Source organism: Pantoea sp. Taur (assembly GCF_009830025.1).
GTDB lineage: Bacteria > Pseudomonadota > Gammaproteobacteria > Enterobacterales > Enterobacteriaceae > Pantoea > Pantoea communis.
In genome coordinates this window covers 113,981-154,392 of record NZ_SZZZ01000013.1, presented here as the reverse complement: position 1 = coordinate 154,392, position 40,412 = coordinate 113,981, and the positions used below count along the sequence as shown (strand labels likewise).

Below are 40,412 nucleotides of genomic sequence, written 5' to 3'. Positions count from 1 at the left end.
CGAAGAGATCAGCGCTGGGTGGTGTGATGAGAAAGCTGGTGCATATCTGCTTCGGTGTGCTGATGAAACAGCAGAGATATGACGAGAATTACGCAGTAGCGGCTTGACGTGCAAGACGGTAGCTGCGATTTCGCGTTACATCACACCCATGACATGCGGCAGCCAGAGCGATAGCGCGGGCACGTAAGTGATCAGCATCAGGATGAAAAACAGCGTGACGTAGAAGGGCAGCATGGCCGTCACCACTTGCTCAATTTTCTGTTTACTGACGGCGCTGGCAACGAACAACACGGTACCGACCGGCGGGGTGATCAGACCGATACCCAGGTTGGTCATCATAATCATGCCAAAATGCACAGGATCGATGCCCAGACTGGTGGCAACGGGCAGCAAGACAGGGGTTAAAATCAGAATAATAGGGGCCATGTCCATCAAGGTGCCGATCACCAGCAGTAACACGTTGATGCACATAAGAATTACGTATTTGTTATCAGAGATGCTGGTGAAGGCATCGGTGATCATGGTCGGCAGTTGCATAAAGGTCATCACTGCGCCAAAGCCCGCCGCAAAGGCAATCAATACCATCACAATGGTGACGGTTTTGATGGTACGAAACACCAGAATATGCAGCTGATTCCATTTGAAATCGCGATAAATAAACATCGTGACAAAAAACGCCCACAGGCAGGCGATCGCAGCGGATTCCGAAGCGGTAAAAATGCCGGAAAGAATACCGCCCAAAATAATGACGATGGTAAACAGTCCCCAGAACGCATCGAAGAAGATTTTCACCGCCTGACGCAACGGAATGGCTTCGCCTTTGGGATAACCGCGCTTGCGTGCGAACGCCAGGCACATCACCATCAAACAGAATCCCAGCATCAACCCGGGGATAATACCCGCAACAAACAACGAGGATATGGTAACGACGCCACCGGTGGCCAGCGAGTAGATCACGGAGTTATGGCTGGGCGGCGTTAATACCGCCTGCACTGAACCGCTGGCGGTCACGGCGGCGGCGAAATCTCGCGGATAACCTTTTTGCTCCATTTGCGGGATCATCACCGATCCGATCGAGGCGGTATCGGCCACTGACGATCCTGAAATGGCGCCAAAAAATGTCGATGCCACGATATTCACCAACGACAAGCCCCCGCGGATAAAACCGACGAAGATATAGGCAAAGTTCACCAGGCGGCGGGCAATCCCTCCCTCGGCCATGATCGCCCCAGCCAAAATGAAGAACGGAATGGTGAGGAGTGAAAATTTGTTGACCCCGTTGGTGATCTGAATCACCACGGCTTCCAATGGCAAATCGATCCACCAGGCGCCAATAAAAGCGGCAAACCCCACGGCAAACGCCACCGGGAAGCCGACCAACAGCAGCAACACCAAACTACCAACCAGAATGAAAGCATCCATTTTAGTGCTCCGAATTTAGTGTGTGCCGCCCAGCGTCACTAGCGGACGCTGACTTTGATCGCCATTCAGTATTCGCTCGATCACAAACAGCAGCGTAAACAGCGCGCCGATAGGAATGGGCAGATACATTTCGCCATACGTCACAGCAGGCAAGGCCGCCAGCGGTTGAACCCACATGGCCTCACACAAGCTGTAGCTGGCCTGCAGCAGGATGAGACAGACCACGATCAGCAGCAGGTTGCACAGCCGTTGCGCCCATTTTTGCCCGGTTTCGGAAAGGCGATCGGTCACCATCGACACACAAATGTGTGTGCCTGCCCGCAATCCGACGGGCGCACCAATAAAGGTAAAGATGATCATGCAGACGATAGCGACCGGCTCCGGCCATGAGAGGGCACCATTTAGCACATAGCGCGCGAAAATACCGATGGGTATCACCGTGACCATGATCAACAGGGCTACCGCCGCGATGCCCATGCACAACAGATAGAGCCCATCCATCAAACGGGAATATGCATTCATGCTTCGTTACCTGAGCAAGGCGCCACGCGGTCGCGCGGCGCTGAGAGGGTTATTTCACATCCGCAATCTGTTTCATCAGATCCTGATAATTGCCGCCAAACTGGTCGCGCACCGGTTGCGTGGCTTTCATAAAGTAATCGCGGTTGGTGTCCTGGAATGTCACGCCGCCGGCTTTCATTTTCTCCACTGACTGGGCGGTGTAAGTGGCCCACAGCTGGCGCTCTTCATCCTGCGCTTCCTTGCCGAGTTTCTTCAGCAGCGCCTGATCTTCTGCGGAAAGCCGTCCCCACGAGGCTTTAGAGAACAGGATCATCTCCGGCTGAATAAAGTGGCCGCTCAGGGTGTAGTACTTCGCCACGGGCAGATAGTTGTGGGCGACAAACGTCGGTGGATTGTTCTCTGTGCCATCGACCACGCCAGTTTGCATGGCGCTAAACACTTCGCTGACGCCCATTGCCACAGGATTGGCACCCATCGCTTTCAGCGTGGCCAGTGAAATGGCACTGTTCTGCACGCGAATTTTCATCCCCTGCAAATCTTCGGGTTTGGTGATGGGTTTTTTGGTGATCATGTTGCGTGTGCCCGCGTCGGTCCAGCCGAGGAACACCATGCGCGTGCGGGGATCGTTATCGAATTTCTCGACAATCTGTTTGCCGACATCGCCATCCAGCACCTTGTGCATGTGGTCTTCATCGCGGAACACATAGGGCAGGGTTAGCACACTGGTTTCAGGGGCGATGGTGGTCACCGGGGCCAGTGAGACGCGAATCATATCAATCGCGCCAAGCTGAACCTGTTGCAGCGTTTGATCCTCATCGCCCAGCACGCCGCCAGCGTAAACCTTCAACTCTAATCGTCCTTGTGTCGCTTCTTTTAACTTATCGCCCATATGCTGCAGCGCGACCACGGTGGGATAACCGGCGGGCTGTACTTCCGCGACTTTTAGCACTTTGGCGTGAGCACCACTCGCCAGCAGCATAACCAGAGAAGAGATTGCAATCGTGAGTCGTTTTTTAGATGTCATTATTATTGCTCCAGCTTGATGATCATTAGCGGTGTCAGGCACACCACAATCGGGAAGGGCTGGCTCAGAATAGTGAAATTGCGCTGGCGAAAAAGTGGTCAAATGTTGATTGGATGAAATACATCACATTTTGAAACGATGTTTTAATAAATTTTCAGTTTAGGTCACATTTGTAAAACATCAGCCAGCGCATCCATAAAAACCACATAGATTATTGGAAATTGAAGCATTAATCGTTTGTAAATAGTAATGAGAACTACTATCACTTCGGTCAATTTTTTTGCTATGATCCGCGCTTCAATCGTGAACTGTGCAACAGAAGTTGGAGACGCAGCGTGGTAGCCAGTGATTTGATGCAAACGGACCTCTCCGTTTGGGGCATGTATCAGCATGCCGATATCGTGGTAAAAGTGGTGATGATTGGCCTGTTACTGGCCTCGGTTGTCACCTGGGCGATTTTCTTCGGCAAGTTTGCTGAGCTGAGCGGGGCGAAACGTCGCCTGAAACGCGAACAGCAGGCGCTGGGCGAAGCGCGTTCGCTTAATGATGCTTACCGCGCCGCTGAAAGCTTTAAAAGTAACAGCCACAGTGCGGTGTTGCTGAACGATGCGCAGAATGAGCTGGAACTCTCTGCAGGTACCGAAGACCTTGATGGCATTAAGGAACGTACCAGCTTCCGCCTTGATCGTCGCGTTGCGGCATTCAGCCGTCATGCCGGTCGCGGTAACGGCTTCCTCGCTACCATCGGTTCTGTTGCACCCTTCATCGGTCTGTTTGGTACCGTTTGGGGCATCATGAACAGCTTTATCGGTATCGCTAAAACCCAGACCACCAACCTCGCTGTTGTGGCGCCGGGCATCGCAGAAGCGTTGCTGGCGACCGCGATTGGTCTGGTTGCTGCTATCCCTGCTGTGGTTATCTACAACGTCTTCGCGCGAATGATTGCCAGCTACAAAGCCTCATTGGGTGATGTTGCGGCGCAGGTGATGCTGCTGCAGAGCCGCGATCTGGATCTCGGCAATGTGGACACCGCGAAAGAAGCGACCCGTCCGACGGCGGCACAGAAACTGCGCGTAGGATAAGTATTATGGCGATGCGTTTAAACGATGACTCGGTAGGCGATGGCGAAATGCATGAAATCAACGTGACGCCGTTTATCGACGTTATGCTGGTTCTGCTGATCATCTTTATGGTCGCCGCGCCATTAGCCACGGTGGATGTGCGTGTTAACCTGCCTGCCTCCACCAGCGCACCGCAGCCGCGTCCGGAAAAACCGGTTTATCTTTCTATTAAGGAAGATAAGCAGATCTATATCGGCAACGATGCGGTCACCAAAGAGACGCTGGTGAATGCGCTGACGGCGCAGACCGAAGGCAAGAAAGACACCACTATCTTCTTCCAGGCGGATAAGTCTGTGGATTATGAAACCCTGATGAGCGTGATGGATCAGTTACGTGAAGCGGGTTATTTGAAGATTGGTTTGATGGGCATGGAATCGGTGAAGAAGTAATTTCCCCGTCTGAACGCTCACAAGGGCCGCTATTGATAGCGGCCCTTTTTATTTGCTCCCGCCGTCAATGTTAATTTCTTGTTACTTTTGGTCTCACTTTTGTAAACTGCAATGGTGAAGCCGATCACATCTATTCCTGGCGCAACCCGCTACAACGGAAGAAAAACCCAGGAAGGACAATATGAGCGCGAGTCAATCTTTACAAAAGCCATCGCAAGGCGGGGCCAAAACCATCTTTAGCGTTACCAGCGGTAACTTTCTTGAGATGTACGATTTTATGGTGTTTGGCTATTACGCTACGGCGATCGCCAAAACCTTTTTCCCCGGAGATGATCCCTTTGCTTCATTGATGCTCACGCTGATGACCTTTGGTGCGGGCTTCCTGATGCGTCCACTTGGCGCGATTATTCTGGGTGCCTACATCGACCATCACGGACGCCGTAAAGGGCTGTTGCTGACATTGGGCTTGATGGCGTTGGGCACACTCACCATCGCCCTGGTTCCGGGCTATGCCACGCTGGGCGCTGCCGCGCCGATTCTGATCCTGCTGGGTCGTTTGCTGCAGGGCTTCTCTGCGGGCGTGGAGTTGGGCGGTGTGTCGGTTTATCTGTCTGAAGTGGCGCCAAAAGGACGCAAAGGATTCTATGTCAGCTGGCAGTCCGGCAGTCAGCAGGTCGCGGTGATCTTCGCTGCGCTGCTTGGCCTCGGTCTTAATCATCTGCTGGCGAAGGAAGCGGTCACCGAGTGGGGCTGGCGTATTCCGTTCGTTGTCGGTTGTATGATTGTGCCGTTCCTGTTCTGGATCCGTCGCATGCTGGAAGAAACCGAAGCGTTCAGCAAACGCAAACAACATCCTTCCATGGGACAGATCATGCGCTCGGTCGGTGAGAACTGGGCATTGGTGCTGGCGGGTATGCTGATGGTGGTGACCACCACGGTGATGTTCTACATGATCACCGCCTTCACCCCGACCTTCGGTAAAACCGTGCTGATGATGAGCGATGAGCAGAGTTTTATGGTGACGCTTTTTGTCGGTATCTCTAACCTGATTTGGTTGCCGGTCATGGGCTCGCTGTCGGATCGCATAGGACGTCGTCCGCTGCTGATCACCTTTACTATCCTGATGATTCTCACCACCTGGCCGGTGCTACACTGGCTGGTGGGATCGCCCACCTTTGCGCATCTGGTGGAAGCGGAATTGTGGTTATCGTTCCTGTATGCCAGCTATAACGGGGCGATGGTGGTTTATCTGGCGGAAATTATGCCGGCTGAAGTGCGCGCCACTGGTTTCTCTCTGGCGTACAGTCTGGCGACCGCGCTGTTTGGGGGATTCACGCCAGCGGTTTCAAGCTACCTGATCCATGCCACGGGCGATAAAGCGATGCCCGGCGTATGGTTGTCATTCGCGGCGGTGTGCGGATTGATCGGCACGCTGCTGATTGGTCGCATGGTGAAACAGTATCAGGCGCGCCATGGCGGCACGCCGGTAGGAGCTTCGCTGTAACGCCCTGGCTGACAACGGGCCTCATGTCAGCTCGTTAAGAAGCGATTCGAATAAAGCAGCCCCTTGTTGAAGGGGCTGCTTTTTTGTTTATGCAGATATGTGGGTATGGCGCAGTGAAACGCAATCATCGGGCCTACAAACGACATCGTCGACCATGTCCTGCCTAAAATGACAGATCCACCACCACGCTATCCGTATAACTCCCCGCCGCTGGCGTATTCTGCGTCGTCAGAATCTGCGCTGTATAGGTGAAGTTGCGCGTCACCAGATCCGCGTTCAGAGAGGTGGCGCTGGCGCTGCTCCAGCGGTCGGTGCCCGTCGGTCCCCAGCGCGTTGTGGTGGTGGTGCCTTTATAAATGTCATAAGCCAGCCGGTTGGTACCGCTCGCCATCTGGCGCGTGGTGCCGCTGTAGTAGCTGCCATTGCTCAACCCCACAGTGAAGGTGCTGCCTTTAGAACACACCACGTTGATGGTCTGCTGCACCGTGGAGAAACTTCCCACCAAGGGTGCGCTGCCAAAACTCACATTGGGCGCGGTGATGGTGGTGCAATCATTGGTCACAACCAGGTTAACGGTAATCGGCATCGCGGTGCCGGTACTGGTTTGCACCGTACCCACGCATAAACCTGCTACGTTCAACCCGGCACATACCGTATAGCTCACAGTGAGCGTAATCGTCGTCGTATAACTGCCTGCGGCAATCACCTGTCCAGGCACTGTGCGGAAATAGAGCGGGATATTGAAATTGAGCGTGCTGCCGAGTGTTAACAATGCCGATGAACTGTAAACGTGGTTAGACCCCTGTGTGAGTTCGCTGGCACAGGCGCTGTCGATACACATCTGAATCGGAATGCTGTCCGTGCCGGTGCTGGCGGTTTTCAACACGGCCCGCGTGCCGCTGAGATAGGTGGCGGTGGTAAAGGCGTAGGTGACATTATCGGTGCCTAACAACGAAAGCGTGCCCGTTCCACAGTTAACGTTGGTGATGCTGGAAGTGGCTTGCGCGGTAGACCCCACTGCAAAGGTGGTCACGGAGCCAAAGGTCGCCGTTGGGGCCGATAAACTACAAAGCGCATAGCTGGTGCCCGGCAAGATAAACAGCGCCAGCAGCAAAAGAAACTTTCTCATGGTGAAATTCCTGACTGTGAATTATTGGCCGTGCTGACCGCCGAACCCGGCGACGGCGGCGGCAGATCGCACGTCAGCGGACCGTAGGTCTCCAGCGCTTTTGGCTGGCCGTCCGCAATGGTCAGCGTGGTATCACAACTGCGCCCATCAGGCGTCACGACATGAATCGTGTTTTCAGCGCTCAGATTCTCCATCCAGACAATGCCATCCCATCCGATATATTCCGTACCCTGATTCGGGCGCAACACCTGGCTGGAGATCGGCAACGGTTGCCCCTGTTTATCCTGTAGCACCACGCTGGCGGCACGCAGGCGCTCCACTGGGAAGTTCAGCAGGTAACCACTTTTCCGTTTCACCGCAAAACGCTGTTCCACCTTGGGTGCGGTGCGATCGGCGGGTAAATCCAGGGTATCGATATCGTATTTTGCGCCGTAGTAACTGCTGATCGATGGCACCAGCAAATAGCCCTGATTATCGGTGCGTCCCATTGCCTGGTTTTCATAGCGCACCGTGACATCCGGGTAATCGGTTTTCACCACCACAAATGCATCATTGATGTCGTTGGCGGCAAACACGCGGTTATCCATCAGCACCAGCGAACCGGTGAAATCGGCCCACTGCGTGGTGTTATCGTTATCGCCGTAGAACCCGGCAGAGGTGTCGATTTTGTTATTGCGATAGCGCAGGCTTGCCTGGCGGTAATCACCGCTGTCGCCACCCTGATTGGCCCAGGCCGCATCATACGCAAAGCCACCATCGGTCGGCATGGCGCGTGACACGTAGAGGCGCTGATTGTTGTTGCCCTGTTGATCGCGCTCGTAGCTCACCGAAGCACTGCTCTGCTCGCCGAATGGGATTACCAGTGAGATAGCGCCGCTCCAGTCACCCTGTTCCTGATCGCGGCTGGCGGAGATATACAGGCTGCTGTTACCCCACAGGTTTTTACTCCAGGACAGGTTCCATAAACGGGTGCGATCGCCCGATCCGCCGGCAATATCAAAGTAGGCCAGCCCCAGACTGCCGTATTGATTGAGTGACACGCTGGCGGTGTACTGCGCACTGCGTCGCGCCAGTGAGTAGCTGGTGTTGGCGCTGTCGCCCCGGCTGCCGACCAGCGCCAGATTGCCGTAATCGGCGGTGCGTAACACATGCTGGGTGCCGAGGCTAAACCAGCTGTTGTTATATTGATAACCCCAGCTGTATTGCGTGCCGGGTTTACCTTCCATCTGACTTTGTGCCAGCGCACCATTGACCACGCCCCAGCTGCCGAGCTTCACCAATCCCCCAGCGCCGCCGGTGGCCACGCTGTTGCTGCCTTCAGCATGGCTCTCCAGCGTCAGCCAGTCGGTTAACCCATAACGATAAGAACCGCTGGCTGCTGCTGCGCCATAGTCAAAGTTCTCCAGTCCGTAGTTTTCACGAATAGCACCGGCCGAGAAGGAGTAGTCCGACAAACCCTGTCGCAGCAGGCTGCTGGAGACATAAAACGGCAGCGTGGTAGTGACCTGGCGCCCCACGGCATCGGTGGTGGTGATCACCGCATCGCCCGCGCCATTGACGAACGGCACATTGGTCAGCGACCACGGACCCGGCTGCACATTGGCTTGCGTGCTGCGATAACCGTTAATAAACAGATCGACGGAAGAGGGCACCGCGGCCTGGCCGGAGAACGCCGGTAGCGGGTAAGTGACCAAATCCGGTCGCACGCTGAAATCACGCGCAATCTGCACGCCACCCAGACGCACGCTGTTACTCCAGCTCAGCGCATCGGTGACCAGATCCCCGGCGCGCCAGCTAATTGCATCGTTCTCATCTTCATTGCTGAACCAGGTATCGTAGCGAATGTACCCCTCTTGCTGGCCGCTGACGCCACCTTCGAGCTGTTGGGTATACACGCCATTAGTGGAGAATTGCCCGACCGGACCAAATACGCGCAGCTCATTCCAGCTCGACAGGCGGGAACCGGCATTATCGGTACGCGTGGCGTAGAAGTCGTAATTGAGCAGCGCACCGTTACTGGCTCGCCCCGGATAGCGTGGACCGCGCTGATCTTTCCCGATCACCTGGCCGGGCAGCCAGGCGGGCGGAACGGTGAGCAATAGGCGCTGACGGCGCTCGTCATATTCTGCTTTCACCTCCGCAAGTTGATTCACATCGATTTGCTCGCCCTGGAGTTTCTCCGCAGGGATGCCGGCACGCTGTAAATCGCCACTGCGCAGCCAGAAGTCGCCGTTTTTACGCTCAACCGGCACGATATCGCCGCGCGCGTTCTGGTTCACCACTAACTCCAGCATGTATTGCTGCCCACTGGCATTATTCTCCAGCGCAGGGGGCGGTGGTAGCTCGGAAAAGGTCTCCGCGCTACTGATTTGAGGTAACAGGCATAGCACGCTAGCCACTGCCAACGTGCAGGGATGCAGCGAAAACGTCATCAACGCGCGGCCGCGCTGCTCCAGTGCCCTTTATTCACTTCTGCGGACAGCTCACCGCTCACGCTGCTGGTTAATGGCCAGCGGTTACTGCTGTTTGCCAGTACGTAACCAAACAGGCCATTGCCCAGGCGGCGACCACCGATGGTGACGTTACTCAGCCGCGCATGGCCATTGCCACGGTTGGTGAGTTCCAGCCAGCGTTTGCCACCACTGTCCACCTGTTGCCAGCTGAGTTGCGGCTTCGCACTGTCGCTGGTGACGCCGTTACCATAAACAAACAGCGGAACCGAATAGCGCATCTGGAAGGTTAATCCCGCCTGATTTTCGCCGGGCGTGCGTGGCGTAGGGATTTCATCCAGCACCACGCGGTAGGACATTTCGCGTCCCGCTTCCGGCGCGCCCTGCTTAATGAGTCGCACCAGTTGTTTCTGACCCGGTTCGAGGCGCACCATCGGCGGGCTGGCGACCACTTGCTGCTGAGTTTGATACTGTTCCTGACCGCCCACTTGCAGCCAGCTAAAGATGCGCACCTGCATCATGGTGGTGGCATTCCCACGGTTTTCCAGCCAAAGCTCACTGGCTTTATCATCGGGATTGATGGTGGGATCGATGGGCCAAATCATCAGCGAATTGGCAGCGTGGGCAGCAGGCATTAGTGCCATGATAAACAACAGTAACAGGGCGCGCAGGTTCATGATTATTCATCCTTCTTTATCACTTCCGTCACCAGCTAAGCGTAACGGTTAAGGTGTCGGTATAAGTGCCGGCGCGCGTGGGGCCGGGCAGCGTTAACAGGCCATAAATCGGCAAAGTAATGTTATTGGCGTTGCTGTAACTCAGCGCCACGGCGCTGTTCACCGGAATCGCCGTGGTGTGTGCCGCATTGGTATAGAGGTAATAGGGCACGGTATTGGTATTGCCCGAGACCTTGAGATTGCGGGTGGAGGTGTAGTTGGAGCCGCCATTAATGCTCATGCTGACGGCAGTGCCTGGCGTGCAGGCGAGAATGATGGTGGTGCTTTGCACATAGCTGGCGCTCACGCTGCTGGACGACACGCCAGATTGCGTACCGAAATTAAGCGTGCCAAAGACCCCGGTATTGGTACCGGAGACAACACAGCCTGCCACTACTGACGCAGAGACCTGAAAGGTTGCGGTAGGCAAACCCCAGGCAGAGACGCTCCCTATCAGCAGGGCCAGGCCGCCTGCACTGTGCGCCCAACGCTGCACCACGGCCACCCTGATTACTCCACTACTGACCTCAGTAGTTCACCGCAACGTTAATGGTATCGGTGTAAGTACCTGCCGGGATCAGTGGGTTAAACCCGCCGCCCACCACACGACCATAAATGGCGTAGTTAGTGCCTAAGGTCGGGTCCGTGGTGCCGCTGGCGGCAATGTTGGTGTTATTAGCGATGGCGGTGGTGAATGCCGCATCGCTATACAGGGTATAGGCAATGCCTTGGGTGTTATTGGAACCGAGGATCAGATAGCGCGGCTGTCCGCTGACGGTGCCGTAAATGGTCGCCGGTGCAGCATTACTGCTGGTGACCTGCACGTTAAATGTCTGGCCGGTGGTGCAGCGAACATAGATACCGTTGCCTGATGCGCCGACCAACGTGGCATTCAGGGTGTCAAAGGTTGCGGCGCTACTACCAAAGTTCAGGGTACCGAAGTTGACACCCGTGGTGGCAGACTGACCATTCACCAGGCAACCGGTGGTCAGGGTCAGGGTCGCATTAATGGTTCCCGTTGTGGTGGCGGCAAAAGCCGCATGAGGGGCGAGCACTACGCTCAGGCTGGACGCCAAAAGAAAAAGCTTGAGTTTCATAATCATTCCTTACTGATTATCCAAGGTCAGTGCTTTTTCACCTGGTGATTCATTTATGTAACGAATCCGAAGTCAAACAAGAGCCACGATCGGCTTTACCGCGTAAGTGCCCGACATCTAGGAATATTCTTAGATGGTGGGTTTATGATTTATATCAGTTTTCTTTACTATAGATCAGCAAATCAACACTGGGAGCGTTGCGCTTAGATTTTTCATTAATCAATTCACACTTTTCGCCGATAACGTAGTAATCGCAAGGTGTGACAACCGGTTAAAAAAACTAAACAGCGAGTGATTTAACCCTCTACCGCGATTAACCGTTCAATGCTATGTTCGTGCATTAATCAGATATTATTAATTTTTCTGACTGCGACTGAAGATGAAAAACCAAAAACATAGCGCGGTGTTTCCAGAATTGTCTGGATCGGCTCCCCCCTCTGCCTCACTGCGTGCGGTCATTACTCACCCTTAATCAATGTTTCGACCTTTTGATCATTTTTGACGATACAGCTCCTGCTCAGCAGCGGGCTGAGTTTAGGAGCGCACATGCTGCTAGTTACCTGGGATAGCGTTCTGGTCACGGTTTCACTGATCGTGGCCTTCATTGCTGCGTTTACCGCACTGGATACGGCCGGACGCGTTGCGGTCTCACGCGGTTGCCTGGCAAAAATGTGGCTGGTCGGCGGCGGCACCGCGATGGGCATTGGCATTTGGGCGATGCACTTTATCGGCATGCTGGCGATGATGATGCCGATGACCATGCGTTACGACATCACTCTCACCGCGCTTTCCCTGCTGGTGGCGATCCTCTCGTCCATCTTTGCCTTCGCCCAGGGTGTGCAGGGCAGCCATCTGACCCCGCGTCGGCTGATGAGTGGCACCCTGATACTCGGCAGCGGCGTGGTGGCGATGCATTACATCGGCATGAATGCCCTGATGATTGAACCGGCGATTCGCTGGGACATGCCATTGGTCGCGCTCTCCGTGGTGATTGCCTATGCCGCCTCGGGGGCGGCACTGTGGCTGGCGTTTCATCTGCGCCAGGGCGAGAGCGTGTGGATTATGCGTGTCTGTGCCGCGCTGGTGATGGGCATTGCCATCGCCGGGATGCACTACACCGGCATGGCGGCGGCGGAGTACAGCATGCCGAGCACCATGCAACAGCATCATGGCATCAGTGAGGATGGACTGGCGGTATGGGTGACCATTATCACGCTGTCCATTCTTGGCCTCACGCTGTTAGTTTCCATGCTGGATGCCCAGCTGCGCGCCGCGCGTCTGGCGGCCAAGCTCAAGCGTGCCAATAGCGAACTGCGCCAGCTGGCGATGCATGACAATCTCACCTCGCTCCCTAACCGCGTGTTATTGGAGCAGCAGCTGACGGCACAGATCAAGCAAGCCACTTTGCAGGATGAAAGCTTTGCGCTGATGTTTATGGATCTCGACGGCTTCAAAGCCGTCAACGATACCTGGGGCCATCACGTGGGCGATCGCCTGCTTATCGCGGTCGCCGAACGTCTGCGCGTGCAGCTGGGCGAGGGCGTGCTGCTGGCGCGACTGGGTGGCGATGAGTTTGTGCTGCTGTGTCCACAATACAATGATTTGCAAGCCTCGGCGCTGGCGCAGCAGCTGGTGAATGTGATTGATGCGCCGTTTGAACTGGATCGTTATTCACTGCGGGTGTCGTTGAGTATTGGCATCGTGGTGTTCCCGCAGCACGGTCGTAGCCAGCAGGAGATGATGTTCAACGCCGACTCCGCCATGTATCACACCAAACACAGCGGCCGAAACGGCTGGTGTCTGTTTGAACCGATGATGAGCGCCGTGGCACAGCATCAGCTGGCGCTGGCGAATGACCTGTGGAATGCGCTGGAATACCAGGAAATGTGCCTGTTCTATCAGCCAAAATTCCGCGCAGGCGGCACGGTGCTCATGGGCTTCGAAGCGCTGCTGCGCTGGCAACATCCGCGTCGCGGATTACTGATGCCGGATATGTTCCTGCCGCGTGCGGAGAAAACCGGGCAAATCGTGGCGCTGGGCAATTGGGTGATCAACGAAGCGTGCCGTCAGTTAAAACAGTGGCACGATGAAGGCAACCGCGACTGGAGCGTGTCAGTTAACCTTTCGGCGTTGCAATTCCATCAGCGCGATCTCATCGACAGCTTACGTCATGCACTGCTGCGCTATCAGCTGCCGGAGGGGGCGCTGATGCTGGAGATTACCGAGAATATCGCGATGCGCGACCCGCAGTTCAGCCAGCAGCGCATTGCAGAATTGCATCAGCTCGGCGTGAAAGTGGCGATCGATAACTTCGGTATCGGCTATGCCAATTTACTGCATCTGAAACATCTGGAAGCCACCGAACTGAAAATCGACCGCGCCTTTATTAACAGCCTGCGTGCCGACAGCGAGGACGCCACCGTCGTGAGCGCGATGCTGACACTGGCACAAAGTCTCAATCTGCGCATGGTGGCCGAAGGGGTAGAAACCGAAGAACAGCAGCGTCTGCTGACCGGGCTCGGTTTTGACACGCTGCAGGGCTATCTGCTGGGCAAGCCAACACCGGCGGAGCGTATCGGTGAATTTACCGCTGTGTTTAATGCACCGCCACTGTTTGCTGAGCACCCGCTGCCCTTAACCAGCGCCTGATAAATCATTTTTATTTTCTTCCGCATCGGAAGGTTTCATCGTTCAAAGACTCAAATCGGCAGTGTTCCTGCCGATAAAACACACAATAAAACCTATAGCCTTGACTTTTTTTCATAACACCACAGCTGATTGATAACGGCTTTAACTTGGGAAATCACTATGTTAGTGACTTCGTACGATTCGTTTACTGTCATCGTTTCCATTCTGGTGGCGATGCTGGCCTCGTTTACCGCGCTGGATATGGCGGGACGCGTGGCTTCTTCAACTGGCAAGGTGGCGCTGGTTTGGTTATTAGGCGGTGGATTCGCCATGGGCGTGGGCATCTGGGCGATGCATTTCATCGGCATGCTGTCGATGAGCCTGGATATGGTCATGAGCTACGATCCGCTGCTGACGGCGACGTCGATGGCAGTGGCGATTCTGGCCTCGATTTTTGCCTTGTGGCTGGTGTGCTCATCGCATGATTTATCCTGGCGACGCTTAACGGGCGGCGCTTTTGTGCTGGGTTCCGGCGTGGTCGCCATGCACTACATGGGCATGGCTGCGCTGATGTTTGCGCCGGGCATCGTCTGGAATTGGGGCTGGGTTGCCGCTTCAGTGGTGATTGCGCTGGTGGCATCGGGCGCGGCACTGTGGCTCGCCTTTAACCTGCGCGAAGGACATGGCCGCGTGACCATTCTGCGTCTCGGTGCTTCGGTGGTGATGGGCTGCGCCATTGCTGGCATGCACTACACCGGTATGGCCGCTGCCAGCTTCCCGATGATGAGTCATGCCACGCACATGGGCGTTAACAGCAACTGGCTGGCGATTGTGGTCACCGTGGTGACGCTGGCGATCCTCGGCATTACGTTGCTGGTTTCGATGCTGGATGCACGCCTGCAAGCGCGCACCTCCATCCTTGCGCACTCGCTGGCGGAAGCCAATCGCGAGCTGGCGCAACTGGCCCTGCACGATAACCTGACACGCCTGCCAAACCGTATTTTGCTGGAAGATCGTCTGGAGCAATCCATCAACAAAGCCAATCGCGAGAAGTCGCAGTTTGCGCTGATGTTTATGGATCTGGATGGCTTCAAAGCGGTCAATGACGCCTTTGGTCACCATGTGGGTGACAACCTGCTGATTGCCGTGGCCGAGCGCATGATCAGTCAGATGAAAGGGCACTACACCCTGGCACGCATGGGTGGCGACGAGTTCGTGCTGCTGATCGAAATCGATGAGCCCAATGACGCCGCAGCGGTAGCGGATGCGCTGGTGAAAGCGGTCGATCGTCCGTTTGATATTTCCCGCTATGAGCTGGTGGTGTCACTGAGTATTGGCATCGCGGTCTATCCAGGCGACGGCAAAGATGAGCGTGAATTGATGTTTAACGCCGATGCCGCGATGTATCACACCAAGAACAACGGCCGTAACGGTTACAACTTCTTCCAGCCGTCGATGAACACTCTGGCGCAGTCGCAGTTACAGCTCAATAACGACCTGTGGCAAGCGCTGGATAATGAAGAGTTACGTCTGTTCTACCAGCCAAAATATTGTGCGCCGAGCGGCCCGATTATTGGATTTGAAGCGTTGCTACGCTGGGAACATCCGACACGCGGTTTGCTGGCACCGGACAAATTCCTGCCGATTGCCGAGAAGACCGGCATGATCATCAACATCGGTAACTGGGTGATTAACGAAGCCTGCCGTCAATTGCACTGCTGGCATCTGCAGGGCCATCCACACTGGTCGGTCGCGGTGAATCTCTCCGCGCTGCAGTTTGAGCAGAGCAACCTGGTGGAAACCGTGACGCAGGCGCTGGCGAAGCATCAGATCCCGGCCGAGTTGCTGACGCTGGAAGTGACGGAAACCACGGCGATGCGCGATCCGGAAGAGAGTGTACGTATTCTGACGCAACTGACAGATATGGGCGTGAAAGCCTCGATTGATGATTTCGGTACCGGCTATTCAAGCCTGCTGTATCTCAAACGTTTGCCCGCCAGTGAGTTGAAGATCGACCGCGCCTTCGTCAATGAACTGCAGGCGAAATCTGAAGATGCCACCATTGTCTCTGCCATTGTGGCACTGGCGCAGTCGCTCGATCTCAAAGTGGTGGCGGAAGGGGTGGAAACGCAGGATCAACAAGCGTTCCTCACCGGCCTGGGTTGCGATACCTTGCAGGGTTATTTGCTGGGCAAACCGGTGCCGCCAGAACGCATCCACGAACTGCCGAATTTTGTCGAAAACGAGCAGCAGCTGGTGCAGTTGCCGTAAGGATTTTTGTGCGGTGATGGCCCCCATCCCAACCATCCCCTCTCGCGCTTGCGGGAGGGGGACAGGGTGAGGGAAAATAGCCGCACTCATTTCCCATATCGGAGCCAGGGTGGCGAAATATCAGCAGTTGGTGGATCAACTTCGGACGCAGATCGAAGCGCGCATCTGGCCGCCGGGCGAAAAGCTGCCGTCATTACGTCAGCAGGCGGAGCAGAGCGGCCTTAGCCTGATGACGGTGATGCACGCCTATGAAGTGCTGGAAAGCCAGGGCTGGATCCTGTCAAAACCGCAATCCGGATACTACGTTGCGCCACGAGCTGCCGAAAGCCGCCCACGTTTGCCGACACAGGCGATTGCCAAAACCGAGCAGGCGGACACCAACAGTTTCGTGTTTGATGTGCTGCAAGCCACGCGTGATCCTGGCATCATGCCGTTTGGCTCTGCCTTTCCCGATCCCGAACTCTTTCCGCAGCGTCAGCTGATGCGCTCGCTGGTTAAGGTCTCACACAATCTGAAACCCAGTGATGCCTTAAATAACCTGCCCCCCGGCAACGAAGCGCTGCGTAAAATTCTGGCGCAACGTTATGCCCAGCAGGGCATCACCTTGTCGCCGGACGATATCGTCATCACCAACGGCGCGATGGAAGCGCTCAACCTCAGCCTGCAAGCGGTGACCGAACCCGGTGATTGGGTGGTGATCGAAAATCCTTCGTTCTACGGGGCCTTGCAGGTGATTGAGCGACTGAAACTGAATGCGATTGCCATCGCCAGCGATGTCGAGCAGGGCATCGATCTCGACGAACTGGAGCAGGCGCTGCAACGCTGGCCGGTCAAAGCCTGCTGGCTGATGACCAATCGACAAAACCCGCTGGGCTTTACTCTGAGCGTCGAGCGTAAACAGGAATTGGTTGCGTTGCTGGCACGCTACCAGGTCGCGATGATTGAGGATGACGTTTACAGCGATCTCTACAGCGGCCACGACAAGCCTTTGCCTGCCAAAGCTTTTGATCGCGAGGGGAATGTGCTGCACTGCGGCAGTTTTTCCAAGAATCTGGTCGCGGGATTTCGCGTCGGTTGGGTGGCTGCCGGGCGCTATGCTCAGCGCGTACAGCGTATTCAGCTCATGAGCACGCTCTCCACCAGCGCGCCGATGCAGCTGGCATTGGCCGACTTCCTCAGCACCCGTAGTTACGACACGCACTTAAAGAAGTTGCGCCAGACGCTGGCAAAACGTAAGCAGCAAGCGCAGCAGGCTTTACGTCGTGTGCTGCCTGTTGACGCGCAGATCAGTGATACGCCAGGCGGCTATTTTTTGTGGATTGCGCTGCCGCAGCAGATCAACACCACGCAGCTGTATCATCTGGCCTTAAAGGAAGGCATCAGTATCGCGCCCGGTCAGCTGTTCTCGGGCAGTGAAGGGTTCAGCCACTGTTTCCGCTTCAACACCGCCTGGCCGTGGGATGCGCGTGCCGAGGCGGCGGTGGAGACGTTAGGGAAATTGATTGCTCAGTTGGCGTCGGCTTAACGGCTCTGCCGCAAAATGTTGGCCCCCGAGACGACTGACCACAAAGGATTACCAATGTGGTCAGTCTGAATTCGATGTGCCGTTTGTACCTGCAGGGCAACCTGACAACATCGCGTCAGATTTTTGGAGCCTGTGCTGCCTTGCATCTCGTGCAAGGCGATATTCATCAGATAGTTGCCGCCTGTTTATTTCCCCATGTCAGGTAATAAACATCATAAAAATCCACTTCGCCTTTTTGCTTCATCAGGCGTTCGATGCCGCTGCGCACGCGGTCGGGCGTGCCGGGATTTTCCACGATCTTATCCAGCGCCTGCTGAGACACCGGCTGCACGTAATACCACTCACCGTTGTAGCACACGCGCAGATCCAGCGTGTCGATATCCTCAAAGCGGTATTTGGGGTTGATATCCATCAGCATCAGGAAGCTCATCACCAGCACAAAGGCGGTGGCGAACCAGAACGCGGGCCAGCCGAGCATCTCAGTGGAGAAGATAAGCGCCACGCACAGCGCGTAGCACAGGTACATGATCGCCCACAGCCCCGGATGGGTTTTGAGGAATGAAAAGCTAAAGCGTGGCAGATTATCGCGCTGGCCTTCACGGTTCAGCGTGGCGATTTCATCGAGCAGAATTTGTTTGATCGCTTCCATAGTTCACCTCTAAATGTTACTGCCTGCCAGTAAATCACATAACAGTGAAGCGAATCAGATACAGAATTGAGGTGTTTTTTTATAACAGTTTATTGGCGGCTTTTCCGGTCCCACAAAATGTTAAATATGTTGCCAACTAATTTGGCTTTAGTAAGGTAAATCATTCTTTTATGTGAATTTTGTTGGCGGGCGCACATTGCAATGCCGTCGGGGTTTGCCACAATTAAGCAACGTAGCTTCCCGGAGAAAGAGTATGACTGCCAACACTTCCAGCCTGCTGTTACTGATGTCTTTCGCCGCCGGTACCTTTTCTGCAGGTTCATCAAATAATCCGCAGCATTTGATGCTGTCGCAGCCCTCGGGCGGCGTGCCTAACAATCTGCTGCCGCTGATCATCTGGCCCGGCATTGCGCCTGACTATGATGAGGAGCTGCAAAGCAACAGCGCCGAATGGTTTGAAAAAACCTTCACTGCTAACGGCTGGCCGGCCGCGTGGCGCGCGCCGATCTTCCCTTACACCCATTACCATCCCAACACCCATGAAATTCTGGGCGTCGCGTCGGGCTGGGCGGAAGTGCTGTTTGGCGGCGATAGCGGCCGTATGGTGACGCTGCGCGAGGGCGATGCGGTGCTGATCCCCGCCGGTGTCGGCCATAAACAGGTGTTCGCCTCAGACGATTTTTTCGCCGTTGGCGCCTATCCTGAAGGAATGTCCCCGGAAACCGTGCGTGATGAACCTTCTCGTTTACGCGCGGCGAAAGATCAGATCGCGCGCGTACCTTTACCGCATCGCGATCCTTTCACGGGGGGCGATGGAGCGATGACGGATATCTGGCTGCCAATTGCGCAGCAGTTAATGCACCAGTAAGGTGCAATCTGAGTGTTATTCGGCGCTGCTCCGCTATCGGGGCGCGTGTGCCGTTTGGGGCGTGAGCCTCTGGCACACTTTGTGCAGGAGAGGATCCAGGTCCTCTGACAAGCTCCGGGTAAATCATGAAAGAAAGCTACCAGATAGCGTCACACTTCTATGATGAGATGTTATTGAGCAACGGCGAACACCGTGCGCACTATCAGCATTACTGGGAGTGGTTACAACAGGCGGACAAAGAGGCGGTGGCGCGGAAACGCGAAGAAGCGGAACTGCTGTTTCATCGTGTGGGCATCACCTTCAACGTCTATGGTGAAGACGGCGGCGCGGAGCGGCTCATCCCGTTCGACAGCGTGCCGCGTATTATTCCGGCCAGTGAATGGGCGATGCTCGATCGCGGCATCCGCCAGCGCGTGCAGGCGCTGAATGCCTTCCTGCATGATATCTACCATCAACAACACATCCTCAAGGCGGGGATCGTGCCTGCCGAGCAGGTGCTGGTAAACGATCAATATCAGCCCTGCATGCAAGGTGTCGATCTGCACCGCAACATCTATGCGCACATCACCGGTGTCGATATGGTGCGCAACAACGACGGCGAGTACTACGTACTGGAGGACAATCTGCGCACGCCTTCTGGTGTCTCCTACATGCTGGAGAACCGCAAGATGATGATGCGCCTCTACCCGGAACTGTTCGTCGAGCAGCATATTGCCCCGGTAGAACGCTATCCTTCACACCTGCTGCAAACCCTGCGCGAAAGCTCACCGGTCAACGATCCGGTGGTAGTGGTGCTGACGCCGGGCCGCTTCAACAGCGCCTATTTCGAACACAGTTTCCTTGCGCAGCAGATGGGCGTTGAGCTGGTGGAAAGTGCCGATCTGTTTGTCAAAGACGGTGCGGTGATGATGCGCACCACCGCCGGGCCTTGCAAAGTCGATGTGATCTATCGCCGTGTTGATGATGCGTTCCTCGATCCGCTGGCGTTCCGTCCCGATTCGATGCTCGGCGTGCCGGGCCTGCTGTCGGTGTATCGATCCGGTAACGTGGTGTTGGCCAATGCCATTGGCACTGGCGTGGCCGATGACAAATCGATCTATCCCTACGTGCCCGACATGATCCGCTTCTATCTCGATGAAGATCCGATCCTCAACAACGTGCCGACCTGGCAGTGCCGCAAGCCGCAGGATCTGACTTACGTCCTCGCCAATCTCAGCAAAATGGTGGTGAAAGAGGTACACGGCGCCGGCGGTTACGGCATGTTGATTGGTCCGGTGGCCAGCCAGCAGGAGCTGAGTGATTTTCGCGATCGTTTGAAAGCACGCCCGGAAAACTATATCGCGCAGGACACGCTGTCGCTCTCCACCTGTCCGACGTTTATCGACAACGGCCTGGCGCCGCGTCATATCGATTTGCGTCCCTTTGCCTTATGTGGTGCGGATATTCGCTTAGTGCCGGGTGGCTTAACCCGCGTGGCGCTGACCGAAGGTTCGCTGGTGGTGAACTCATCGCAGGGCGGTGGCACCAAGGACACCTGGGTTCTGGAGGATGACGCATCATGCTAAGCCGCACGGCCAGTGGCCTCTATTGGATGGCGCGCTATCTGGAGCGCGCAGAACAACTTGCCCGGGTGCTGGATGTCACCAACCGGCTTTCGCTGATGCCGGTGCGTAACAGCCAAACCGATGAGCTGTTGTTGCCGCTCAATCTCACCGGCACGCGCCAGCTGTTTGAAACCCTCAACGGGCGTTTCACCATGCCGCAGCTGTTTAACTTTTTCGCTCTTGATGATCGTAACCCCAGCAGCATTTTTAGCTGCTGGCAGGAGGCGTGGAACAATGCGCACGCGGTGCGCGGCAGTCTGTCGTCTGAAGTGTGGGAGAGCATCAACTCGACGTGGATTGAGATGCGTAACATGCGGCGACGCGGCATCACCAGCGCCAACGCTGACAGCTTTTTTGACTGGGTTAAAGAGCGTTCTCACCTGTTTCGTGGCGCGATGTTCGGCACTTTGCTGCGTGGCGATGCGATGTGTTTTATCCGTATCGGCACGCTGATGGAGCGCAGCGACGGTACCGCGCGTTTGTTGAGCGTCAACCAGCAACTGCTGGAGCAAAACCCCGATTCGGTGCGGGAATACTACTGCCTCGATACCTTGCTGCGTGCGGTGTCGGCGCGTGAAGCCTATAACGCGATCTTTAAGCAGCAGCTGATGCCGGATCTGGTGAATGAGATGCTGATCCTGCGTAACGAAAGCCCGCGTTCGCTGCACTCCTGCATTGAGGAGATCGCCAACCAGCTGGAACAGATCGGCAGCAGCGGTGAGGATCGTCCACGCTATCTGGTGACGGTGCTGTTGGCCGAAATGCGCTTTAGCACCTGGGAAAGTCTGACGCGTGACGGGTTGTACAGCTGGCTTAATCACTTTCTCTCGCAGACCAATGCGCTGGCAGAAAGCATCAATCAGACCTATCTGGAGGCGAAATGAGACTGAATATCGAGCACAAAACCTGGTATGCCTATGAGCATCAGGTCAAACTCAGCACCCAGTATCTGCGCCTGACGCCGCAGAACTCGGTACACCAGCAGATTCTGTCATGGGATCTCGATTTACCGTGCGAAGCCACGCGCACCCTGGATGCTTACGGCAACGTGTTGCATGTGCTGACGCTGGATACGCCACATCAGCAACTGGAGATTGCCGCGCGCGGGGTGGTGGAAATTCTGGATGAAGGGGAGTATTCCCCCGACCCTGAATCGATCCTTTCGCCATTGGTGTTTCTGCGTGCCACGCCATTAACCTTGCCCGATGCGGCGATACGTGATTTCGCACAGCGCTACTGGCACGCAGAAAAACCGCTCGCCAGCCTGGAAAAACTGATGGATGAGCTGCTGTTAAAAATGCCGTACCAGCCTGGCAGCACCCAGGTGAGTGATACCGCAGCGAAAGTATTTGCGGCGGGCAGCGGCGTTTGCCAGGATCACAGCCATGTGTTTCTGGCTTGTTGTCGCAGTCTCGGGATCCCGGCGCGCTATGTCAGCGGCTATCTTTATACGGACAATGTAGAACACGTTGCTACTCACGCCTGGGTTGAAGCCTGGCTGGATGGCAGTTGGCACAGCTTTGATATCACCAACAATACGCGCAGTACGCGCCAGCATTTACGTCTGGCGGTGGGTGTGGATTATCTCGATGCTTGTCCGGTGCGCGGTATGCGGCTGGGCGGCGGCGGTGAGGATATGCTGGCGATGGCCGCGGTGCAGCAGGTGCATGCGCAGCAGTGATATTTTTTTGCAGGCGTGACTATGACTTATTGTGTGGCAATGCGTTTATCGTCAGGGATGATTTTTGTATCGGATTCACGCACCAACGCGGGCGTCGATCATATTTCCTCGTTCCGTAAATTACACGTGTTTCAGGTGGATGATGAACGCACGCTGGTGCTGCAAAGCGCCGGTAATCTAGCGACCACGCAAAGCGTGATGAGTTTGCTACGGCGTAATAACCACGACAGCGATCAGCCCAATCTGCTGAATGGGCGCTCGCTGTATGACATTGCGCTGCTGGTGGGGGAAACCCTGCGTGAAGTGATCAAACGTGATGGCGAAGAGTTTGGTGGCACGCTGCTATTAGGGGGACAGATTCGTGGTGAAGAGCCGCGCCTGTTCCAGATCTATCCGCAGGGCAACTTCATTGAAGCCAGTGTGGATACGCCTTATTTCCAGATTGGTGAAAGCAAGTACGGCAAGCCGATTATTGATCGCGTATTGCGTTATGAAACCCCGCTCAGCCAGGCGATGCAGTGTGCGCTGATTTCCATGGACTCGACGCTGGCGAGTAATATTTCGGTGGGCCTGCCGCTGGATGTGATGGTGTATCACACCGACAGCTTCAAAGATAACGAACAGCATCATATTACCGAACAGCACCCTTACTTTTCGCAGATTCGTCAGTTGTGGAGCAAAGGCTTGTTGAGCGTGTTCTCACAATTGCCGCCGTTAAAACTTTAACCGCTCACGCACGATGAATCGGGCGGTGCCACACCATCGATAAGTGGTTGTCTTTTCAGGGGCGGCTTCTGCCGCTCGCTGGCTCGACAATCCTCTGTACGGTTCGCTAGCGGCGCCATTACTGGCTAACGCCCTGCGTTTCCCCCCGTTATTTCCGTTTCGCTTTCTCACTGGTCATAAATCTGAAAACAAGCCTGTTTAACTTCGGTGCCATAAACCTCTGCGCACAAAAGGTGAATGATGTTTTCTGTTGATCAGCTTCTCGATACTTACTGGCCAGGCCATCACCCCGCGAACTGGCAAAAAAGCCTGTTGAAATGGGCGGTTCGCGAACATGAATTCCAATCTTTTGCTGACCGTTATCGCCACCTGAAAGGGGTGGATATGGTCGAGCAAGTGCTGGAGCACCTGGATGTGCGCTGTGAATTAAGTGAACGCGATTTGGAGCAGATCCCGACCAGCGGTCCGGTGGTGATTGTCGCCAACCATCCGCTCGGTGCGCTGGACGGACTGGCGCTGCTGGCGGCCGTGTCTCAGGTGCGTCGTGATGTGAAAATCGTGGCAAACCGCATGCTGATGATGCTGGAGCCGATCAACAATCTGATGTTGCCGGTGGATAACATGGGCAACCGCACCAGTCGCGAACAGCTGACGCGCATGCAGCAGCATCTCGACAATCAGGGCGCACTGATTATCTTCCCGGCGGGTGAAGTGTCGCGCCTTTCGAGCCGTGGTGTGCGGGATAACCGCTGGCATCACAGCTTCCTGCGCCTGGCCGCCCGTGCTCGTGCGCCGATTGTTCCTGCACACGTCGTCGGACGTAATAGCCTTGCGTTCTATGCCGCCGCCAAAATCGCCTCACCGCTGGCGCTGCTGATGCTGGTGCGCGAGATGTTCCGCCAGCGTGGATCGCGCATCAAGCTGCACATTGGCGAGCAGATCCCGTTTGCCAACTGGCACGATGGCCACACGCCGGGCAAAGAGCTGGCGAAACGGCTGCGCAAGCACTTATATCGCATTGGTCAGGGCCGTCGTGGTCTGTTCCAGACTGAAGCGGCGATTGCGCGCCCGGAAGATCGTGCCGAACTGAAAAAAGCGCTGATGGAGAGTGAGCGTCTCGGCTCGCTGCCGGATGGCAAACAGATTTACCTGTGGCGTCGTAACGGCGCGACCTGGGTGCCGCTGCTGCGTGAACTCGGACGCTTGCGTGAAATCGCCTTCCGCGCCGTGGGCGAGGGCAGCGGTCGCCGTCGTGACCTCGATAAATACGATGACGATTACTATCACCTGATTCTGTGGGATGACGACGCGCTGGAGATTGTGGGCGCTTATCGCTTTATTCCGGGAGCCGAGCAGCTGGAGCGTCGTGGTCTGGAAGGCATCTACAGCGACAGCCTGTTCCACTACGACGAGCGCATGTTGCCGATCATCAATCAGGGCCTGGAGCTGGGTCGCAGCTTTATCCAGCCCGCCTACTGGGGCAAACGCGGCCTGGATTATCTGTGGATGGGCATTGGTGCCTATATCGCCAAATACCCGGAGACCCGTTACCTGTTCGGTCCGGTGTCGATCTCCGGCGGTATGCCGCTGGCGGCGCGCGATCTGCTGGTGGCGTTCTACCGCATGTACTTCCCGACTGAATTGCCGCTGGCAAAATCGCGCCGTCCTTATCCGGCCTCGCTGCCGGAGGTGCTGGCGCAGTTTACCGGTGACAACTATGCGGAAGACTTGCGTCGTCTGAAGCATCTGCTGGCGAACCTCGGCACCGCGATTCCCACGCTCTACAAGCAGTACTCGGAAGTGTGTGAACCGGGCGGCGTGCAGTTTATCGATTTCGGCAGCGATCCTGATTTCAACAACTGTATCGATGGGCTGGTGCTGGTGGATCTGTCACGCGTGAAGCCATCACGCTATGAGCGCTACATCGGCATGCATCTGCAGGCTGAAAGCGTCGAATAAGTAGCAGGGAGGCTTTAGGGCCTCCCGTTTTGTTTGAGCACGGAAACGTCAAATCGATGTCACGGGATCGTCATCTGATTGTCGTAGGGTCTTAGCCGGACTGTCAGATAAAGGCCAGAAACATGGCAACGATCACACTTCGCGGGTTAAGCAAAGCCTTTGCTGCCCAGCCGGTACTTCAGGATATCTCGCTGCAGATTGCGCAGGGAGAGTTCATCGCCGTTCTGGGTCCTTCGGGCTGCGGCAAAACCACCTTATTACGTCTGCTGGCGGGCTTTGAAACCGTTGATGCCGGTGAAATCCACGTCGGTGAGCGCTGCTTTGCTGCGCCGGGCGTGCACCTGCCGCCGGAAGATCGCCAGCTCGGCGTGGTGTTCCAGAGCTATGCGCTGTGGCCACATATGACGGTGGCGGAAAACGTCGCCTACAGCCTGAAAGTCAACGGCGTGGCGCGCCATGAGCGTGACAGCCGTACTCAACAAGCGCTGGAGCTGGTGGGATTAGAAAACTTTGCCTCGCGCCGTCCCGCCGATCTTTCCGGTGGACAGCGTCAGCGTGTGGCGTTAGCCCGCTGTCTGGTCGCTAAACCGACGCTGGTGCTGCTCGATGAGCCATTGGCCAACCTTGATGTGCACCTGCGCGCTACCATGGAAGAGGAGTTTCGCCGCTTCCATCGCCACAGCCACGCCACCTTGCTCTACATCACCCACGATCAGCACGAAGCGATGGCGCTGGCCGACCGCATTGTCGTGATGGACGGCGGCCGCGTGATGCAGTTTGCCACGCCGCAAACCCTGTGGCGTGAACCGGCGAATGAGATGGTGGCGGGATTTATTGATGACGGCAAAGTGCTGCCGGTCAGCGATATCGAACCTACCGGCGAGGGCAAAGCGCTCGCTACGCTGTGCGGTCTGCGCGTCACCTTGCGCTGTGCGGCCGAACAACGCCCGATGCCTCACGGCAAAGCCAGTTTCCATGCGGTGGATTTCCGTCTCGCTGAACCGGGTGAACCGCAGTTTGCGGCACGCGTACAGCGGGTGATCTATCGCGGTAGCCATTACCAAATTGATGTTGCACCCATCGAGGCACCAGACCACAGCATCACGCTGCAGCTGGCCGATGCCGCTTTACCCGTTGTTGACGCGACCCTTGGTGTGGCGCTGCGCGACGGTTGGATTCTTCCTTCATAACGTTCAAACCTTAGGGAAATTGCTATGCGCACGTCTTTTAACGCTTTGATGTTAGCCAGTGGATTAGTGTTTGCCGCCACCAGCCACGCCGATGATGCCCCGTCCGGCAAGCTGGTGATTTACACCTCACAGGCACCGGAAATCGCGCAGCAAACCGTGGACGCGTTCAAAGCCGCGTACCCGAAAGTCGAAGTGGAGTGGACGCGTAACGGCACCACACAGCTGATGAACGTATTGCAGACCGAGATGATGAGCGGTGGCGCTAAGCCAGATGTGCTGCTGATTGCCGATGCGATCAACCTCGGTGCCCTGAAAAATCAGAATCAGCTCTACAGCTACAAAGATGCGCCACTGAGCCACATCAATCCGTCGTTCTACGACAAAGACAAAACCTTCTTTGGCACCAAAATCATCGCCACGGTGATTGCTTATAACACCCAGCACGCGCAGCCGATTGACAGCTGGAACGCGCTGGCGGTAGAGGCCAATAAAGGTCAGATCGCCATGCCAAGCCCGCTCTACTCTGGTGCGGCGCTGTACAAGTTGCACACCGATATCAACACGCCAACCATCGGCTGGAACTTCTACAAGAAGCTGGCAGCGATTGGTGTGGCTCCGCAGGGCGGCAACGGCCCGGCGCTGAAAGCGGTGGCGAGCGGACTGGATAAATACGGCATCATCACTGATGCTGACGTGATTCTGGCGAAGAAAAAAGGCTCGCCAGTCGATCTGGTGTACCCGAAAGAGGGCGTCTCTTACGTGACCGAGCCGGTAGCGATCATGAAGTCGGTGCACAACCTGCCAGCCGCTAAAGCTTTCGTGAACTTTATGCTGTCTGAGCAAGGCCAGAAGCTGGTGGTCGAGCAGGGTAACCGTCCGGTGGACGATCGTGTTTCTGCACCGGCGGGCTTTACGCCCATCAATAAAATCAAGCTGCTGACCCCTGACGTGGCGAAAGCCATCAAGGAAGATGCCACGGTGCGCGATCAGTTCACCGCAATGTTTGGCGGCTAAGCATGAGCGTGGTGAGCAACGAATGGCGTAACGCGGCGCGTGGCGGTCAACGCTGGCGTCTCAACAGTGAAAAGCTGATCCTGGCACTGATGGTGCTGCTGATTGGCTTGCTGTCGGTGGCGCCGCTGCTGCGACTGGTGTGGACGGCGATTGCCCCTCAGGGCGTGCCGGATATGGCTCGGTTAACGCGTCTGATAGCCAGCGACCGCGTGCTGATTGCCAGTGGCAATACGTTGCTCATCGCTTTTAGCTCGACCCTGATTTCGGTGCTGCTCGGCACCGCCGCCGCCTGGCTGGTGGCGCTGAGCGATTTGCGCGCCAAAACCGCCTGGGTGTTTGCCTTTATCTTGCCGCTAATGATTCCGCCGCAGGTCACGGCGCTGGCGTGGCTGCAGGCGCTGGCACCGTCCAGCCCGTTAGCGCTACTGTTTGGTTCGCTCGGCTTGCCGTGGTTTGCGCCCGGCGAACAGCCACTCTATTCGCTGAGCGGCATCGTGCTGCTGCTCGGTACACACAACGCGCCACTGGTGTTTCTCACCGTGCGCGCGGGTTTACGTCGCTTACCGGCCGATTTAGTCGAAGCGGCACAGATCAGCGGCGCGTCCAGGATGCGCGTGCTGTTCACCATCATTCTGCCGCTGGCGCGTCCGGCGATCTTTGCTGGGGCCGCGCTGACCTTTGTCGCCGCTGCCGGTAACTTCGGTATTCAGGCGATGCTGGGTATTCCCGCCCGCGTGCCGACACTGATCACGCTGGTCTATCAGCAGCTCAACGGCATTGGTCCGAGCGCCTTACCCAATACCGCCGTTTACGCGCTGCTGATTGCAGTGATCACGTTAGCGGGCATGGCGGCCAGCGCCTGGCTCGGTGGTCGCCATGATGTGCGCGTCAACGGTGCGCCGCGCCTGTGGCAGCAACCGCTAGGGCGCGGGCGCGTGGCGATTGAAGGTACCGCCTGGCTGTGGATGGTGCTGACGCTGCTGCTGCCGGTCAGTGCGCTGCTGATCACTGCACTCACCAGCGGATATGGTCAGGCACTCACCTGGCAAACGCTGACCCTGGAGAACTTCCGCAGCGCGCTATGGGGCTACCCGGCGGTGCGCCACGCCTTTATGACCAGCCTCGGGCTGACCACGCTGGCGGCGATGATTTTGACGTCCACCGCGCTGTTCCTGGCCTATTTCCTCAGCTGGCGACGGACCAGACTGGTGCGCGGCCTGTGGCTGGCCAGTGAACTCACCTATGCCTTGCCGGGCATTGTCACCGGCGTGGCGGCGATGCTGTTCTTTCTGCGGCCGCTGCCGATAATCAATGTGTCGCTGTATGGCACGGTGTGGATCATCCTCGCCGCGTATCTGGCGAACTTCCTTGCGCTGGTGCTGCGCCCGACGCTGGCGGGTTTCGCCCAGCTGGAACCGGCGCTGGATGAGGCGGCACGCTTGTGCGGTGCCAGCTTTATGCGCCGCATGCGCGATATTTTACTGCCGCTGGCTGCGCCTTCTGCGCTGGCGGGCACGGTGCTGGTGTTCCTCACCGCACTGAATGAAATCCAGGTTTCGGTATTGCTGGTCACCTCGCAAACCCAAACCATCGGACCCACCATCGTGTTCCTCGACGAAGGGGGCTCCGCCTCGCTGGCGGCCGCGGTAGGCTGCCTGATGATTCTGGTCGTGTGTTTGCTGATGGGATTGGCAACGCGACTGGCGCGGCGTCTGCCGCAAGGGGTTTTACCATGGCAAGCTTAACGGTTATCAGCGGTGTGGGCGGCAAGCTGCCCGCGGCCTTTTTGGTTGAGATGGAAGGCTATCGCCTGCTGTGGGATCTCGGGGCCGGTCCGCAACCCGGCGTGCGCCCGGATATTCGCGCCATTGGCCGGGTTGATGCGTTGTGTTTGACCCACTCGCATATCGATCACGCCGCCTCGCTCGACTGCTGGGCGCAAATCGGCTCACCGCCGGTTTACGCCACAGAACAAACCTGGTTGCAGTTGGCTAACGTCGCGGTGCCGATGTATGCGCGACGTTTGTTACCGCTACGCGGGCAAACGGCCATTGGCCCGTTAAATCTGTTTACCGGCCGCAGTGGCCATTCGCCGGGTTCGGTATGGTTCCATCTGCCGATTGCCGGTGGCATCACCTATATGGGCGACTGGAGCCGTGAAGCGCTGCTGTTGCCGTTTGACTGCCCGCCGTCGGCAAAACTATTAATCACGGATGCTTCTTACGGCGACCGCACGCAGCGGTTGTGCGAACAAATGGATGCACTGGCGATGGCCGCCACCCACGGCGCGGTGATTGCCGTGCCGGAACACGGACGCGGTCCGGAAGTGGCTTTACAGCTCACCGCACGGGGGCTGGCGGTTCAGCTCTGCCCACAAATCCGCAGTGAGGTCGCGCAACTGCTGGCGATGGACAAACTGCCCGCCACCACGGCGCTGGGATTGGTGCGCTTGTTGAAACAGCCGCAGCCTGAACAATGGCGGCCTGCAGATGTCATTGTGGCGGCCGATGCGGTGGCCGACAGCGGCTTAGCCGCGCAGCTCAGTGCTCAGCCAGGCTTTAAGCTGATTTTCAGCAGTCACGTTGCGCCCGGCACACGCGCTGCGCGGCTGCTGGCCGAGCAGCAGGCACGCTGGCTGCCGTGGAACGTCCACCCGCCGCTTGACGATCAGCTATGGTTAATTGAGAAAACCGCTGCCCAGCGCGTGATCCCGGCCTTTATTGCGGCGGCAGAGTGCCCGATTTTAGCGACACGCGCGCCATTATGCTGGCAAGCGCATCTCCCCCTGCAGTGCCATCTGGATAGTCCGCGTTTCCCCCAGGAGCAGCGTCAACGTAGCAGAATATATTGAGTATCCCGCTGAATGTTTTTTCGCCATTGCCGATAACCTGACTACCAACTTTTGTCTGTGGACGATTAACGCTTGTCAGCGCTGCGCTTTTGCGTTTAAGTCTCCACAGCAATTAAGATTTTTCTTAAGAAGCAATTTATACCAGGCCAGCAATAGGCGAACAACAATGAATAATAACTCTGACGTCATGTACCGGCTGCTGGTGCAGAGCGTGGTGGATTATGCCATTTACATGCTCAAACCCGATGGCACCGTCGCCAACTGGAATGCAGGGGCGCAACGCGCCAAAGGTTATACGCCGGACGAAATCGTCGGCAAAAATTTTGCGCTGTTCTATAGCGAAGAAGATCGTAAAAACGGGGCGCCACAGCGTGGGCTTTCTATAGCGACAGCGGTGGGGCGCTTCGAAACCGAAGGCTGGCGTTATCGTAAAGATGGCAGCGCCTTCTGGGCACATGTGGTGATCGATGCAATTCGCGACGACTTCGGCGAACTGCTTGGCTTTGCCAAAATCACCCGCGACTGCACGGTTCAGCAAGAACAGCAGCGCAAACAGCAGGAACAGGAGCAACGTTTCCGTTTATTAGTTGAAGGCGTAACGGACTACGCCATCTACATGCTCGATCTTGACGGTAACGTCGAAAACTGGAATGCCGGCGCGCAGCGTGCCAAAGGTTACGTGGCCGAAGAGATTGTTGGTCAGAACTTCTCACGCTTCTACAGTGCACAGGACCGCAAAAATCATATCCCAGAGAAAAACCTCAGCACCGCTTTCAAAACCGGGCGCTTTGAGGATGAAGGCTGGCGCTATCGCAAAGATGGCAGCGCGTTCTGGGCACATGTGATCATTGATGCGATTCGTGATGATGCGGGCAAGCTGATTGGCTACGCCAAAATCACCCGTGACTGCACCGAGCAGCGTGAGCTGCAGCGCAAACAGCAGGAGTACGAGAAAACCTTCCGTCTGTTGGTGGAAGGCGTCACCGATTACGCGATTTATATGCTCGATTTGCAGGGCCGCGTAGTGAACTGGAACGCCGGGGCACAGCGTGCCAAAGGCTATCTTTCCGAGGAGATTGTCGGCCAGCATTTTTCAGTGTTTTACGGTTCGCAGGAGCGCATCGCCAACACGCCGGAAGCCAACCTGGGTATCGCGCTGAAAACCGGCCGCTTTGAAGATGAAGGCTGGCGCTACCGTAAAGATGGCTCGGCGTTCTGGGCGCATGTGGTGATCGATGCTATCCACAATGAAGATGGCAAGATGATCGGCTTCGCCAAAATCACGCGTGATGTCACCGAACGTCGTGAGAATGAACAGCAGCTACTGCGCGCGCGGGATTTGGCGCAGGCGCAGAGCGCTAAGATGTCTGAGCTGTCTGGTTTCCTGGACACCATTATCAGCAATATCCCTTCGTGCGTGATTGTGGAAGACGCCATCAGCCGCGAAATTTTGATGGTTAATGACAAAGCCGAGCAGCTGTTTGGCGTCAGTAAATCTTTGATTATGCACAAGCGTCCGCACGAGTGTATGTCGGCGGAGCTGAGCGACTATTTCAATAGCCTGGCGGATATTGCGCTGCGCAGCGAAGGCATCCATTCACGCGAACAGCTGCTGCTGACCGCAGGCGGTGATCGTATTCTGCAAACCCGCGCCACCACCATCAGTGGCAAAGATATGCGTCAGAACTACGTGATGCTGATTGTTGAGGACGTTACCGATCAGCGTGAAGCCGATGCGCGTATTCACCATATGGCGCACCACGATAACCTCACCAGCCTGCCAAACCGTATTCTGTTCCGGCAGAAGCTGAGTGAAGCGCTGCGCCAGGATAATCAACACCATGCGCTGAGCGCCACGCTGTGTCTCGATCTCGATAACTTCAAGAACGTTAACGATGCGCTGGGCCATCAGATTGGTGACGATCTGCTGCGCGTGGTGGCAAAACGCTTGCGCAGTGCGCTACGCGATCACGATACGCTGGCACGTATTGGCGGCGATGAGTTTGCTATCGTGCTGCCCAATATAAACAACGCGCAGGAAGCGGCGGTGGTGGCTCAGCGCCTGATCGAAGCGATCCGTCCGCCTATCAACGTTGAAGGGCACAACCTTTCCGTTGGGCTGAGCGTGGGCATTGCGTTGACGTCACAGGTCACCAACACGCCTGAGCACATGCTGCGCTGTGCGGATATGGCATTGTACGAAGCCAAACGCAACGGACGTAACCGCTATGAACACTTCACCATGGAAATGGATGATGTGGCGCGCAGTCGCCGCGTGATTGAAAACGATCTGCGTGAGGCCATCACCGGGCGTCAGCTGAAACTCTACTATCAGCCGATCACCAATGAGGACGAAATCATTGGTTATGAAGCGCTGATGCGCTGGCACCATCCGGTTAAGGGCTTGATCATGCCGAATGATTTTATCTCGATTGCCGAAGAGACCGGGCTTATCCATATGCTGGGCGCTTATGCGCTGTATGAAGCCTGCCGCGAGGCACAGAGTTGGGGCACCGAGCAGTCTGTGTCGGTTAACCTGTCGCCGCTGCAGTTTAAGAACAGCTCGCTGGTGTCGGTGGTGGAAGGCGCGTTGCGCGAATCCGGGCTGGCTCCGCACCGCCTCGAGGTGGAGATCACGGAATCGGTACTGCTGGATGACACCCTGGGCAATATCCGCACTCTGCAAAGTCTGAAGGCGATTGGCGTGCAGATTGCGCTGGATGATTTCGGCACTGGCTACTCATCGCTGAGTTATCTGCGATCCTTCCCGTTCGATAAGATCAAAATCGACAAGTCGTTTATCAACGATATGGGTGACAGCCGCGAAGCGCTGGCGATCATCAGGGCGATTACCGGGATGAGCCGCAGTCTGGATATTCAGATCACTGCAGAAGGTGTGGAGAGCAGCGAGCAATTCGCCAAGCTGCGTGAAGAGGGTTGTACCTTATTCCAGGGCTATTTCTTTGGCCGCCCGCAGCCTTCAGAACTGCGTCTGAAAGAGCTGGAGTAAGTGGTCGCCATGTTTGGCGATGCGACAAGGCAGGGGGCGCATTGATGCGCTCATGGTTGAGTCTATGTTCCTGATCGTTTGTACGCTCGTCGCCATCTAAGCGTACGATTTCAGCATAAAAAAACGCCCGGCATTGCCGGGCGTTGTGTTTTCAGCTGTGTGTCGTCTTTATTATGACTGGCCGTGGCCTTCGACGTTCATGCGGCCCAGGTCTTTGTCCACCAGGAACAGGCCTTCGCCTTTGTTGCCCACCAGCGCCAGTTTATCCAGTACGGTTTTGAACAGCTTCTCTTCTTCGTGCTGCTCAGCCACATACCACTGCAGGAAGTTGAAGGTTGAGTAGTCCTGAGACATCAACGCAGTGTGTACCAGGTCGTTGATGCGCTGCGTGATCAGCTGCTCATGCTTCAGCGCTTCTTCCAGCACGTCATTCAGTGAGTTCCAGCTAACGGCAGGGGCGGCAATGCTGCCCAGGACCGGCAGAGAACCGGCATCGCTAACGTAATCGAACAGGCGCTGCATGTGCTCCATCTCTTCGCGAGAATGCATCTTCAGGAAAGAGGCAGCACCTTCAAAACCTTTGTCGCTGCACCATGCGCTCATCTGCAGATACAGGTTGGCAGAGAAGAATTCGAGGTTCAGTTGATCGTTCAGGCGAGAGGTCATTTCAGCAGTTAACATGGCTGAGTCCTTTTTAATTTGTCAGGTGAAGTACGGTGAATTATGCATCAATCTATACTTTTTTGTGAAGGCTTTTTCGATAAAAAGTTGAAATTATCTTATTGATTGTAAATGGAATTATTTCATTTATTGAATGCGAAGAGTTCTCAGTTTTGACTCATTTTCATTCACGCTGGATTGATTATAGCCGTACATCGGCGGATGCTGTGATGAGCCTTTACTTGTCAGGAGCTTAGCGGTGTCGAACGTATTAGATCATTACCATTACCTGCATGAAATCCCGGAACTGGGATTCGAAGAATTCAAAACTTCCGCCTATATCGCCGACCAGCTTGAGCAGGCTGGCATCAGCGTGACGCGCGGCATTAATCACACCACCGGCATCGTGGCGGAAATTGACAGCGGCGTGCCGGGTCCGGTACTGGCGCTACGTGCAGATATGGATGCACTCGGCCACATCATTAACGGCGTCGCCTGTGCACGCCATACCTGCGGCCACGATGGGCACTCTTCGGTGGTGCTGACGGCGGCACAGGAGTTGCTGAAAGAGGGTGCGATCAAGCGCGGCAAGCTTAAGCTGCTGTTCCAGCCTGCGGAAGAACTCGGTGCGGGTGCGTTATCGATGATTGAGGGCGGTGCGCTGGATGATGTCGAGATGATCCTCGGTTTCCATGTGCGTCCACTGGAAGAGTGCCATGTCGGACAAGCCACGCCAGCCGTGCTTTATTCGGCGTGCAGTACGCTGGAAGCGACAATTAAAGGTGTGCCTGCTCATGCCGCGCGCCCACATTTGGGTGTCAATGCGCTGGATGCCGCAGTACAAGCGGTTCAGGCGGTGAACAGTATCCATCTGGCACCGGGTCTGACATGGAGCGTGAAAGCCACCCGCTTCCTGTGTGATGCCGGTGTCACCAACTCGGTGCCGGATGAGGCGCGCGTGGTGTGGGATCTGCGTTCGCAGGAGAACGCACCGATGGAGGTGCTGAAACAGAAAGTGACGCAGGCGATTCAGCACAGCGTGGCTGCATTGGGTGCAAGCGCTGAAGTGGTGGTACTGAAAGAGATGCCCGCTGCAGAAATCCACGAGGAAGCCACGGCAGTGATCCGTGCGGCCATCGTCGATGTGCTCGGTGAAGAAGGGCTGCTCGACACCAAATCCACGCCAGGCAGTGAAGACTTCTTCTACTACCCGGTGAAAAGACCGCAGGTGAAAGCCGGTTTCTGGGGGCTGGGTACCAATCTGGTGCCGGGCCTGCATCATCCTGATATGCGTTTTGAACTGAGTTCGCTGGAGATCGGGGTGAAGATCTTTAAGGCGGCAGTGGTGCGCGTATTGGGTTAGTCGTGTGTCGTTTCCCACACCCCAGCCTCTCCCGCAAATGGGCGAGGCTGTAACCCTGAATGAAAGCCTCGCTCGAGCAGTCTCTTCTTCTCGCTTGCAGGAAAGCGGCAGGGCGAGGGTGTACACAGGTTCCATCCCGCGATTTCCCCGCCTGCTGAAATATTGTATGCTATGCCGCCTTAATGCTGACTGGATAACCGGACTGCCGCCAATGTAGATCGCGCACATCTTGCTGTGAACTGACGCCACTGCGTCACCATTGGTTCCGTTATCCCCCGGCTTTGCCCGGAACGATTTATTCGCAGCGCGCCGCCCGCGCGTTGCCCTTGAAGAAGAATTCACACATGTCTATTGCTTCCTTTTTAGATGAAGTGGCGCGCCGCCGTACGTTTGCGATCATCTCGCACCCGGATGCCGGTAAAACCACCATTACCGAAAAAGTGCTGCTGTTCGGGCAGGCGATCCAAACCGCCGGTACCGTCAAAGGCCGCGGCTCCAGCCAGCATGCTAAATCTGACTGGATGGAGATGGAGAAACAACGTGGTATCTCCATCACCACCTCGGTGATGCAATTCCCGTATCGCGACAGTCTGGTGAACCTGCTGGATACCCCAGGGCACGAAGACTTCTCTGAAGATACCTACCGTACGCTGACGGCGGTTGACTGCTGTTTGATGGTGATCGATGCCGCGAAAGGTGTTGAAGATCGTACCCGTAAGCTGATGGAAGTGACCCGTCTGCGCGATACGCCGATCATCACCTTTATGAACAAACTTGACCGTGACATCCGCGATCCGATGGAACTGCTGGATGAAGTTGAGAGCGAACTGAAGATTGCCTGCGCGCCAATCACCTGGCCGATTGGCTGCGGTAAGCTGTTCAAGGGCGTGTATCACCTCTACAAAGATGAAACTTACCTGTATCAAACCGGTAAGGGCCATACCATTCAGGATGTGCGCATTGTCAAAGGTCTGGCGAACCCGGATCTCGACGCGGCAGTGGGTGAAGACCTGGCACAGCAACTGCGTGATGAGCTGGAACTGGTGCAGGGCGCGTCCCACGAGTTCGATCAGGAGCTGTTCCTGAGCGGTGAAATTACCCCGGTGTTCTTCGGCACCGCACTGGGTAACTTCGGCGTCGATCATATGCTCGATGGCTTAGTGGCCTGGGCACCGACGCCGATGCCACGTAAAACCGATGCGCGTCTGGTGGAATCCAGCGAGGAGAAATTCAGCGGCTTCGTGTTTAAGATCCAGGCGAATATGGATCCGAAACACCGTGACCGTGTTGCTTTCATGCGTGTGGTTTCTGGCAAATACGAGAAAGGCATGAAGCTGCGCCAGGTGCGTACTGGCAAAGACGTGGTGATTTCGGATGCGTTGACCTTTATGGCCGGCGACCGTTCGCACGTAGAAGAAGCTTTCCCTGGCGATATCATCGGCTTGCACAACCACGGCACCATTCAGATCGGCGACACCTTTACCCAGGGTGAAAACATGAAGTTCACCGGTATTCCGAACTTCGCCCCGGAGCTGTTCCGTCGTATTCGTCTGCGCGATCCACTGAAGCAGAAACAGCTGCTGAAAGGTCTGGTTCAGCTGTCGGAAGAGGGCGCGGTGCAGGTGTTCCGCCCGGTGCACAACAACGATCTGATCGTGGGTGCGGTCGGAGTGCTGCAGTTTGAAGTGGTTGTGGCGCGTCTGAAAAGCGAATACAACGTTGAAGCGATTTATGAAGCCATCAACGTCGCGACTGCCCGCTGGGTTGAATGCAACGATGCGAAGAAATTCGACGATTTCCAGCGCAAAAACGAAGTGAACCTGGCGCTGGATGGCGGTGATAACCTCACTTACATCGCCCCGACCATGGTGAACCTCAATATCACCCAGGAACGCTATCCTGACGTGACGTTCCGCAAAACGCGCGAACACTAATCCCGCCTCACAACCAGGGTCAGTGATTTTCACTGGCCCTGTTTTTATCCTACAGACTGTTCCTATTTACGCTGCGTTTATCGCTTTTTGGCGAGATATCAACCACAAAAGCCAGCAAAACCTGTAATCCCTACTATGATTATCCTGTCGGACGAGAAAAGAGACCTCTGGTTTCATTACGTCCATCAATGCAGCAACGCCGTTTGTTGCTGGCGCATTCGCAGTTGCGAGTGAGTTAACTGATAGAAGGATGATATCGATGAATAAGACTAAGATTGCCAAAACCCTGATTGCAGCTCTGGCCTCTACTGCCCTGATGGGCGGCGCGGCGTTTGCTGCGGATACCAGCAGCACGGGTTCTAAAATCGATAGTTCTATGAAAAAAGTCGATGGTTTTATGGATGACAGCGGCATCACCGCCAAGGCCAAAGCGGCACTGGTGGATGATGAAGCGATTAAAAGTACGGATATCTCAGTGAAAACGCATCAGGGCGTGGTCACGCTGAGCGGCTTTGTCGCTTCGCAGGATCAGGCGGAAAAAGCCGTGGCGCTGGTGCAAAAAGTTGAGGGTGTGAAATCCGTCAGTGACAAACTGCACGTTAAAGACAGCAAAGAGACCACACTCAAAGGTTATGCGGGGGATACCGCAACCACCAGTGAAATCAAAGCTAAGCTTTTAGCAGATGACATTGTGCCATCGCGCAACGTGAAGGTGGAAACCACCGATGGCGTGGTGCAGTTATCAGGAGAAGTGGCGAACCAGGCACAGTCCGATCGTGCTGAGAAAATCGCCAAAGCCATTGAAGGCGTCAAAAGCGTGAAGAATGACCTGAAGGTGAAATCTTAACGCGAGCGAAACGGCACTGTTTCGGTGCCGTTTCGTAATAAAAACAATGTGGTATGAATAAGCAGTTCGATTTTCACTACGGTAAGGAGAGGCTTATGTTTCGTTGGGGTATTATCTTTCTGGTCATCGCTCTGATTGCTGCAGCGTTAGGTTTCGGCGGTCTGGCGGGTACGGCAGCATGGGCAGCTAAAATTGTCTTCATTGTCGGTATTATTCTGTTCCTCGTAAGCCTGTTTACCGGGCGTAAACGACCCTGACCGATTGCGTTAATACAACGCTAACCCGCGAGTCACTAAAGCGGAGACCAGTCATTTGCGGCATAATAGGCAGCCGCACCGATTGCACGATGCAATAGGTCAGGGAATGACAATGACTGGTTCTCCGGGATGCTGCCGTCAGCGGCTCCCTCAGAGCAGGAAAACTGAGGGACATCCATTGGGAATACGCATCCCGGTGTCACTGGACACCTTTGAGCCCCTGGCGCTCACCCCATTTAAATCCAAAAAAATTGCCCTGGTCTGCGAAGGCGGCGGTCAACGCGGCATCTTCACCGCAGGCGTCCTTGATGAGTTTCAGCGCGCCGATTTTAACCCGTTTCAATTGATGCTGGGCACCTCCGCAGGGGCACAAAACCTGTCTGCGTTTGTTTGCGCCCAACCGGGCTACGCGCGCCGCGTCATCACGCGTTATACCACCAGCAAACTGTTTTTTGATCCGTTGCGCTTTGTGCGCGGTGGCCATCTGATCGATCTCGACTGGCTGATCGACATCACCAAACAAGAATTTCCCTTGTCGCTCAGCAATGCCGAAGGACTGTTTGCCAAAGGCAGCGAGTTCTATATGTGCGCCTGTCGCGGTGACGATTACCGCGCCGAATATTTCAACCCTACCAGCCTGAACTGGCACGACGTGATCAAAGCTTCCAGCGCCATTCCGGGGTTCTATCGCAGCGGCGTACTGATGGATGGGGTGAACTATCTGGATGGCGGCATTAGCGATGCCATTCCGGTGCGCGAAGCGGCCCGACGCGGTGCTGATACCATTGTGGTGATCCGCACCGTGCCGTCACAAATGTCTTACACGCCTAAGTGGTTCAAACGTATGGAGCGCTGGCTGGGTGACAGCGCACTGCAGCCGATGATCAACATCCTGCATCACCATGAAGAGAGCTATCGTGAGATTCAGCAGTTTATCGAACAGCCGCCAGACGACCTGCGCATCATTGAAATTTACCCGCCGAAACCGCTGGCGAGTATGGCGCTGGGTAGCCGTTTGGCTTCACTGAATCAGGATTACCATTTAGGACGCCGCAGCGGCCGCTATTTCCTCGCGACGCTAGGTCAATGGCTGAGCGATGCCGAACCGTTCCTGCGCCAGACTACCGTGACACCACCGGCCGCCGTGGCGAATGCACCAGACAATCGCGCCGTGCATACGCCGCCGCTGGCGGATAATGATGCCGATTTTGATGCAGGATCGCTGGCATGAGATTTATCGACACCCACTGTCATTTCGATTTCCCGCCTTTTGTCGATGACGCCGCAGGCAGCATCGCCCGTGCGGCGCAGTCGGGTGTGGAACGCATTATTGTGCCGAGCGTCGATGCCAGCCGCTTTGCACTGGTCAGCCAGCTGGCGCAACAGCACGTGGCGCTGTATGCCGCATTAGGGCTGCATCCGATCAATATTGCCGAGCATCAGGATGCGCATCTGGATCAGCTGGAACAGTGGTTGAAAACGCCTGATAGTAAACGCGTGGCGATCGGCGAGATTGGCCTCGATCTCTATATGCAGGATGCGCAATTTGATAAGCAGACGCGATTACTCGATGCACAGCTCAAACTGGCGAAACAGTATGATTTGCCGGTGATCCTGCATTCGCGCCGCACCCACGATCAGCTGGCGCTGCATTTGCGTCGCCATGATTTACCGCGCCGTGGCGTGGTACACGGTTTTGCTGGCAGCCAGCAGCAGGCGGAACGTTTTATCCAGCTTGGCTATGCGATCGGCGTGGGCGGCACCATCACCTATGAACGCGCCAGTAAAACCCGCAACACTATTGCTAATCTGCCGCTCACCTCACTGTTACTGGAAACCGATGCGCCTGATATGCCGTTGCAGGGTTATCAGGGGCAGCCCAACCGTCCTGAGCGCGCGCGTAACGTGTTTGATGTGCTGTGTCAGTTGCGCAGTGAATCGCCCGATATCATTGCTGATACGCTGTGGCAGAACAGCCTGCGCGTGTTTGCCCTGCCTGCC

At 56.0% G+C, this 40,412-nt stretch carries 33 protein-coding genes (1 of these 33 cut by a window edge); 23 read left to right on the top strand and 10 right to left on the bottom strand.

Going from position 1 to position 40,412, the window contains the following annotated elements; translation table 11 throughout:
• Positions 1–135: 135 nt before the first annotated feature.
• Genes FD744_RS17675 through FD744_RS17665 form a run of 3 tightly spaced genes read right to left on the bottom strand, consistent with a single transcriptional unit; the run spans position 136 to position 2,968 of the window.
• Positions 136–1,422, bottom strand: coding sequence for a TRAP transporter large permease (locus tag FD744_RS17675; RefSeq protein ID WP_034828425.1), 1,287 nt, complete (start codon positions 1,420–1,422; stop codon positions 136–138).
• A gap of 15 nt (positions 1,423–1,437) precedes the next feature.
• On the bottom strand, positions 1,438–1,944 hold the full coding sequence (locus FD744_RS17670; RefSeq protein ID WP_160868868.1) for a TRAP transporter small permease: 507 nt from the start codon (positions 1,942–1,944) through the stop codon (positions 1,438–1,440).
• Positions 1,945–1,993: 49 nt separating this feature from the next.
• Positions 1,994–2,968, bottom strand: coding sequence for a TRAP transporter substrate-binding protein (locus FD744_RS17665; protein ID WP_097118131.1), 975 nt, complete (start codon positions 2,966–2,968; stop codon positions 1,994–1,996).
• 353 nt (positions 2,969–3,321) lie between these two features.
• Here FD744_RS17665 and exbB point away from each other — a divergent pair, with 353 nt between their 5' ends.
• From exbB to FD744_RS17650, 3 genes are all read left to right on the top strand, one after another.
• Entirely contained in the window at positions 3,322–4,050 is a 729-nt protein-coding gene (exbB, locus tag FD744_RS17660; protein ID WP_072017041.1) for a tol-pal system-associated acyl-CoA thioesterase, read from the top strand.
• Between the two features lie 5 nt (positions 4,051–4,055).
• Positions 4,056–4,478 (top strand): TonB system transport protein ExbD, encoded by a 423-nt coding sequence (gene exbD / locus FD744_RS17655; RefSeq protein ID WP_160868867.1) that lies wholly within the window; start codon positions 4,056–4,058, stop codon positions 4,476–4,478.
• A gap of 181 nt (positions 4,479–4,659) precedes the next feature.
• On the top strand, positions 4,660–5,982 hold the full coding sequence (locus tag FD744_RS17650; RefSeq protein WP_034828434.1) for an MFS transporter: 1,323 nt from the start codon (positions 4,660–4,662) through the stop codon (positions 5,980–5,982).
• A 163-nt stretch (positions 5,983–6,145) separates the two neighbouring features.
• Here FD744_RS17650 and FD744_RS17645 read toward each other — a convergent pair whose 3' ends face one another.
• The 5 genes from FD744_RS17645 to FD744_RS17625 are packed head-to-tail and all read right to left on the bottom strand — an operon-like array spanning position 6,146 to position 11,374.
• A complete protein-coding gene (locus FD744_RS17645) occupies positions 6,146–7,111 on the bottom strand; it encodes a spore coat protein U domain-containing protein (protein WP_160868866.1) in 966 nt (321 codons plus the stop codon).
• The gene (locus FD744_RS17640; RefSeq protein WP_202403559.1) at positions 7,108–9,546 is read right to left on the bottom strand and encodes a fimbria/pilus outer membrane usher protein; all 2,439 of its coding nucleotides are present in this window, start codon (positions 9,544–9,546) and stop codon (positions 7,108–7,110) included. Before FD744_RS17640 ends, FD744_RS17645 begins: the two co-directional genes overlap by 4 nt.
• Positions 9,543–10,241: a molecular chaperone gene (locus FD744_RS17635; RefSeq protein ID WP_337023451.1), complete on the bottom strand. Its 699-nt coding sequence runs from the start codon at positions 10,239–10,241 to the stop codon at positions 9,543–9,545. The genes FD744_RS17640 and FD744_RS17635 overlap by 4 nt, the downstream gene beginning before the upstream one ends.
• Positions 10,242–10,266: 25 nt before the next feature.
• Positions 10,267–10,782, bottom strand: a complete 516-nt coding sequence (locus FD744_RS17630) for a spore coat U domain-containing protein (protein ID WP_160868863.1) — start codon at positions 10,780–10,782, stop codon at positions 10,267–10,269.
• Between the two features lie 22 nt (positions 10,783–10,804).
• Positions 10,805–11,374 (bottom strand): spore coat protein U domain-containing protein, encoded by a 570-nt coding sequence (locus FD744_RS17625; RefSeq protein WP_045814784.1) that lies wholly within the window; start codon positions 11,372–11,374, stop codon positions 10,805–10,807.
• Between the two features lie 546 nt (positions 11,375–11,920).
• Here FD744_RS17625 and FD744_RS17620 point away from each other — a divergent pair.
• The 3 genes from FD744_RS17620 to FD744_RS17610 all read left to right on the top strand — a co-directional run bounded on the left by FD744_RS17620 (position 11,921) and on the right by FD744_RS17610 (position 17,798).
• Positions 11,921–14,023, top strand: coding sequence for a bifunctional diguanylate cyclase/phosphodiesterase (locus FD744_RS17620; protein WP_160868862.1), 2,103 nt, complete (start codon positions 11,921–11,923; stop codon positions 14,021–14,023).
• 159 nt (positions 14,024–14,182) lie between these two features.
• Positions 14,183–16,273 carry a bifunctional diguanylate cyclase/phosphodiesterase gene (locus tag FD744_RS17615; RefSeq protein WP_160868861.1) on the top strand — a complete coding sequence of 697 codons (2,091 nt, stop codon included), beginning with the start codon at positions 14,183–14,185 and terminating at the stop codon, positions 16,271–16,273.
• Positions 16,274–16,382: 109 nt separating this feature from the next.
• Positions 16,383–17,798, top strand: a complete 1,416-nt coding sequence (locus FD744_RS17610; protein ID WP_160868860.1) for a PLP-dependent aminotransferase family protein — start codon at positions 16,383–16,385, stop codon at positions 17,796–17,798.
• Between the two features lie 166 nt (positions 17,799–17,964).
• Here the strand turns inward: FD744_RS17610 and FD744_RS17605 are convergent, their stop codons facing one another.
• Positions 17,965–18,447 carry a YlaC family protein gene (locus tag FD744_RS17605; protein WP_160868859.1) on the bottom strand — a complete coding sequence of 161 codons (483 nt, stop codon included), beginning with the start codon at positions 18,445–18,447 and terminating at the stop codon, positions 17,965–17,967.
• 253 nt (positions 18,448–18,700) lie between these two features.
• Here FD744_RS17605 and FD744_RS17600 point away from each other — a divergent pair, with 253 nt between their 5' ends.
• The 11 genes from FD744_RS17600 to FD744_RS17550 all read left to right on the top strand — a co-directional run bounded on the left by FD744_RS17600 (position 18,701) and on the right by FD744_RS17550 (position 33,350).
• Positions 18,701–19,315 (top strand): cupin domain-containing protein, encoded by a 615-nt coding sequence (locus FD744_RS17600; RefSeq protein WP_034828453.1) that lies wholly within the window; start codon positions 18,701–18,703, stop codon positions 19,313–19,315.
• Between the two features lie 125 nt (positions 19,316–19,440).
• On the top strand, positions 19,441–20,880 hold the full coding sequence (locus tag FD744_RS17595; protein WP_160868858.1) for a circularly permuted type 2 ATP-grasp protein: 1,440 nt from the start codon (positions 19,441–19,443) through the stop codon (positions 20,878–20,880).
• On the top strand, positions 20,874–21,803 hold the full coding sequence (locus tag FD744_RS17590) for an alpha-E domain-containing protein (protein WP_038644735.1): 930 nt from the start codon (positions 20,874–20,876) through the stop codon (positions 21,801–21,803). The genes FD744_RS17595 and FD744_RS17590 overlap by 7 nt, the downstream gene beginning before the upstream one ends.
• On the top strand, positions 21,800–22,600 hold the full coding sequence (locus FD744_RS17585; RefSeq protein WP_034828459.1) for a transglutaminase family protein: 801 nt from the start codon (positions 21,800–21,802) through the stop codon (positions 22,598–22,600). Before FD744_RS17590 ends, FD744_RS17585 begins: the two co-directional genes overlap by 4 nt.
• A gap of 21 nt (positions 22,601–22,621) precedes the next feature.
• Entirely contained in the window at positions 22,622–23,326 is a 705-nt protein-coding gene (locus FD744_RS17580; RefSeq protein WP_038644739.1) for a proteasome-type protease, read from the top strand.
• 240 nt (positions 23,327–23,566) lie between these two features.
• Complete coding sequence (locus FD744_RS17575) at positions 23,567–25,285, top strand: lysophospholipid acyltransferase family protein (RefSeq protein ID WP_034828463.1); 1,719 nt, start codon at positions 23,567–23,569, stop codon at positions 25,283–25,285.
• A 122-nt stretch (positions 25,286–25,407) separates the two neighbouring features.
• Positions 25,408–26,475: an ABC transporter ATP-binding protein gene (locus tag FD744_RS17570; protein WP_160868857.1), complete on the top strand. Its 1,068-nt coding sequence runs from the start codon at positions 25,408–25,410 to the stop codon at positions 26,473–26,475.
• Between the two features lie 24 nt (positions 26,476–26,499).
• Positions 26,500–27,489 (top strand): ABC transporter substrate-binding protein, encoded by a 990-nt coding sequence (locus FD744_RS17565; protein WP_160833669.1) that lies wholly within the window; start codon positions 26,500–26,502, stop codon positions 27,487–27,489.
• Between the two features lie 2 nt (positions 27,490–27,491).
• Positions 27,492–29,234, top strand: a complete 1,743-nt coding sequence (locus tag FD744_RS17560) for an iron ABC transporter permease (RefSeq protein WP_160868856.1) — start codon at positions 27,492–27,494, stop codon at positions 29,232–29,234.
• Entirely contained in the window at positions 29,222–30,340 is a 1,119-nt protein-coding gene (locus tag FD744_RS17555) for an MBL fold metallo-hydrolase (protein WP_160868855.1), read from the top strand. Before FD744_RS17560 ends, FD744_RS17555 begins: the two co-directional genes overlap by 13 nt.
• A gap of 166 nt (positions 30,341–30,506) precedes the next feature.
• Positions 30,507–33,350, top strand: coding sequence for a bifunctional diguanylate cyclase/phosphodiesterase (locus tag FD744_RS17550; protein WP_160868854.1), 2,844 nt, complete (start codon positions 30,507–30,509; stop codon positions 33,348–33,350).
• Between the two features lie 171 nt (positions 33,351–33,521).
• On the opposite strand, the gene ftnA is transcribed toward FD744_RS17550, so the two are convergent.
• Positions 33,522–34,031 (bottom strand): non-heme ferritin, encoded by a 510-nt coding sequence (ftnA, locus tag FD744_RS17545; RefSeq protein WP_038644750.1) that lies wholly within the window; start codon positions 34,029–34,031, stop codon positions 33,522–33,524.
• Positions 34,032–34,269: 238 nt separating this feature from the next.
• Between ftnA and FD744_RS17540 the strand changes: the two genes are divergently transcribed.
• The 6 genes from FD744_RS17540 to FD744_RS17515 all read left to right on the top strand — a co-directional run.
• Positions 34,270–35,373, top strand: coding sequence for a M20 peptidase aminoacylase family protein (locus tag FD744_RS17540; RefSeq protein ID WP_038644752.1), 1,104 nt, complete (start codon positions 34,270–34,272; stop codon positions 35,371–35,373).
• A gap of 344 nt (positions 35,374–35,717) precedes the next feature.
• Positions 35,718–37,307 carry a peptide chain release factor 3 gene (prfC, locus tag FD744_RS17535; protein WP_160868853.1) on the top strand — a complete coding sequence of 530 codons (1,590 nt, stop codon included), beginning with the start codon at positions 35,718–35,720 and terminating at the stop codon, positions 37,305–37,307.
• A gap of 259 nt (positions 37,308–37,566) precedes the next feature.
• Positions 37,567–38,154 (top strand): molecular chaperone OsmY, encoded by a 588-nt coding sequence (gene osmY / locus FD744_RS17530; RefSeq protein WP_034828482.1) that lies wholly within the window; start codon positions 37,567–37,569, stop codon positions 38,152–38,154.
• 95 nt (positions 38,155–38,249) lie between these two features.
• On the top strand, positions 38,250–38,411 hold the full coding sequence (locus FD744_RS17525) for a DUF1328 domain-containing protein (protein ID WP_007893192.1): 162 nt from the start codon (positions 38,250–38,252) through the stop codon (positions 38,409–38,411).
• A 178-nt stretch (positions 38,412–38,589) separates the two neighbouring features.
• Entirely contained in the window at positions 38,590–39,642 is a 1,053-nt protein-coding gene (locus FD744_RS17520) for a patatin family protein (protein WP_034828483.1), read from the top strand.
• Positions 39,639–40,412 carry the 5' portion of a TatD family hydrolase gene (locus FD744_RS17515; protein ID WP_160833663.1) on the top strand. The gene runs 3 nt beyond the window's last position, so only the first 774 of its 777 coding nucleotides appear in the window; its start codon is at positions 39,639–39,641; the stop codon falls past the right edge of the window. The genes FD744_RS17520 and FD744_RS17515 overlap by 4 nt, the downstream gene beginning before the upstream one ends.

Excerpts from the sequence above, each read along its gene's own strand:
- FD744_RS17675 (WP_034828425.1), bottom strand. The coding sequence starts at position 1,422 with ATGGATGCTTTCATTCTGGTTGGTAGTTTGGTGTTGCTGCTGTTGGTC.
- FD744_RS17670 (WP_160868868.1), bottom strand. The coding sequence starts at position 1,944 with ATGAATGCATATTCCCGTTTGATGGATGGGCTCTATCTGTTGTGCATG.
- FD744_RS17665 (WP_097118131.1), bottom strand. The coding sequence starts at position 2,968 with ATGACATCTAAAAAACGACTCACGATTGCAATCTCTTCTCTGGTTATG.
- exbB (WP_072017041.1), top strand. The coding sequence starts at position 3,322 with ATGCAAACGGACCTCTCCGTTTGGGGCATGTATCAGCATGCCGATATC.
- exbD (WP_160868867.1), top strand. The coding sequence starts at position 4,056 with ATGGCGATGCGTTTAAACGATGACTCGGTAGGCGATGGCGAAATGCAT.
- FD744_RS17650 (WP_034828434.1), top strand. The coding sequence starts at position 4,660 with ATGAGCGCGAGTCAATCTTTACAAAAGCCATCGCAAGGCGGGGCCAAA.
- FD744_RS17645 (WP_160868866.1), bottom strand. The coding sequence starts at position 7,111 with ATGAGAAAGTTTCTTTTGCTGCTGGCGCTGTTTATCTTGCCGGGCACC.
- FD744_RS17625 (WP_045814784.1), bottom strand. The coding sequence starts at position 11,374 with ATGAAACTCAAGCTTTTTCTTTTGGCGTCCAGCCTGAGCGTAGTGCTC.
- FD744_RS17620 (WP_160868862.1), top strand. The coding sequence starts at position 11,921 with ATGCTGCTAGTTACCTGGGATAGCGTTCTGGTCACGGTTTCACTGATC.
- FD744_RS17615 (WP_160868861.1), top strand. The coding sequence starts at position 14,183 with ATGTTAGTGACTTCGTACGATTCGTTTACTGTCATCGTTTCCATTCTG.
- FD744_RS17605 (WP_160868859.1), bottom strand. The coding sequence starts at position 18,447 with ATGGAAGCGATCAAACAAATTCTGCTCGATGAAATCGCCACGCTGAAC.
- FD744_RS17600 (WP_034828453.1), top strand. The coding sequence starts at position 18,701 with ATGACTGCCAACACTTCCAGCCTGCTGTTACTGATGTCTTTCGCCGCC.
- FD744_RS17595 (WP_160868858.1), top strand. The coding sequence starts at position 19,441 with ATGAAAGAAAGCTACCAGATAGCGTCACACTTCTATGATGAGATGTTA.
- FD744_RS17590 (WP_038644735.1), top strand. The coding sequence starts at position 20,874 with ATGCTAAGCCGCACGGCCAGTGGCCTCTATTGGATGGCGCGCTATCTG.
- FD744_RS17585 (WP_034828459.1), top strand. The coding sequence starts at position 21,800 with ATGAGACTGAATATCGAGCACAAAACCTGGTATGCCTATGAGCATCAG.
- FD744_RS17580 (WP_038644739.1), top strand. The coding sequence starts at position 22,622 with ATGACTTATTGTGTGGCAATGCGTTTATCGTCAGGGATGATTTTTGTA.
- FD744_RS17575 (WP_034828463.1), top strand. The coding sequence starts at position 23,567 with ATGTTTTCTGTTGATCAGCTTCTCGATACTTACTGGCCAGGCCATCAC.
- FD744_RS17570 (WP_160868857.1), top strand. The coding sequence starts at position 25,408 with ATGGCAACGATCACACTTCGCGGGTTAAGCAAAGCCTTTGCTGCCCAG.
- FD744_RS17565 (WP_160833669.1), top strand. The coding sequence starts at position 26,500 with ATGCGCACGTCTTTTAACGCTTTGATGTTAGCCAGTGGATTAGTGTTT.
- FD744_RS17560 (WP_160868856.1), top strand. The coding sequence starts at position 27,492 with ATGAGCGTGGTGAGCAACGAATGGCGTAACGCGGCGCGTGGCGGTCAA.
- FD744_RS17555 (WP_160868855.1), top strand. The coding sequence starts at position 29,222 with ATGGCAAGCTTAACGGTTATCAGCGGTGTGGGCGGCAAGCTGCCCGCG.
- FD744_RS17550 (WP_160868854.1), top strand. The coding sequence starts at position 30,507 with ATGAATAATAACTCTGACGTCATGTACCGGCTGCTGGTGCAGAGCGTG.
- ftnA (WP_038644750.1), bottom strand. The coding sequence starts at position 34,031 with ATGTTAACTGCTGAAATGACCTCTCGCCTGAACGATCAACTGAACCTC.
- prfC (WP_160868853.1), top strand. The coding sequence starts at position 35,718 with ATGTCTATTGCTTCCTTTTTAGATGAAGTGGCGCGCCGCCGTACGTTT.
- osmY (WP_034828482.1), top strand. The coding sequence starts at position 37,567 with ATGAATAAGACTAAGATTGCCAAAACCCTGATTGCAGCTCTGGCCTCT.
- FD744_RS17525 (WP_007893192.1), top strand. The coding sequence starts at position 38,250 with ATGTTTCGTTGGGGTATTATCTTTCTGGTCATCGCTCTGATTGCTGCA.